This is a genomic window from Aureimonas sp. AU22 (genome assembly GCF_001463745.1).
Lineage (GTDB): Bacteria > Pseudomonadota > Alphaproteobacteria > Rhizobiales > Rhizobiaceae > Aureimonas.
The window spans coordinates 1-46,170 of the sequence record NZ_BBWJ01000015.1 but is presented as its reverse complement, the minus strand read 5'-3'; the positions used below and the strand labels follow the sequence as shown (position 1 = coordinate 46,170).

Genomic DNA, 46,170 nt, shown 5'->3' with positions numbered 1-46,170 from the left:
ACCCTCCAGCGGCGCGAGGCGGTCCAGCGTGTCGCAGATCGTCTCCACCACCGCGAGGTTTGAGCGCTCGTTGCGCCCGCCGATATTGTAGGAGCGGCCGGGTTCGCCCTTCGTCACGACGAGGGCCAGCGCGCGTGCATGGTCGTCGACGAACAGCCAGTCGCGCACGTTTTCGCCCTTGCCGTAGACCGGCAGGCGCTTGCCCTCCAGCCCGTTGAGAATGATCAGCGGGATCAGCTTCTCGGGAAAGTGGTAGGGACCGTAGTTGTTGGAGCAGTTCGAGAGCACCACCGGCATGTGGTAGGTGTGGAACCAGGCCATCGCGAGGTGGTCGGACGCGGCCTTCGATGCCGAATAGGGCGAGGACGGCGCATAGGGCGTTTCCTCGGTGAAGAGGCTGTCGTCGAGCGGCAGGTCGCCGTAGACCTCGTCGGTCGAGATGTGGTGGAACCGGAAACCGTCGCGCTTCGCACCGGTCAGCGTCGACCAGTAGGCGCGAGACGCCTCCAGCAGCTCGTAGGTTCCCACGATATTGGTCTGAATGAAGTCGCCCGGCCCGTCGATCGAGCGATCGACATGGCTCTCGGCGGCCATATGCATGATCGCGTCCACCTTCTCGCTCGCCAGGAGTTCGGCGACGAAGGCTCGGTCCAGAATGTCGCCCTCGACGAAGCGATAGCGCGGGTCGTTCTCGATCGCGGCCAGAGACGACAGGCTTGCGGCGTAGGTCAGCTTGTCGAGATTGACGACGCTGTGGTCGGTGTCGCGGATCAGGTGGCGGCAGACGGCCGAGCCGATGAAGCCGGCGCCGCCGGTGACGAGGATCTTCATTGGGCACTCTCCCCGTAGGCGAAGGGCGTCTGGATGTCGGCGAGTCGCGGGGCGGCCTCGTCTTTTGCGGAAAGCACCGGCCGTCGCCCATCGAGGGGCCAGCGGATGGCGATCTCCGGATCGTCGAAGCGGATCGAGCGGTCGTGCTCCCCGCTATAGGGCGCGGAAACCTTGTAGAAGACCTCGGTATTGGGCTCCAGCGTCAGGAAGCCGTGGGCGAACCCCGCCGGCACGAGGATCTGGTTGAAGGCGTCGGCCGAGAGTTCCAGTGCCACCCAATGGCGGAACGTCGGCGAGCCCGCGCGGATGTCCACCGCCACGTCCAGGACGCGTCCCCGCAGGACGCGAACGAGCTTGTCCTGCGCGAAGGGGGGTTCCTGGTAATGCAGCCCGCGCAACGTCAGGGGCTCGGCCGAATAGGATTGGTTGTCCTGCATCCAGTCGATGTCCACGCCCCCATCGGCCAGACGCGACCTGTTGAAGGTCTCGGAGAAGAAGCCCCGGTCGTCGCCGAACTTGCGCGGCGTGATCTCGAGAACCTCTGGAATATCCAGCTTGCGGATTTCGAGCATGTCGCACCCTCGACGCATCGGTTCGGTCGGCACGCTTGTGCGTCATCGCACCGCCGCCCGCAAGGGAGCGGAGCAGGCTGGAATGAGAACGAACTGGCAAGTTCGCCCAGCAGACGATAGAGAACGGCACAAGTTCTGGCTCTGCGCATCCGAGGAAGGCAAGCGTCGATGAAGGGAATCATCCTGGCAGGTGGCAGCGGCACGCGGCTGCATCCGATGACGCTGACGGCCTCGAAGCAGCTCCTGCCTGTCTACGACAAGCCGATGATCTATTATCCGCTGTCGACGCTGATGCTGGCCGGCATCCGCGACATCCTCATCATCTCCACGCCGCACGACCTGCCGCGTTTCCGCGCGCTCCTCGGCACGGGCGAGCGCTGGGGCGTGTCCTTCACCTATGCCGAGCAACCGAGCCCCGACGGGCTGGCCCAGGCCTACCTCATCGGCGAAGAATTCGTCGGCGGCGAGCCGTCGGCCCTCGTTCTCGGCGACAACCTCTTCTACGGCCACGGCCTGCCCGAACTCCTGCGTGCGGCGGCAGGAAAGAGCGCGGGCGCCAGCGTCTTCGCCTATCATGTCAACGATCCCGAGCGGTACGGCGTCGTCGCATTCGACAAGGCGGGCCGGGCCACCACGATCGAGGAGAAACCGGCCAAGCCCGCTTCGAACTGGGCCGTGACCGGCCTCTACTTCTACGACGGTCGCGCTTCGGAACTCGCCCGCAGTCTCAAGCCCTCCCCGCGCGGCGAACTCGAGATCACCGATCTCAACCGGCTCTACCTCGACGAGGGTTCGCTCAGCGTGCAATGCATGGGCCGCGGCTTCGCCTGGCTCGACACCGGCACGCCGGACTCGCTGCTCGAGGCCTCGGAGTTCGTGCGCACGCTGGAGCACCGCCAGGGGTTCAAGATCGCCTGTCCCGAGGAGATCGCGTTCAATCTCGGCTTTATCGACGCCGACCAGCTGGAACGCCTCGGCAAGGAACTCGGCAAGAGCACCTACGGGGTGTACCTCCAGCGGCTGGCGCAACAGTCGCGGGACTGAGCCCATCATCCCGGCTTGTGCACGCACCGGCTCGCGAGGTATCAGGACGCGCCATGGCAGGAGCGGGGTCGTCGCCGCGCGCAAGGGCGGCACGACGCACTGCGGCCGGGACGCGACGTGAAGGACATGACAGCGTGAAAGCAGCCACCAGCGCCCGGACCTGGGTCACCGACGGTCAACAGGACCGCGCGGCCATGCTCCGCTCGGCTCGCGAGGATTTCGCGGCCGGCCTGCGCCTGCACGAACTCTGGCTGTTCCTCGGCTGGCGCGACGTCAAGAAGCATTACAGCCGCTCGATCCTCGGCCCACTTTGGCTGACGCTGTCGATGGGCGTGATGGTGGCGGGCCTCGGCGTCCTGTATTCGCAGATCTTCCGCCAGGACATCAGCACCTACCTGCCGTTCCTCGCGATCGGCTTCATCATGTGGGGCCTGATCTCCGGGCTCATCAACGGTGCCTGCGAGATCTACTCGTCGGCGGCGGCCTCCGTACGCCAGGTGCGAATGCCGCTCAGCGTCTACATCTTCCAGTTCGTCTGGCGGCAGTTCCTGACCTTCGGGCACAACTTCGTCATCTACATCCTGGTCGCCATCATCTTCGGCATCTGGCCGGGCATGACGGGGCTCCTGTTCTTCCCCGCCCTCGCCATTCTCCTCCTGAACGGCGTGTTCGCGGCCATGATCCTCGGCCCTCTCTGCGCCCGCTTCCGCGACATCCCGCTGATTATCGCAAGCGTCGTTCAGGTCGTGTTCTTCATGACGCCGATCCTGTGGAGCGCGCATATGCTGCCCGACCGGGCAGTGCTGCTGTCGCTGAACCCGTTCTACCACCTGATCGAGATCCTGCGCGATCCGTTGCTCGGCAACCCGGCCCTGCCGGAGAACTGGTTGGCCTGCATCGGCATGACGATCGTCATGGGTGCGGTCGCGACCCTGTTCTTCGCGCGCTACCGCGCCCGCATCTCCTACTGGGCCTGATCCCGATGGCCTCCATCACCTTCCACGACGTCAGCGTCGACATCCCGGTCTTCAACGCCACCAACCGGTCGTTCAAGAACAACATCATCTCGGCGGCCACCGGCGGCCAGATCTCGCCCCGCGACACCAAGCGGATGAGCGTGCGTGCGATCGACGGGCTGACGCTGCAGCTCGACCACGGCACGCGCATCGGGCTCGTCGGCCACAATGGCGCCGGCAAGTCCACCATGCTGCGGGTCATGGCAGGTATCTACGCGCCGACGGGTGGCCGCGTCGTCGTCGATGGCGACGTCGCGCCGATGTTCGACCTGGCCTTCGGAATGGATCCGGACGCGACGGGCTGGGACAACATCATCCTGCGCGGGCGGCTGCTCGGCTTCACCAAGTCCGAGATCCGTCAGCGCATGGACGAGATCGGCGGCGTCAGCGACCTCGGCGCCTTCCTCGACATGCCGCTGCGCACCTATTCGAGCGGCATGGCGACGCGCCTCGCCTTCGCCGTATCGACCTCCATCCGGCCGGACATCCTTCTCATCGACGAGGGCATCGGCGCCGGCGACGCCGCTTTCCTGCAGCAGGCGAAGGAGCGCATGCGCACCTTCATCGGCGAGGCCGGCCTTCTGGTGCTCGCTTCGCACTCGGACGAACTCCTGCGCCAATGGTGCACGACCGCCCTGTGGATGGAGCATGGTCGCGTGCGCATGCAGGGGGACATCGAAGAGGTGCTTGCGGCCTACCACGCGTCCATTGCGCAGGAAGCCTGAGGCGTCAGCCGTCGCAACCCGCGCTTACGCGTCTGCGCGCGGCAGGCGAACGGGAACGGTGCGCAGGCGGAACGGCTTCTGCCGGGTGCGCATTACGTCCGCCCGCGTCGACGACCAGTTCATCATCAGCCCCCAATGCGGGTCTCCATCGCGGATGGATGCCGCATGGCGCGTGGTGAAGAGATGGGTGTCGTCAGGGTGCGTGTCGGTGTCGGACTTACCCCGGGAGATCGATTCGTAGTGGATGGCGGTGACGCTGCCGACATAGGTCGAGGCGAGGCCGATCTCGCCGAGACGAAGGCACAGGTCGGTGTCGTTGAAGCCGACCGCCAGCTTCTCGTCGAACCCGCCGACGCTCTGGAACGCCGCGACGGGCACAGCCATGAGCGCGGCGGTGACCGCCGCATAGTCGCGCGTGGCGACGAGCGAACCCATGTAGCCGGGATCGCGCCCCTTCCCCGCGACGTCGTCGTAGGGAAGGAACTTGTGCGAGTGCTCGGCCTTGTCGAACAGGCCGACGATGACGCCCGCATGCTGGATCTCGCCGGTGGGGTAGGTCAGGCAGCATCCGACGGCCCCGACGTCGCCGTACGCGAACTGCGTGAGCATCGCATCGAGCCAGTCGGGCGTGCGCAACTCGATGTCGTTGTTCATGAAGACGAGATGCGAGTGCCGATCCATCACCACGATGGGGCGCACGGCCGCGTTGTTGATCTCGGCGTAGTTCCATGGACCGGAATGGGGGAGGACGGTGATGCGCCCGGCGTCGGTTTCCTCGCGGAGCAGGGACGTCGTCGCAGGTTCATCGCTTTCGTGGTCGATCACGAAGACGTCGAACGGCACGGTGTTCGCGGCCCGCGTGGCCTCGATCGACCGCAGGCAGGTGGCAAGGATTTCGCCGCGGTTCCTCGTCGGGATCACGACGGCCGCCCGCGCCCCGTCCGGCAGCGGCGGTCGGACGACATAGGTATTGAAGGTCGCGCCATCGGTCACGTCGAAGCGGGGCCAGGCCGTGTTCGCGCCGAGGAATCGCTCGATCGCATTGCGGGTCGAGCGCGCGACGAGATCGCGCTTCTCGTGGCCGAGGCTGCCGGCATGGGTACGCCAGTAGTAGAGCACCAGCGGAATATGCGTCACCGAACGCGACTGTCCGACGCAGCGCAGGAAGTAGTCCACGTCGTGCGAGACGGCCATGGACTCGTCGAGAAGACCGGCCGCAATCGACACCGAACGGCGGATCGCGATCGGATGCACGATGTAGGGATGGCTGAGGTAGAAGCGGAGGTCGAAACGGCCGCGTGACAGCGGGCGCAGGATGCGCGCCATCTCCTCATCGGCGATCGCCTCGTCGGCATAGAGCATATCGGCCCCAGTGCTGGCGGCAGCGGCGCGAAACAGGGCGACGAGGCTGGGGTCGACGAGATCGTCGTGGTCGAGGACAAGCGTGTAGTCGCCGGTCGCCGCCCGGATACCGGCATTGGTGGCTGCCGAGACGCCTTCGTTTCGATCGAGCGTGATCGTCCGCCGCGCGAACGTGCCGCCGGGAGCGTCCCGGCAGGCGCGCTCCCAGTCCTCCTGCGGACCATCGAACACGAAGATCGCCTCGAAGTCCTGATCGGTCTGTTCCGCGAGGCTTGCCAGAAGGCCGCCGAACCATTCCGGTCGCGGTTTGTAGACCGGCACGATCAACGACAGGGTCGGACGGCCTGCCTCGGCAATGCCCGCCTGCAAATCCACGACAACCGCGGCGTTGTCGGCAGCGGTTCGCTGCGCGAACGCATCGAGCCGCCAGTTCGCCTCGTCCTGCACCCGGCGGCTCGCACGCTCTGTTCCCTCCCGCAGCGTCCTTCGCAGTCCGCCGAGGCCCCCACGTCGATACGCGCTCCAGAGCATGCCGGCGATCTCGCGGACCGCACCCTCGTGCCGCAAACGGGAGAGAGCACCCTCGCCTGCGCGGCGGACCCTATGGAGCGTCGTCGACACGCGTCGCACCTCGACCGTCCCGACGTCGCTGGGATCGGTCTGGAGCGGCACGTTGGCTTCGAGATCGCGCACGTGCGGCGGCAGGACGAAATAGATCGCGGTTTCGCCGCCGATACTGCGCTCGTGGGCGGACAGAGGCAGCGGCGTTCGGGTGCCATCCCGGTTCTCGACGATCGCCTGCAGCGATTCCGTGACATCGAGGCGTTTGCCGGAGCGGGGGCGCAACCGATAGAGGCCCGACGGAAGGTCGGCAGGCAGACCGTCGAAGACGACCCGCGCGCCGGTCTTCGCCGCAGCCCCTGCTGTCGCCGAGGCTCCGCCGCCGGACCGGTCAGGCTCAAGGGCCCGCAGGGTCGTCACATAACGCCGCATACACACGCTTCCGTTCGCCGCGGAGCCTTTGCGCGGCTCCCGTCCCCCTCCGTTTATGGCTTCCGGCTTTCAGTTGGAAGCGCCACCGGTGGGCGAACGGTCTTCGGCCAAGGCAGCCGCACGCGAGGACCGCGCTGTCTCGATCAGCGCACCGCGTTTCCTTCCGCGTCGAAGCGATGCATGCGCCCGTCTTCCGGCGTCAGCCAGACGGCATCGCCGTGGCGCACGCGGAAGTCGCCGGGCGAGCGCGCGGTGATCATCTCGCCCGTGTCCATCTTCACGTGGACGAACGTGTCGGAGCCGAGATGTTCGGACACGCCGGCGGTGCCGCGCAGCGCGCCCGACGTGGTGGAGAGCGCCAGGTGCTCGGGGCGCACGCCGACGGTGGCCGCGCCATGCTGGCTCGCGTAGGCGCCGCCGAGGAAGTTCATCTTCGGCGAGCCGATGAAACCGGCGACGAAGAGATTGCGCGGGTTGGTGTAGAGGTCGAGCGGAGAGCCGACCTGCTCGATGTTGCCGCGATTCAGCACGACGATCTTGTCGGCCATGGTCATCGCCTCGACTTGGTCGTGCGTGACGTAGATCATCGTGGTCTTGAGCTGTGCGTGCAGTTCGGAAATCTCGAGCCGCATGTTGACGCGCAGCGCCGCGTCGAGGTTCGACAGCGGCTCGTCGAACAGGAAGCCCTTCGGCTCGCGCACGATGGCACGGCCGATGGCGACGCGCTGGCGCTGGCCGCCCGACAGTTCGCGCGGACGGCGCTGAAGGTAGTCGGTGAGGTTGAGGGTCGCCGCCGCCCCTTGCACCTTCTTCTCGATCGCTGCCTTGTCCATCCCCGCCATCTTCAGCGGGAAGCCGATATTGGCGGCGACGCTCATGTGCGGGTAGAGCGCGTAGGACTGGAACACCATGGCAAGCCCGCGCTTGGCGGGCGGGGCTTCGGTGACGTCCTGTCTATCGATCACGATCGAGCCGCCGGACACATCCTCGAGGCCCGCGATCAGGCGGAGCAGCGTGGACTTGCCGCAGCCGGACGGGCCGACGAAGACCACGAACTCGCCGTCGCGGATCTCGAGATCGATGCCGGGGATGATCACCGCATCGCCGAAGCGCTTGCTGACGTTCTTGAGGGTAATGGCACTCATGTCGCTGCTCCCAAGGCTTCTTCTTACTTCACGGCGCCGAACGTCAGGCCGCGGACAAGCTGCTTCTGGGAGAACCAGCCGATGATGAGGATCGGCGCGATCGCGAGGGTCGAGGCGGCCGAAAGCTTGGCGTAGAAATTGCCCTGCGGGCTGGAGAACGAGGCGATGAAGGCGGTGAGCGGCGCCGCGTTCGTGGTCGTCAGCAACAGCGTCCAGAAGGCCTCGTTCCAGGCGAGGATGACGTTGAGGAGAACCGTCGAGGCGATGCCCGGTAGCGCCATCGGTGCCAGGACCCGGAACAGCTCCTGCCGGAGGTTCGCTCCGTCCATGCGCGCCGCCTCCAGGATCTCGCCGGGGATCTCCTTGAAGTAGGTGTAGAGCATCCAGACGATGATCGGCAGGTTGATCAGGAACAGGATCACGATCAGGCCGAAGCGGGTGTCCATCAGCCCGGTGTCGCGGAAAATGATCGTGACGGGCACCAGCGCGCCGACGGCCGGCATCATCTTCGTGGACAGCATCCACAGGAGCACGCCGCGCGTCTTGGCCGTCGGCGAGAAGGCCATGGCCCAAGCCGCGGGAATGGCGAACACGAGACCGAGCGCGGTGGAGCCGAGCGCCAGATAGACGGAGTTCATCAGGAAGGAGAAGTAGTTCCGCTGCTCCTGGATTGTCCGGTAGTTCTCCGTCGTCCAGTCGAAGAACAGGAACTTCGGCGGAATGGAAATGGCGTCGAGCTCGGTCTTGAACGAGGTGAGCACCGTCCAGAGGATGGGAAAGAAGATGAGGAGACCGACGGCCCAGGCGAGAACCGTCATTCCGATCTTGCGCTGGGTGGAAACGCGGCGCGCCATCTCAGGCCTCCAGATTCTTGCCGACGAGGCGCACGAGGAAGATCGACACGATGTTGGCGAGCACCACGGCAACGATGCCGCCGGCCGAGGCCGTGCCGACGTCCCCTTCCAGCGTAATCACGGACGCGATCAGGAACGGCAGGTTGGACGAGGACACACCGCCGCCGGTGGTCACGAAGATCTCGGCATAGACCGACAGAAGGAAGATCGTCTGGATCAGGATCACCACCGTGATCGCGCGCTTCATGTGCGGCAGCGTGATGTACCAGAAGATCGACAGCGCCTTCGCGCCGTCCATCTCGGCCGCCTCCTTCTGGTCCTCCGACAAGGACTGGAGCGACGTCAGGAGGATCAGCGTCGCGAACGGCAGCCACTGCCAGGCGACGATGATGATGATCGAAAGGAGCGGATAATTGGTCAGCCAGTCCACGGGCGGCAGGCCGACGGCCGACAGCGCCTGTGCGATGACGCCGTAGACCGGGTTCATCATCATGTTCTTCCAGACGAGGGCCGCCACCGTCGGCATGACGAAGAAGGGCGCGAGCACCAGAAGGCGCACCGGAGACTGGCCGAAGAACTGCTGGTCGAGGAGAAGCGCGATCAACGTACCGCCGATCACGGTGATGCAGAGAACCCCGCCGACGAGGATCAGCGTGTTCTGGAAGGCGCTGATGAAGCGCGGGTCGGTCAGGAAGTAGGTGTAGTTCTCGATCCCGATAAAGGGCGTCAGGGGGTCGTAGTAGGTGTAGCGGAGCGTCGAGAACCACAGCGTCAACGCCAGCGGCACGATCATCCAGATGAACAGCGCGATGACGGACGGGGCCACCATCAGTCGGGCCGCAGACCGCGTATGCGTCGTCGCCATAGGTTCGCTCCCGAAAAGGCCGATGCGGCGCCGGCGGGCTCGAAGCCGGCGGCGGCTGCGCAAAGGCGCTGGAGTTCGCTTGGGGTGAAACGGATGCGGCGCGGCCCGGTGGGCCACGCCTTGGCAGAGGAAGACGGCGCTCCCCGACCCGAAGCCGGGGAGCGGATCTCGACTACTTTATGTAGCCGGCGCGCGTCATCTCGCGGGTCGCCTGAGCCTGCGCGGCGGCCAGTGCCTGATCCACGGTCTGCTGACCCGACAGGGCGGCTGCCATCACCTGGCCGACCGCCGTGCCGAGACCCTGGAACTCGGGGATCGCAGCGAACTGAAGGCCGACATAGGGCTTGTCCGGGCCCATCGACGGATCGGCCTTGTTGATCGCGGCGAGCGTCTGAGCGGCGAAAGGCGCGGCCTTGGTGTAGTTCTCGTTGGCATAGAGCGACGAGCGCGTGCCCGGAGGAACGTTGGCCCAACCCTCCTTCGAGGCGACGAGTTCGGCATAGGCCTTCGAGGTCGCCCAGGAGATGAACGTCTCGGCGGCTTCCTTCTTCTGCGACGAAGCGGGAATGCCGAGCGACCAGGCCCAGAGCCAGTTCGCGCCCTCGTTCGGGCAGCTGTCGGTGCCGCAGGGAGCCGGGGCGAACCCGACCTTGTCGGCGACCTGGCTCTGCTTCGGATCGGTCACGAACGACGCCGCGACGGTGGCGTCCATCCACATGCCGCACTTGCCCTGGCCGAACAGCGAGAGGTTCTCGTTGAAGCCGTTGGAGGCCGAGCCCGGAGGTCCGTACTTCGTCATCAGGTCGACGTAGAGGGTGACGGCCTTCTTCCAGCCCTCGCTCTCGAACTGCGGCTTCCAGGAGGCGTCGAAGTAGTTGGCGCCGAACTCGCGAGCCATGTTGCCGAGGAAGGCCATGTTCTCGCCCCAGCCCGGCTTGCCGCGCAGGCAGATGCCGTAGACCCCGGCCGACGTGTCGGTCATCTTCTCAGCGGCTTCGGCGATGAAGTCCCAGGTCGGCTTCTCGGGCATGGTGAGCCCGGCCTTCTCCAGGAGATCCTTGCGGTAGAGCGTCATGACGCTCTCGGCATAGAACGGGGCGGCGTAGAGCTTGCCGTCGGTCGACAGGGCCGCGCGGATCGGCGGCAGGAGGTCGTCGGCGTCGTACTCGGCGCCGAGATTGTCGAGCGGGGCCAGCCACTGCTGCTTCGACCAGATCGGAACCTCGTAGGTGCCGATGGTCATGATGTCGAACTGTCCGCCCTTGGTCGCGATGTCGGTGGTCACGCGCTGGCGCAGGATGTTCTCTTCCAGCGTGACCCAGTTCACCTGGATGTCCGGGTGCGCCTTCGTGAACTCGCCCGTCAGACCCTGCATGCGGATCATGTCGCTGTTGTTGACCGTGCCAATCGTCAGCGTGGTCTGCGCCTGGGCCGGCAGAGCGACCGACGCGGCAAGCGCCATTGCGCCCGCGATCCAAAACCGTTGGTTCATAGTCGATAGCCTCCCAAGCTATGTGATGGGCAAATACCCACTCTGCGAGCAAATTCTCATCGGCTTACCAAGGTGTCAAATGATTCACACGCTGCATCGCAGCGGAAGAGCCCTTTTGCACAGAAGCCCCGCCCTCTCACGCCCCCTTCCCGGACGCCGGCGCCTCGAGAAGCGCCGCGGCCGTGCGCTCGTCCGTGATCAGGCCGCCGACGAGATGCCCCTTGAGCGCCGCCAGTATGCTGTCGCGCTTCGACGCTCCCATGGCCACGCCGATGACCTCCGTTCCGGACCCGAGGGGAAAGGGCGGGCTGACCACGCGCTTGTTGAAGGCGCAGTCGAGGATCCGGCCGTCCGCATCATAGACCCAGCCGACCACTTCGCCGATCCCGCCGGTGGCGACCAGTTCGTCGCGTTCCGTCTCGGAAATGAACCGGTCCATCAGAAGCTGCGCCTGCGGTCCGACCTCGCCGATGCCGATGAAGGCGATGTCGGCTTCCCGGGCGAGTTCCAGCGACGCCTGCACGACCTTCTGCTGATGCAGCAACGCGCGCTCCTCGGGCGAGGATGCGACCACCGGCAGGGGCATGGGATAGTGCGCGGCGTCGATCTTGTCGGCCAGTGAGAAGATGACGTTGTAGATCGCCGCCGATCCGTCCGGCGCGATGTTGCCGGTGAGCGAGACAAGGCGGTGCTGCGGGCAGCGCATGCGGGGCAGGTTCTCCACCGCCGCGCGCAGGGTGCGCCCCGTACCGACGCCGATCACGAGGGGTTCGGGACGCAGCAGCGTCCGTTCGATTCGCGCGGCGCATGCCTCGGCGATGCCGAGCGTCGTCGATGGCGATTCGGGGTCGGACGGCACGACCTCCGCGGAACGCAGGCCGAAACGCTCCACCAGCTGCCGGCCGAGTTCGAGGCAGGCGGCGATCGGATGGTCGATACGCACCTTCACGAGCCCGGCGGAGACCGAGAGCGAAACCAGCCGCTGCGCGCCTTGACGGGAGATGCCGAGCTTGACGGCGATCTCCTCCTGCGTGTTGCCGGCGATGTAGTAGAGCCAACCGGCGCGTGCCGCATCGTCCAGACGGGCCGAAGCCTCCTCCGTCGCCTTGCTCATACGACCCTACCCCCTCGCCTGCGCTCGCGCCGCAAGCCGCACCGCCTTCGCCCACTGGCCCAACCCTGCGCACATTCGTCGCCGGCCTCCGCTTTGGACAGAATATCGCATCGAACGCGCAAGGCATCTTGGAATCTGCCGCGTTTGGCGCATTCTGATGTTGCATAGCAGCGAGGAGACGAGGCTTGGCCGGATTCGACGAAATGCTGAACGGGGTCGACGGTGTGCGCGCTCCCTATCGTCGCTTCCAGTCATGGTACGAAGCCCAAGTCCCCGCAACGCTGGCTGCAAAGGCCGGCGAAGCCGAAGGCTTCTTCCGCCGCACCGGCATAACGTTCAACGTCTACGGCAAGGAAGAGGCGGCCGAGCGGCTGATCCCCTTCGATCTCGTGCCGCGCATCATTTCCGGCTCGGAATGGTCGGTGCTGGCGGAAGGCATCGAGCAGCGGGTGCGCGGGCTGAACGCGTTCCTCGACGACATCTACCACGATCAGGAGATCGTGAAGGCCGGCATCGTCCCGAAGCGCCTGATCGAGGGCAACGAGGCCTTCATTCCGCAGATGGTCGGCTTCCGCCCGCCGGGCGGCGTCTACACCCACATCATCGGCGTCGACATCGTGCGCACCGCGGAGAACCAGTTCTACGTTCTGGAGGACAACGCCCGGACCCCGTCCGGCGTGTCCTACATGATCGAGAACCGGGAAACGATGATGCAGATGTTTCCCGAGCTCTTCGCGCAGAACCGTGTGCGGCCGGTGGAAACCTATCCGCGCCACCTCCGGCGTTCGCTTCAGGCGACGGCACCGAAGGCGACCACCGGTATCCCGCGCGTCGCGATCCTCACCCCCGGCATCCACAACTCGGCCTACTACGAACATGCCTTCCTCGCCGACCAGATGGGCGTGGAACTGGTGGAGGGCTCGGACCTCAAGCTGATCGACGGGCGCATCGCCATGCGCACCACCCAAGGCTATCTGCCGATCGACGTGCTCTACCGCCGGGTCGACGACGCCTATCTCGATCCCCTCACCTTCAAGCCCGAATCGCTGCTCGGCGTGCCCGGCATCATGGACGTCTACCGAAACGGCGGCATCACCATCGCCAATGCGCCCGGCACCGGCATCTCCGACGACAAGGCGATCTACTCCTACATGCCGGCCATCGTGGAGTTCTATACGGGTCGCAAGGCGATCCTGGAGAACGTGCCGACCTGGCGCTGCGCGGAGGCGGACAGCCTCGCCTACGTGCTCGAGCACCTGCACGAGCTGGTGGTGAAGGAGGTGCACGGTTCGGGGGGCTACGGCATGCTGGTTGGGCCGGCCGCCTCGAAGGCGGAATGCGAGACCTTTGCGGCCAAGCTGCGCGAGCGCCCGGGCAACTACATCGCCCAGCCGACGCTGGCGCTCTCGACGGTGCCGATCCTGACCGAGAAAGGCCTGGCCCCGCGCCATGTGGACCTGCGGCCCTTCGTGCTCGTGTCCGACACGGTGAAGATCATCCCGGGCGGCCTGACGCGGGTCGCGCTGACGGAGGGATCGCTGGTGGTGAACTCCAGCCAGGGCGGCGGCACCAAGGACACCTGGGTGCTGGAGGACTGAGGAAGCCCCCGCCGCCCTTTCGCACGACGCGCCGTTCTCCAAGGATCGACCACAGCCCATGCCCCTACTCGGACGCACCGCCAACGGCCTCTTCTGGATGCAGCGCTACATCGAGCGCGCCGAGAACATGGCCCGGCTTCTGGACGCCGGCCTGCGCCTTTCGCTGACCAACCTGTCGTCGGCGCCCGACGAATGGCAGTCCGTCCTCGTCTCGGCGGGCGTCGAAAGCGGCTATCTCGCGAAATACCCGGAGTTCGATCGTGAACACATCATCGACTACATGCTGCGCGACCTCGACAATCCATCGAGCGTCCTGTCGTCGATCGGCGTCGCGCGCACCAATGGGCGCATGGTCCGCACCGCCCTCACCCGAGAAACCTGGGAAGCCATCAACGAGAGCTGGATGATCCTGCGCCAGCGCCTGTCGCGCCCGGTCCAGGACCTGCCGGCCGTGCTCGACCTCGTGAAGGCTCGCACGGCGCTGATCCGCGGCACCTTCTACGGGACGATGCTGCGCAACACGATATTCGACTTCTGCAACCTCGGCACCTTCGTCGAGCGGGCGGACAACACCGCCCGCATCCTCGACGTGAAGTACTGGGTGCTGCTGCCGGAGCATTCGTCGATCGGCTCCTCGCTCGACAATTACCAGTGGGGCTCCATCCTGCGCTCGGTGTCGGCCCTGCGCTCCTACGCCTGGGAGTACGACGCGGACTTCCGGGCGATGGACATCATCGACTTCCTGCTTCTCAACAAGCGCATGCCGCGCTCGCTCGCCTATTCCTACCGATGCATCAACGACAGCCTGGACTTCCTCGATCGCGCCTACGGGGTCGAGCACGAGTGCCACGCGACGGCGCGCGCGATCGCCGCCAGGCTGGAGGGTCGGTCGGTGAAGGACATCATCGACGGCGGACTGCACGAGTTCCTCGAGACGCTGATCGTCGAGAACAACCGTCTCTCCAACGAAATCGCGCGGGCCTACAGCTTCTATTCGTGACCGGCGCGCCTGCGTCCCGAAAGCCGCACTGGGCATAAGTTCGGGTACGCCCTCTTGCCGGAGCGGCTTGGGCAGGGATACCGCTTACCGGACCATCGAAAGCACGCCGGGCGCGGCGTCGATCCGGAGAGAGCAAGGTGACCTACTGTGTCGGGCTTCTTCTGAAGCGTGGCCTCGTCTTCATGTCGGACACACGCACCAACGCGGGCATCGACAACATTTCGGTCGTCACGAAGATGCGAACCTGGGACGTGCCGGGAGAGCGCTGCATAACGCTGCTCAGCGCGGGCAACCTCGCCACCACGCAATCGACCATTTCGCTTCTGGATGAACGCGCGGTCGCGCCCGCGCAGCGCAAGTCGGCGCTCCTTGCTCAGCCCTCGATGTTCCAGACCGCCAAGCTCGTCGGTGAAACGCTGCGCGAGGTCATCTCCTACACCGCGGAAACCGGCCAGGAGGCGAGCGGTCGCTTCATGGGAAGCTTCATCCTCGGCGGCCAGATCGCGGGCGGCCAGCCGCGCCTCTTCATGATCTATCCCGAGGGCAACTTCATCGAGGCGGGACCGGACAACCCGTTCTTCCAGATCGGCGAGCACAAGTACGGTCGCCCGATCCTCGTGCGCACCTACGATCCGGACATGCCGCTGGAGGACGCGGTGAAGCTGCTGCTCGTGTCCTTCGATTCCACCATCAAGTCGAACCTGTCGGTGGGCCTGCCGATCGACGTGCAGGTCTACGAGACGGACAGCCTGCAGGCGGGCTTCCGCCAGCGCTTCGACGACCGCGACCCCTATTATCGCAAGATATCGGACGGCTGGTCCGATGCCCTGAAGTCCGCGTTCGAAAGCCTGCCGCCGTTCGTTCCGGCGAACCCGACGGCCTGACTTCGCCTCAGCGGCTCAGCCCCTTCGCCTCGAGATCGGCCAGATGCGCGTTCCAGAGCGTGTCGCGCTCGGTGCCCAGCCGGTCGAGATAAGGCCACGTGTAGAGGCCGGAATCATGACCGTCGTCGAAGACGATGCGAACGGCGTAGTGGCCGATCGGGCGCACGTCCGAGATCGCGACCTCTCGCTTGCCGGCAACCGTCACCCGCTGCTCCGGCGAGTGCCCCTGGACCTCGGCGGAGGGCGAGAGGACCCGCAACATTTCCGCGGTCAACTCGTGGCTCGTCCCGTCGGCGTAGCGAAGGGTCAAGCGTCGCCGATCGCGCGAGACGGCGAGTTGTTCGGGCGCGGAACGTGCCTCTCCGGTCATACGAAACGGTCCTTCTCGGGGGGCCTCGGGTTGACCCCATGCACCCCCGAAGCCACATTCGCAAGGCAAGGCAACGAGAAGGGGGCGGAATTTCCGCCCGGCGACATGCTCGACATCCCCACCGTTCAACGTACCGCGCCTCCCAAGGCGGGGCTGGTCGACCCGTTCGGCCGCCACGTCACATACCTGCGCGTCTCGGTGACGGACCGCTGCGACTTTCGCTGCGTCTACTGCATGGCCGAGGACATGCAGTTCCTGCCCAAGCGCGATCTCCTGTCGCTGGAGGAGCTCGACCGCGTGTCCAGCGCCTTCATCGACCGTGGCGTGCGCCGCCTGCGGCTGACGGGCGGCGAGCCGCTGGTGCGGCGCAACCTGATGCAGCTCGTGCGGCGCCTGTCGCGTCATCTCGAAAGTGGGGCACTCCAGGAACTGACGCTGACCACGAACGGCTCGCAGCTCCAGCGCTTCGCTTCCGAACTTGCGGACTGCGGCGTGCGCCGGATCAACGTCTCGCTCGACACGATCGACCCGGATCGCTTCCGTCGCATCACGCGGCGCGGCGAGTTCGGCGCCGTCATGGACGGCATCCGCGCGGCGCAGGCGGCCGGCATCCGCATCAAGCTCAACGCCGTTGCGCTGAAAGGCGTCAACGAGGACGAACTGTCGGAGATGGTGCGCTGGGCCCATGGCCAGGACATGGACCTGACCTTGATCGAAACCATGCCGCTCGGCGAAGTCGACGAGGACAGGACCGACCGCTACCTGCCGCTCAGCGTGGTGCGCGAACGCCTGTCGCAGGAGTTTACGCTGACCGACCTGCCCGAGCGCACCGGCGGCCCCGCACGTTACGTGTCGGTCGGCGAAACCGGCGGCAAGCTCGGTTTCATCACGCCGATGACGCATAACTTCTGCGAGGGCTGCAATCGCGTCCGCCTCACCTGTACGGGCACCCTCTTCATGTGCCTCGGCCAGGAGGATGCCGCCGACCTGCGTTCCGTCATGCGCTCCAGCGAAAGCGACGAGGCGCTGCAGCGCGCCATCCACGCGGCCATCGCACGCAAGCCGAAGGGACACGATTTCGTCATCGATCGATCCACCAGCCGTCCCAGCGTTTCCCGGCATATGAGCGTGACCGGCGGTTGAGCGTTCAGCCGGGAACCGAATTGGGTCGTCCTGCATTCTGGCCGCAGTAACCCTTTGTAGAAGGCTGGAGGAAGACATGACGTCCACCTGGAAGACCGCACTGGTGCTTGGAGCCGCGGCCCTGACGACCGCGGGCTGCACGACGACGGAGCGCACGGTTGGTGGCGCGGTCGTGGGCGGCGCCGGTGGCGCTGTCATCGGCAATGCCATCGGTGGTTCGGGTGGCGCGGTGATCGGCGGCCTGGCGGGCGGCACGGCCGGCGCCCTCGTCGGTCGCGACATGGGTCGCCAGCGCGACCGCGATCGCTACTACCGCTACTGAACCTTCGGTTCGCTGCATTTCGGAAGGCCTCGGAGCACATCGCCCCGGGGCTTTCTTTCGTTCGCTGCATCAGCGCCGAACGGTCTCGCCAAGCTTCGGGCGATACGATACGTCCCACTGACGAATACCCCCGGTCGACGCATCGTGCCCCTTCCCCCCTTCCGCTTCGCGGCGCTCGGCGCCAACGTGCAGGCCAGCGTCCTCATGACGCTGTCGATGGCGACCTTCGCCACCAACGACATGCTGACCAAGTTCGCCACGCATTCGATCGAACCGGTCCAGATCATGGCCGTTCGCGGGGTAATGGCCTCCGCCCTCCTCTTCGCCTTCGCCAAGTGGCGGCGGTCGCCTCTGTCCTTCGCCGTCCTACGCGAACCCGCGGTGCTGGTGCGCGCCGTCGCGGACATCTGCACGACGCTCTGCTACCTCAACGCATTGCGGCAACTGCCGCTCGCCAACACCTCGGCGATCTTTCAGGCGCTGCCGCTGACCATCACGCTCGGTGCGTTCCTGTTCCTTGGCGAACGCGTCGGCTGGCGTCGTTGGACCGCGATCTCGGTCGGTTTCATAGGCGTGCTTGTGATCCTGGCTCCCGGGCCGGAGGGCTTCAACGCCTACGGCCTCTGGGTCCTCGCCTCCGTCGTCTTCGCAGCCATGCGCGACCTTGCCACCCGCAAGATGCCGCCGAGCCTGTCTTCGGCGCAGATCGCCCTCGTCACCTCCGTGGCCGTGATGCTGACCGGCTTCGCATGGCTACCGTTTGCCGGCTGGCGACCGATGTCGGGCTCGGTCTGGATCGTGCTCACCGTCGCGTCGGTGACGCTCGCCTCCGGATATGCCCTGATCGTTGCGGCGGTTCGCACCGGAGACATGAGCTTCGTGGCGCCCTTCCGCTACACGATCCTCCTGTTCTCCATCCTTCTCGGTATCGCCGCCTTCGACGAGCGTCCGTCGCTCCGCGAGACCCTCGGCTCGTTGATCGTGGTCGCGAGCGGCCTCTATACGCTCCACCGCGAGACGCGAGGCCGACCGGCGAGGAGCGCGGCTTGACGCCGGTACAACGGCAACCGCTCGGTTTGATCCTCGCGGGCGGGCGCTCGTCGCGCATGGGTCTCGACCGACCGAAGCCCCTGCTCGACGTCGGCGGTCGAAGCATGGTGCACCGGGTCGCGGATCGCCTTCGCCCCTTCGTCGACCGTCTTGTCGTCGCGACCGACCGGCCCGAACTCTACGCCGAGCTTGGCGCCGACCTCGTGTTTGACGAGGTGCCGGGATATGCCGGTCCGCTCGCCGGGCTGCAGGCGGGGGCGCTCCACGCTCTGGCATCCGACGATGGGTGCATCGGCGTCGTCAGTGCACCCGCCGATACCCCGTTCCTGCCTCACGACCTCGTGCCGCGCCTCCTGGCCGGAGCAGGAGCGGACGACGTGCGGGTCGTGTCCCTTGCGGGACGGCTTCACCCGGTCTGCGCCTTCTGGCCCACATCGGCGCTCACCCGGCTCGCGACGCTGCGCCTCGATGCCGACCGTGCCCCATCGCTACGTTCGGTCCTGCGCGAGCTTGGTTTCGCTGCCGTTCCCTTCCCGTCCACCGACCTCGCGCCCGGCGGCGATCCGTTCTTCAACGTGAACACGCCCATCGACCTCGAGACGGCGCGGAGCTTCGCGGTTTCTCGGGGACGGCGCGGGTATCGGTGAACCGATGGGTTGCCAAAATTGACGGAAACGGCAACATCGCCTTTCCGGCAAGCATGCCTATCTCGCAGGCAAATGCACCTCAGTCTTGGCAGGACAGCGCAATCGCATGATCTCGATCCAGAACCTCCTCGCGGCCGCGGCCCTGGCCGCCCTCGTCTCCAGCCCCGCCACCGCGCAGGAAAGCGACGCGAACAAGACCTGGACGGAAGTCCGCATCGGCACGGAAGGCGCCTATCCTCCGTTCAACTACACCGATGCCTCGGGCCAGCTTCTCGGCTTTGACATCGACATCGCCAAGGCGCTCTGCGCGCAGATGAAGGTGACCTGCACGTTCGTCACGTCCGACTGGGACGGCATCATTCCGGCGCTGCAGAACGACCGCTTCGACGCCATCGTGGCCTCCATGTCGATCACGCCGGAACGCGCTGAACAGGTGCTCTTCACCAACAAGTACTACAACACGCCCGGCGCCGTGGCCGTGCCCAAGGACTCGACCATCGCCGATACGAGCGCCGCGTCGCTGGCTGGCAAGTCGGTTGGCGCACAGGGCTCGACGACCCACGCCAAGGCCGCCGAGATCATGTTCCCGGAGTCCGACGTCAAGGTCTATCCGACGGCCGAGGAATACAAGCTCGACATCGAGAACGGTCGTCTCGATGCCGTCACCGACGACGTTCTCGTTCTGACGCAATGGCTGGAAAGCCCGGCCGGCGCCTGCTGCAAGCTGCTCGGCACGCTTCCCGTCGACGAGGCGGTTTACGGTCCCGGCCTCGGCATCGCGCTTCGCAAGGGCGACGAGAAGCTGAAGGCGATGTTCGACGACGCGATCGTGGCGATCCGCAAGGACGGCACCTACAAGGCGATCAACGACAAGTACTTCAAGTTCGACGTTTACGGCGAATAAGGCCGTAGCCTAGAAAGCGGCGGCAGGCGCGGACATGATCGTCCGTACCTGCCGCTTGGGTTTGCAGCGTCGGCGGGTCGCGATCGACAGATGGATTACATTGCGCTTCTCGCCTACGGCGATACCGGCTGGGGCGACGAGATCGCCCACGGCGCGCTCGTCACCGTATCGCTGGCGCTCGCGACATTGCCGTTCGGCCTCGTGCTCGGCCTGGCCTTGGCGCTCGCAAAGCGCGGCGAGGACCCGGCCCTCAGCCGGGCGGCCGACATCTACACGACGATCTTCCGCGGCCTGCCCGAACTCCTGACCCTCTTCCTCGTCTATTACGGCGGCCAGAACCTCCTCAACGCCGCGACGGTCGCCCTCGGCCTCGGACAGTGGACGCTGTCGAGCTTCGTCTCCGGCATGGTGGCGCTCGGCCTCGTCTTCGCCGCCTATTCCTCGGAAGTCTTCCTGTCGGCTTTCCGTGCCATTCCCCACGGTCAGTGGGAGGGCGCGCGCGCGCTCGGGCTTTCGCACAGACGGATCCTCGGGCTCGTCATCTTGCCCCAGCTCCTGCGCATCAGCCTGCCGGGCCTCTCCAACGTGTGGCTGAACCTCCTGAAGGATACGGCACTCGTCTCGGTGATCGGTCTCGCCGACATCATGCGCGAGACCGGGGTGGCGGCGCGCGTGACGCGCGAGCCGTTCCTGTTCTTCGGGCTCGCCTGCGCCCTCTATCTCGTGCTGACGCTGATCTCCTCGGTCGGCCTTCGGCGGATCGAACTCTGGACCAAGCGCGGCGAGGTGGTGCGGTGAGCATGGCGCCTCCTCCCGCCGTTCGACGTCGCCCAGGCCCCCTCGGCATCCTCATGCTTGGGCTTTGGGCGGCCGCGGGCGTCGCGCTCGCGGTGTATCTCGTCGAGGTATGGAACCCGCAGCTCGTCGCGACCTACGGTCCTGCCTACCTGCGAGGCCTGTGGACGACACTTTCGCTCGTCGTCATCTCCTACGCGATGGGTGCCCTTCTTTCGGTGCCGGTTGCCGCGGGGCGTATGTCCCGGCAGCCTCTCGCGCGCGGCGCCGCGTTCTCCTACGTGTCGTTCTTCCGCGGCACGCCGCTGATCGCGCAGATCTTCCTGATCTACTACGGTTTTGGAACGTTTCGAACCGGGTTCGAGGCGGTCGGCCTCTGGTGGTTCTTCCGCGATGCCTGGTACTGCGCGATCTTCGCGTTGTCCCTCAACACCGCCGCCTATCAGGCTGAGATCCTTCGCGGTGCGATCGAGAGCGTCGGCAAGGGACAATGGGAAGGCGCGCGCGCCCTCGCCCTCCCGCGATCCGTGACCATCCGGCGCGTGGTGGCGCCGCAAGCGATGATCGTGGCGCTTCGGCCGTACGCCAACGAATTCATCCTGATGGTGAAGGCGTCCGCGCTGGTCGCCATCATCAGCGTGTTCGACCTTTTCGGCGAAACGCGCCGGGCCTTCTCACGCAGCTTCGACTTCCAGACATATGTCTGGGCGGCGATCTTCTATCTCGTGCTGGTGGAAATCGTACGCCGCCTGACCAACCTCGCCGAGCGCCGGCTGACCCGGCATCTGACGCGGTAGCCAGATCGCCCCCCGTCGTCCCGAAGCCGATGTCATGGGCGTCAGTCGGGGGACAACCTTCCGGAAGAAGCCTAACGTCGCGCGAGCGAATCGCTCGGCCGGCGTCATTGCCAGCTGGCGAACGGTATCGACCCATCGGGCAGCGGAAGGACCAGGGAATGGTTGCAGCGAGTTTCATCGGCCTCGGCGTCATGGGGTTTCCGATGGCGGGTCATCTCGCCGCCAAGGGACATGAGGTCACGGTCTACAACCGTAATTCGGCCCAGGCGCAGGCCTGGACCGAAGCGCATCGCGGACGCGCGGCCCCGACGCCGCGCGAGGCGGCCGCCGGCGCCGACATCGTGTTTCTATGCGTGGGCAACGACGACGACGTTCGCTCGGTGGTCTACGGCGACGACGGCGCGATGGCCGGGATGAAGCAGCGCGCGATTCTGGTCGATCACACCACGGCCTCGGCCGAACTCGCACGCGAATTGGACGAGGCCCTGAAGGCCAGAGGCCTCAGGTTTCTGGACGCGCCGGTCTCCGGCGGACAGGCGGGCGCTGAGAACGGCGTCCTCACCGTGATGGTAGGAGGAGAAGCCGACACGTTCGAGACGGCACGCCCGACGATCGAGGCCTATTCGCGGATGATCGGACTGATGGGGCCGGCCGGCTCCGGCCAACTCGCCAAGATGATGAACCAGATCTGCATTGCCGGGCTCGTGGAGGGTCTGTCGGAGGCCATCCATTTCGGCCAGAAGGCCGGTCTCGATATCCGCAAGGTGGTGGACGTCATCTCGAAGGGTGCCGCCGGCTCCTGGCAGATGGAGAACCGCCACGAGACGATGGACGAGGGGCGCTACGACTTCGGCTTCGCCGTGGAGTGGATGCGCAAGGATCTCGGCATCTGCCTCAGCGAAGCCCGGCGCAACGGCGCGTCCCTGCCCGGCACGGCGCTCGTCGACCAGTTCTATGCCGAGATCGAGGCAATGGGCGGCAAGCGATGGGACACGTCCTCGCTCCTGGCGCGCCTCAACCGCTGAACCGATGAGGCGGTGGGAGAGCTCAGCTCTCCCGCTGGTCCTTGTCGAGCATGAGATAGTCGAGCGGCAGCTCGGTCGTGTACTTGATCTGCTCCATGGCGAACGCCGAAGAGACGTCGCGGATCTCGATCTTCGCGATCAGCCGTTTGTAGAACGAATCGTAGGCCGCAATGTCGGGCACGACCACCCGCAGGAGATAGTCGACGTCCCCGCTCATGCGGTAGAACTCGATCACCTCTGGGAATTCCTGCACGACCTCGGAGAAGCGGCGAAGCCATTCCACCGAATGCGATCCTGTGCGCACGGACACGAAGACCGTGACGCGGGCATTGACCTTGACCGGATCGAGCACGGCGACGCGCCGCACGATGACGCCTTCCTCCTCCAGCTTCTGGATGCGCCGCCAGCAAGGCGTGGTCGAGAGGCCGACGCGCTTGGCGACGTCGGCCACCGCCAGCGTCGAGTCCTCCTGAAGAAGCCGCAGGATCTTTTTGTCGAGTCTGTCCAAGTCGAACCCCTTCCCGGCGAACCCAGCGTGCCGGCGGCCCCTCGCCACCGTCCGTTCGCGCATCCGCGATCTTTCGCGTTTTCTTAAGCCAATTCTTTAAGTTTTCCGCAACAGGATGCTGCCGAACGACCGCATGCAACCCTTGTCCGAACCATATCCATGTCGCTTGCCGCCCCGCCATCCATGGAGAAGACGGCCCTGCCCCGTGGCGGGGCGTCCGGTCACCGCGTGGAACTGGCCCGCACGCTCCGGCGCACGCGCGACCGACTGACATCGGCGGATGGCATGCCGCCGCGAATCGAGCTCGAGCTCCTGCGGCAGCACGTGCCGCAGTTCTCCGCCGGCCTGCCTGTCCTAGCTGTGCTCGTCGGCGCGTCGGGCGCCTTGTTCGCCCTTGCCGACATCGCGATCCTCACGGCCTGGATCGGGCTGAACCTCGTCATGGCGCTGCCGCTGCTGCTGGTTCTTCGAGCCTTCGAGAAGGCGGCCCCGTCCATGGTGACGGCCTTCGCGTGGCGGCGTCGTTTCCAACTGGGCCACCTCGCCATGGGACTGCCCTGGGCGGTGCTGATGCTCTGGCCGGCCTGCGACGCCTGTGGTTTCGCCGCCCTGGATGCGGTTCGCCTCGCCGTGGTCGCATCTGCGATCGCGACCGTGGCGCTGATCGGCGCGAGCCTCAAGGCCGTCGTACCCTGGACCTTCGCTCCCCTGGTCCTGGCGACCGGCTATCTCGCGCTGAGCGTCGACGATCCTTCGAGCCTCGCCCTCCACGTCGTTCTTCTGTCGTCCGTGCCCTTCTTCGCCGTCGTGGCCGGCAGGCTTCGCGCCTCCAAGACGGATCGCGTCCGCCATCGCACCGAGCGCGACCAGTTCACTTTCGAGATCGAGGCCGCGCGCATCGCTTCGGACCAGGCCCGGCAGCGCGCGGAGGAGGCCAACCTCGCCAAGTCACAGTTCCTGGCGACGATGAGCCACGAGTTGCGCACGCCGCTCAATGCGATCCTCGGCTTTTCGGAAGTGATCAGCGAGCAGATCCTTGGGCCGGTCGGCAACGACACCTACCGCGAATATGCGCGCGACATCCACAATTCCGGACAGCACCTTCTGGATCTCATCAACGAGATTCTCGACCTGTCGCGGATCGAGGCGGGACGCTACACGCTCAACGAGGAGGCGGTTAGCCTCGTCGCCATCGCGAAGGCGGCCATCGGCTTCGTCCAGATGAAGGCCGATGCGAAGCAGATCGAGATCCGCTGGGAGTTCGAGCCGGATCTTCCGCAGCTCTGGGGCGACCCGCGTTCGCTGCGGCAGGTGATCCTGAACCTCCTGTCCAACGCGGTGAAGTTCACGCCGGCCAAGGGCACCATCCTGGTGCGCGTCGGCTGGACTGCGGGCGGCGGACAATATGTCTCGGTACGCGACAACGGGCCCGGCATCCCGAAGGAGGAGATGCCGCTCGTGCTGTCCTCCTTCGGCCAAGGCGCGAACGCCATCAAGAGCGCGGAACAGGGCACCGGCCTCGGTCTACCCATCGTGCAGGCGCTGGTGAGCCTTCACAACGGATCGTTCGAACTGAACTCGACCCCCGGCCGGGGAACGGAGGCGCTTGCGACCTTCCCACACGCCCGCGTGCTCGAGGTGATGCCGGCGCTCGCGGACTTCTCCTGAGGGACACCGGACACGAACACGACACGGCGAGGCGACGTTGCCGGTCGGGCAGCGAAACCATATCTCTCGATCCATGATCGCATCTCCCGTCGCCCTCGCCTCCCCTTGCGTGCGCATCTGCAGTCTCGATGCGGCCGGCAGCCTTTGCGTCGGCTGCGGACGGACGATCGAGGAGATCGCGAACTGGTCCGCCCTGTCCGACGACGCGCGCTCCACGATCATCGGCGAGCTTGCGGACCGGCTCCGCCTGCGGGCGCCGGAGGCGATTTGACATGCGCTCCGGCACGACGCTCGTCGTCCTTCTCGCCGTCATCGGCGTCGCGCTTCTCGCGCTGACATGGGGCGGCGGCGAGGTTCTGGGTCTCGACGACGACGCCTTCGCTTCGCTGGTCTACATGGGTCTGTGGACGACGCTGCTCGGCTCCGGCCTGCTTGTGGCCTTCCGCGGTCGTTGGGGCGAGGCGGCCAAGGGCGCGGCCATCTGGATCGCAGCCTTCGCCGTGCTCATCGCCGCTTATGCGTTCGGGCCCGAAATCCGATCGGTCGGCGACCGGATGATGGCGGTTCTTCTTCCCGGCCGGGCGGTCAGCGTCGGCGGCCCGGACGGACAGGTGATGGTAGCGCGCGGCGACGGCAGTCACTTCGCTCTGGATGCCGAGGTGAACGGTGAACGGGTACATTTCCTCGTCGACACGGGCGCGAGCCTCATCGCGCTCGATCGCGACACGGCGGCTGCGATCGGCATCGACCTCGCCGCCCTGCGTTACACCGCGCGCATCCGCACGGCCAACGGCGATACCGTCGCAGCGCCCGTCATGCTGGACAGGGTCCGCGTCGGCAGCATCGAGCGCCGCCGGGTGCCGGCCGTCGTCACGCAGGGCGACGGGATCGGGGTCAACCTCCTCGGCATGAGCTTCCTCGGAACCCTGTCGTCGCTGGACTTCCGGGGCGACCGCCTCGTCCTGTCGGACTGACGCGGTCTCAGAGTGCGCTTGCGATGAAGCGCACCGAGACGGTGAGAAGGAAAAGGCCGAAGCCGATCTCCAGCTGCCGCCTGGTGAGGCGATGCGCGAGCGTCGCGCCGAGCTTCACCGTGGGCATGGACAGGGGAATCAGGATCGCCAGCGCCGCGAGGCTCACGTTGCCGAGGCTGAACGGCGGCAGGTCGGGACGGCCCCAGCCGCCGACGACGAACGGGACGACGCCGGGAACGGCGATGAGGACGCCGACCCCGGCCGAGGTCGCGACCGCCTGATGCATCGTGCGCCCATAGAGCGTCATGAACGTGTTGTTGAGGACACCCCCGCCGATGCCCATGATGGCGGACAGCCCGCCGATCACGAGCCCGGCAACCGTGCGCCCTACCCGCCCCGGCAGATCGCGGCCCAGCAGGAACGGGAGCTTCCCGATCAGCATCCGCAAGCCGAGAACGAGCGCGATCGCCGCGAAGATCGCCTCCAGCACATCGGACGGCAGAAGGTTGGCGACGGCGCCGCCGAGCATCGCGCCGAGCGGCACGGTCACGATCCACTGCCTGAGGAGAACCGTGTCGACGGCACCTTTCGCCAGATGCGCGCGCAACGAGCGGATGGAGGTCGGAATGATCAGGGCGAGCGATGTTCCGATCGCGATCTGCATCCGCGTCTCGGCGGCGACGTCCAGCGTCGTGAGGACCTGAAACAGCACGGGCACCGTGACGGCGCCGCCGCCGATGCCGAGCAACCCCGCCAGGAACCCAGACAACAATGCGCCCGCCGCCAGCAGCGCGACGAGGGTCCCGACCTCGGCCCAGTCCATGCTCCGGCTTTTCCTTTGGCTCAGGCCGCGGCTTCGGCAGGCGAATCGAAGCGGACCTCTGCGAAGGCCTCGCGGATGAGCTCCGGCCCCGCGTCGGGGCGCACCGCGCGTTCCGACAGGAGCTGACGCCAGCGCCGCGCGCCCGGCAAGCCCGTGAACAAGCCGATCATGTGGCGTGTGACGTTGGAAAGGCGCCCGCCCCCCGCCATGTGACGCTCGGCATAGGCCGTCATGTCGTCGATCAGCGCGGCAAGGTCGACCTCCTCGCGCGCGTCGCCGTGAATGCGAGCGCCGACATGCGCGAGCTGCGACGGATTCTGATAGGCGCCGCGGCCCATCATTACGCCGTCGAAATGGACGAGTTGCTCCGCCGCTGCCTCGACGGTCGCAAGCCCGCCGTTCAACCCGACGAACATGTCCGGCAAGCGCGCCTTCAGGCGGTGAACCCGATCGTAGTCGAGCGGCGGGATCTCCCGGTTCTCCTTGGGACTCAGCCCCTGCAGCCAGGCCTTGCGCGCGTGGACCCAGATGGCCGAGACGCCGGCATCGACGGCGGCATTCGCCAGCGCGTCGAGCGCCGGTTCGGGATCCTGCTCGTCCACGCCGATCCGGCACTTCACCGTGACCGGCACCGAGACCGCCTCGCGCATCGCGGCAAGGCAGCGGCCGACGAGCGCCGGGTCGCGCATCAGGCAAGCGCCGAACGCGCCCGACTGCACCCGGTCCGAAGGGCAGCCGACGTTGAGGTTGATCTCGTCGTAGCCGAACCCCTCGCCGACCCGCGCGGCCTCGGCGAGCTTGTGCGGCTCCGATCCGCCGATCTGCAGCGCCAGCGGATACTCGGCCGGATCGAACCCGAGAAGCCGCTCGCGATCGCCGTGCAGGATCGCGTCCGCCACCACCATCTCGGTGTAGAGGAGCGCGCGCGGGGCGAGCCGGCGGTGCAGGAACCGGCAATGCCGGTCGGTCCAGTCGATCATGGGCGCGACCGCGAAGCGGATCGGAAGGTAAGGGCGCATCGGGTCCGGGTCGTTGTTCGGCAAGCGATGGGGAAACGGGCAGCGGGCGGCGTCGCTTTGCAAACGCTGGAGGATTGCCTATAGGTTCGCCGCACGAACGATCCGACAGATTTACGAGGAAGATCCCTTGTCTTCAACCTTCGACCGGGTCGCCGACATCATCGCCGAGACGAGCGAGATCGACCGCGACCAGATCACCCCCGAGAGCCACACGATCGATGATCTCGGCATCGATTCGCTCGACTTCCTCGACATCGTCTTCGCGATCGACAAGGAATTCGGGATCAAGATCCCGCTGGAGAAGTGGACGCAGCGGGTCAACGAGGGCGAGGCCTCGACGGAGGAGTACTTCGTCATGAAGAACCTCTGCGCCAGGATCGACGAGCTGCGCGCCGCCAAGGCCGTCTGACGGCCGGGCTGCTTCGACCGACCATTCCCGACGCGGGTGCCCGGCGCGCCCGCGCTTCCCTTTCGACGGAAACGACGATGGATCAACCCGCGCGCGACGTGCTGATCACCGGTGTCGGTCTCGTGTCCTCGCTCGGCGAAGGCGTCGAAACCCATCTCGCGCGCCTCGGCGCGGCGGACGGTTTCCAGCCGGCGATCGAGGGCGTCGAGCCCACCGGCCATTCCATCCATCCGCTTCCCCAGATCGACTGGTCGCTGCAGATCCCCAAGAAGGGCGACCAGCGGCAGATGGAGACCTGGCAGAAGCTCGGCGTCTATGCCGCGGGCCTTGCTCTCGCCGATGCCGAGGTCGCGCCCGACGAGGCGACGCGCGCGAAGGTGGACATGATCGTGGCAGCGGGCGGCGGCGAGCGTGATCCGGAGGTGGACGGGCTTGTGATGGCCCGCGCGCGCGGCCTGAACGATCCGCTGCCTCTGATGAACGAGCTCCTGTCGAGCGAGCTTCGCCCGACGCTCTTTCTCGCGCAGCTTTCCAACCTGATGGCGGGCAACATCTCCATCGTCCACAAGGTGACGGGCTCGTCGCGCACCTTCATGGGCGAGGAAAGCGCCGGCATCTCGGCCGTTCAGGTCGCGTCGGCGCGCATCCGTGCCGGTCAGAGCCGCATCTGCCTCGTCGGTGGCGCCTTCTCGGCCGACCGGAAGGACCTTCTCGTCAACTACGAACTCGGCGGCTTCCTGCTCGGCGGCGAATGGCGTCCCGTTCCGGCGCGCGGCGGAGACGAGGCCGGCTTCGTGCCCGGCAGCGTCGGTGCGTTTCTCGTGCTGGAAGACGCCGAACATGCGGCCGAACGCGGCGCGACGGCCTATGGCCGTCTGCGGTTCGTCGCCGGCGACCGGGGCCCGCGATCCGAGGGCCGTCTTGCCGATCGTCTCGCCCGTCTCCTCGACGAGAGCGGAGCCGGGGACGAGAACCTCCTCGTCCTGTCCGGGGCCAGCGGCCTGCAGCCCGAGACCACGGCGGAAACCGAACTCCTCGGCGCCCGCTTCCCCCACGCCGCGCTGCGCACCTATGGCAGTGCGGTCGGCCATGCGATGGAAGCGCAGTTCCCGATCGGCGTGGCGCTGGCGGCGATCCATCTGTCGGCCGGGCGCTTGCCCGCTCCGGCTGCGGGCGGCGAAGAGCGGCCCGCCGATTTCGCCCCCGCCCAGGCGTTGGTGACGAGTGTCGGCCATGTGCGGGGCGAAGGCGTCGCCCTGGTGGAAGCCATCGAGCCGCGCTGAGGCATGAGGATCGGGCCGAACGCTTCGGCCGAGGACGGATGGAACTGATGGCTTCTCGCGATCTGGATTTTCAGGGTCGGCCCGTGGTTGCGGTCACGGGCGTAGGCGTCGTGTCGTCGCTCGGGCGGGGCGTTGCCGACAACTGGGCGGCGCTGACCGCCGGGCGGTCGGGCATCCACCCGATCACCCGCTTCCCGACCGACAACCTGCGCACCACCATCGCCGGTACGATCGACTTCATGAACGTCGAGCCATGGAGCGGCATCGCGCTCTCCTACGCGCTGGCCGAAGCCGCGGGCACGGAGGCGATCGCGATGGCGGGCCTCGATCCCACCGGGTTCGGCGCGCCGCTCTTCCTGGCAGCGCCGCCGATCGAGCTCGAATGGTCGCAGCGCCTGGCGCTGGACAAGATGAGCGGCGAGGCTCGCGAGGAGGCCGGCTACGACCGCCTGCTCGAACTCGCCCGAACCAACCGCTCCGCCGCGATCTACGACCTCACGCTCTTCGGCGGGATTTCCGAGCGCCTGGCCGACCGGCTCGGCACGCGCGGCCTGCCCATCACCTTGTCGACCGCCTGCGCGTCCGGCGCCAGCGCCATCCAGCTCGGGCTGGAAGCGATCCGCCGCGGCGACGCGGAACGTTGCATCGCGATCGGCACGGACGGTTCGGTCGGGGCGGAAGCCCTGATCCGCTTCTCCCTCCTCTCCGCGCTCTCGACCCAGAACGAAGCGCCGGAGCGGGCCTCCAAGCCCTTCTCGAAGGACCGCGACGGCTTCGTCATGGCGGAGGGCGCCGGCGCGCTGGTGCTGGAATCGCTGGCGTCGGCCCGGGCGCGTGGCGCCACGATCCTCGGCGTCGTTCACGGCATCGGCGAACAGGCCGACGACTTCCACCGCACCCGCTCCAAGCCCGACGGCTCGCCGATCATCTCCACGATCCGCGCGGGACTGGAGGATGCCGGCCTGACGCCCGCCGACATCGGCTACATCAACGCCCACGGCACCTCGACGCCCGAGAACGACCGGATGGAATACACCGGTCTCGCGGCCGTGTTCGGCGAGGCGATCGGATCGGTGCCGATCTCGTCCAACAAGTCGATGATCGGTCACACGCTGACGGCGGCGGGCGCGATCGAGGCGGTCGTCTCGATCCTGTCGATGCGCGAAGGCGTGCTGCCGCCCACGATCAACTACAGCCAACCCGACCCCGTGATCCCGCTCGACGTCGTGCCCAACGTGGCGCGCTCGGCGGACGTTTCGGCGGTCCTTTCCAATTCCTTCGGCTTCGGCGGCCAGAACGTTTCGCTCGTTCTCGGCCGCGAGCCGCGCTGAACCTTCCCTTTTCAGGAGCCCCCATGCGCGCCTTGCAACTCGTCGCCGACCGAGACCTGCGGAGCGTCGAGATCGACGCACCCGGTGCGCCCGGTCCCGGCGAGGTGACGGTTCGCATCCAGGTCGTTGCGCTCAATCATATCGACGTCTGGGGTTGGCGCGGCATGGCGTTCGCCAAGCGCAAGCTGCCGCTGACCATCGGGGCGGAAGCGTCCGGCGTCGTCGAGACGCTGGGGGCTGGCACGTCGGGTCTGGTGCCGGGTCAGCTCGTGTCGATCTACGGCGCGCGCACCTGCGGCCTGTGCCATGCCTGCCGCGAGGGGCGCGACAATCTCTGCGAGCATGTCGGCGGCGTTCATGGGTTCCACCTCGACGGGTTCGCGCAGGAGCGCATCAACCTGCCGGCGCGCCTGCTCGTGCCCGCCCCTCCCGGCTGCGACGCCGTCGGGGCGGCGCTTGCGCCCGTGACATTCGGCACGGTCGAGCACATGCTGTTCGACAATGCCAAGCTCCAGCCCGGTGAAACGGTGCTCGTGCACGCCGGCGGATCGGGCATCGGCACCGCCGCGATCCAGCTTGCCAAGCGGCACGGTGCGACCGTGATCACCACCGTCGGCTCCGACGAGAAGGTCGAGCCGGCGAAGGCGCTCGGCGCCGACCACGTCATCAACTACCGCTCGGACCGCTTCGAAGGCGTCGTGCGCAAGCTGACGAAGAAGAAGGGCGTCGACGTCGTCTTCGAGCATGTGGGCAAGGACACGTTCGCGGGCTCCATGCTGTGCCTGAAGCGCGGCGGTCGGCTCGTTACCTGCGGCTCGACGTCGGGCGTCTCCACCGAGGTCAACCTGATGATGCTGTTCCAGCAGCAACTCAAACTCCTCGGCTCCTTCGGATGCCGCATGGAGAACATGGCCGACGCCATGCAGAAGATGGCACGCGGCTGGGTGCGCCCGGTGGTGGACACCGAGGTCGGCTTCGCTGACATCGACGTGGCGCTCAAGCGCATGGAAGGGCGGCAGGTGTTCGGCAAGATCATCCTGCGGGTGGACGCCGATCTCGCCGCATGAGCGGACGGTTTCTGGAGAAGGCCTGGAAGCGGCAGCGGCAGACGCGCGACTGGCTGGTGGCCCGGGTCCTGTTCGCGCTGCTCGCGGTCCTGCGCCTGTTCCCCGCACGCAAGGGGCTGGAGGTGGCGGACCGTCTCGCGCGTTGGATCGGTCCGAAGACGCCGCGCCACCGCGTGGCGCTCGAGAACCTCAGGCTCGCCTTTCCCGAGAAGGACGAGGCCGCCATCGAGGACCTCGCCCGGCGCAACTGGGGCCAGATGGGGCGGATCGCGGCCGAATACGTCTTTCTGGACGATATCTTCGATTTCGATCCGTCGCGGGACTCGTCGAAAGGCATGGTCGAGGTCGACGGCATCGACCTGTTCCTGCAGCTGCGCGACAACCCCAAGCCGGTGATCTTCTTCACCGCGCATCTCGGTTCGTTCGAGCTGCTGCCGATCTGCGCGGCGACGTTCGGTCTGGACCTGACCGCCCTCTTCCGCCAGCCGAACAACCGCTATATCGCGCGTGAAGTTCTGTCGGCGCGGCGCACGCGCGGAGGACACCTGGTGCCCTCGAAGGCCGGGGCCGCATGGGCGCTGGCCGGCACGCTCGAGGGCGGCGGCAATGTCGGCATGCTGGTGGACCAGAAGTTCAAGCGCGGCGAACTGACGACGTTCTTCGGGCGCCCCTGCCGCACCAACCCGCTGCTGCCCAAGCTCGCGCGCAAGTTCGACTGCGACATCCACCCTGCGCGCTGCGTGCGCCTGCCGGGCGGGCGCTATCGTCTGTCGTTGGAGCCGCGGCTGGAACTTGCCCGCGACGCGGCCGGCGAGATCGACGTCACGGCGAGCTGCCAGCAGTTGAACGACGTGGTGGAGCGTTGGGTCCGCGAATATCCGGAACAGTGGATGTGGTTCCACCGTCGCTGGATGGTATGAGCCCTCCCGGCGCAAGGCCGGCACCGCAAGGGTTCGATCCGCTTCCTTAACTTTCGTCGCCTAGGTTTGCCGGGCGAAGGAATACGGATGCCATGATCAAGTTCCTCAAACGATATTCGGCAACGGCCGTCGGTGCGGGCGCAGTGCTCGCCGCCGTTTCGGTTGCGGGCGTCTGGATCGGCAAGGAGACCATCTCCAACCTTCTGGCCACGACGGCCCAGCAGCGCGTGCAAGGCTTCGTCGATTATCTCGAGGAGACGAACGGGGCCGTCGAGGCACTTCTCACGGGCATCTCGCGCGACCCCGATCTCGAATCGGAAATCCGCGCGGTCGCCCTCGCCTCCGGTCTGTCGAACTTCACCGTGTTCGATCTCAAGGGCCAGCCGGAGTTCTCGCTCAAATCGGAAGCGCATGCCTGGCTGCTGCGAGAGCGCCCGGGCGGCATCACAGGGCTCGAGCAGCTGTCGCAGACGGCCGTGGAGCGCGAAGGGCAGTGGATCCAGTCGGTGCGGTCCGCCGGCGGCGAAAGCCAGGTCATCTCTCCTATCGAGCGTGACGGCACGCGCCGGGGCTTCATCTCGGTCGTGCCCCGCATGGACGGCGTGGAAGAGCAGCTGATCCAGGTCGTGGGATATGCGGTCGCGGGTCTGATCGGTGTCCTCGTCACCGCGGCGGGTGTTCCCGGTCTCATCTATATCCGTCGCAAGTGGCGCATCGAGCAGGCCGACGAGCACATCCAGTTTCTGGCCAATCACGACACGCTCACGAAGCTCCTGAACCGCAAGCGGATCGAGGAGGATGCCGGGCGCATCTTCGCGACCTGCCGCGCCACGCGCGAGCGGCTCGCGGTCTGGGCCATCGACATCCAGGGGCTCGGCGACATCAACAAGAGCATCAGCCAGGCCGGCGGCGACGAACTGTTGCGCACCGTGGCGGATCGGCTGATGCGCATCATCGACCGCAACGACCTCGTGGCCCGCATGGGTGCGGACGACTTCATGATCGTCCAGCGCAACCTGAGGGGTCGCAACGACGTCGAAGCGCTCGCTCGGCGCATCCGCCAGGAAGTCGAGATTCCCGTGACGATCGAGGGCAACACCCTCACCCCGCAGCTGTGCATGGGCGTTTCCATGGTGCCGGAGCATGGCCGCACCATCGTCCAGCTGTTCCAGCATGCCGAGCTCGCGGTCCTCGTCCACAAGAGCTCCAAGCAAGGCGACTTCGTGCTCTTCGAGCCGTCCATGGACGAGGAGGCGAATCGCCGCCGGATGATCGAGCGCCGCATGCGCGAGGCACTAGAGCACGGGCAGTTCGAACTTTTCTATCAACCCATCGTCGGTGCCGCGGATCAACGGATCCTGGGTTTCGAGAGCCTGATCCGTCTGCCCGATGGCGAAGGCGGCTACATTCCGCCGTCGATCTTCATTCCGATCGCGGAAGCCCGGGGCTACATCAAGGCGATCGGCGACTGGGTTCTGCGCGAGGCGACACGCCAGATCGCCCTGTGGCCCGAAGACCTGTTCATCTCCGTCAACTTGTCGGCTGTCCAGTTCCGCGACGGCGACCTCGTCTCCATCGTACGCGACGCCCTGGAGGCCTCCGGCATCGCGGGCCATCGGCTGGAAATCGAAGTGGTCGAGAGCCTCCTCCTCGACCGGTCGAATGCCATTCTGGAGCAGCTGCAGGAACTGAAGACGCTCGGCGTCTCCATCGCCATGGACGATTTCGGGACGGGTTATTCGTCGCTCGGCTATCTCTGGCGTTTCCCCTTCGACAAGCTGAAGATCGACCAGTCGTTCATGATCGCCTTCGAGCAGGGCGAGGCCAATATCCGACAGATCATCGGCACGATCGTGAACCTCGGCCACCACATGAACCTGACGGTGGTGACGGAAGGCATCGAAACGCCGGAGCAGGCGGCCATGCTGGTGGAGATCGGGTGCGATCAGCTCCAGGGCTATCTGTTCGGCAAGCCCGTGGCCGCCGAGCGCGTCGCGGCCGAACTCCTCACGTCGCTCTCGCAGCGGGTCGCCAAGACGGGCGAAGTGCCGGAGACGGCCGACGCTCCCTCGCCTCATTACTCGATCGCGTGATGGACTAGTTCCGAGCTACGGCCGAAGGCATCACCCGACCGTAGTATGGTAAATGAAAAGTCAATATTTCGGTCGAACTTTATTTCTTATTGCGGCGAACCAAGTCCCGGCAGTTCCGTTTTAAAGGGAAACGAGGGCTTCTTCGATGCGCGTTCTGATCCTGGAAGATGAACCCCTGATCGCCATGGATCTCGAAGAGATCGTGTCGGAGACCCTGCAGGCCGATTGTGTATGGGCCAGCAGCCTGAAGGACGGGCTGAAGCGGATACAGGAAGGCGTGGATTTCGCCCTTCTCGATTTCGACCTGGGGGCGGACAACTCCATTCCCATCGCTCGTCGGCTCGAAGCGCTGAACGTCCCGTTCTGCTTCGTCTCGGGCAGCCTGTCGCAGGTCCCGAGCCATTTCAACAAGGTGCCGAAGATCGCTAAGCCGTACCGCTCGGCGGATATCGCCAGGGTCCTGGCGACCGCCTGACTTCGGCTTTCGATGAGGGGGGTCCGACCTCCCCGCTGGCTCCGGTACGCAACACCTGATCCGGAGCGCGCCAGCGAGGCGGCACGACGAATCATCGCCAATTATGCTTACCAATCCGCTAACGACGGGTCGGCTCCTATCCCACCATGGAAAAAGGCCGGCAAGCCGGCCTTCGTCTTCTGAACTTTCGCCGAAGCGTTGGGATCAGCGGGCGACGTCGTTCGCCGCGGCTGCGGTCGCATCGACCGTGTTGCCCACATCGCGACCCACGCCGCGCACGGTGTTGGCGCAACCCGAAACGGCCATGACAGCGGCAAGCGTTGCGGCGACGACAGAAATGCGACGGATCATGACCAAACTCCTCAGGGTCCCGATTGCGGCGAAGAAACGGCACATGCGGCAATCGGTTCCACCGCACCGCCACATTTTCCGCAATCTCGGCGCGGACCGCACGGTGCCGGTTCCATGTGTGGCGCACGACTTGTCCCAGAGTTGAAGGCGTATCGCTTTCCTCTGGCCTGTCGAGCGCTTATGTCTGGCGAGGTACGGGGCCGGGCATCGTTCCTCGTGCAGCTGCCTTGGCGACGGAAGGAACAGGCATGAAGTGGAAGGACGCCATCTGGCCCTGCGTTGGACTTGCGGCCGTGGTCCTCTCCTGCTGGATCCTCTACAAGGAAGTGCGTGGGCTATCGCTGGACGACATCTGGGTCAGCTTCCAGAACGTCGGATGGAGCCAGTGGACGCTGTCGATCCTCTGCGCCCTGCTGGCCTATGCGGTTCTCGCCTACTACGATCGACTCGCGCTCCGCCATCTCGGCCGAACTGTGTCCCTCCCCTTCGTGGCCGCCACGTCCTTCACGACCTATGCCCTGTCGCACAATATCGGCGCCTCGGTCTTTTCGGGCGCCGTGGTGCGGTATCGCGCCTACAGCTCACGGGGGCTGACGCCCTCCGAGATCGCGCTATTGATCGCCTTCTGTTCCTTCACGTTCGGGCTCGGCATCCTGGTGCTGACCGCACTCACCCAGCTCGCCGACCCGACCATGATCCGTCGGTATGTCGACGTCGATCCCTGGGTGCCCGTCAGCCTGGCGCTCGTCATCGTCGCGGGGATCGCGCTCTACGTGTTCGGGAGCTTCAGGGGTTTTCGGCCGCGCAAGATCGGCGGATTCCTTCTCCAGTATCCAAGGAGAGACGTGGTTCTGCGGCAGCTGATCGCCGCCCCGATCGAGATCGTCGCCGCGGCCGGCATCATCTATTTCGCGCTGCCACCCGAACACAATCCCGGCTTCGTCATCGTGCTCGCGATCTTCGTGGTGTCGTTCTCGCTGGCGCTCGTGTCGCACGCTCCGGGCGGGCTGGGCGTTCTCGAAGTCACGTTCCTGACCGGCCTTTCCGACGTTCCGGAAACCGATGTTCTCGCCGCGCTTCTCGTTTTTCGGATCCTCTACCTCCTGATCCCCTTCGCCGTGGCGATCGTGATGGTGCTCACCTTCGAGCAGAACGCCATGCGTGAGAGGCGGCGGGCCGCCGCAGGAACCGTGACGCCGCGCGTCTGAAGCGTACGGTTTCCGATATCGTCAGCGCTGCCAGCGCTCCTGCCATTGGGTTTCACCGATGAGGCAGTTGGCCGTCTCGCTGTCCACCGCCGCGGAAACCACGGCGCTCTCACGTCGTTTCAAGGGCCACAGGCCCGCCAGCTCCAGAACGAGCTTGCGGCGCACCGCTTCGGGAAACTGCGTCCAGCCGTTGACGGGGATCATGAAGGCGCCGGGTCCACCGATCACGCAGTCGGCGTAATAGCGGTCGAGGTCGCGGATCGATCCCCAGCCGCCGCCGGCATCTTCCCCTTGCGTCATCAAGGGCAGACCGTTGACGGTGATGCCGCGTGCGACCGCCGCATCGCGCGCTTGCGTGACGGGTCGCCCCTGGTTGTTCGGGCCGTCCCCGGACACGTCGATCACCCGGCGCATCCCCTCGAACCCGTTGCCGTCGAAGAGGTTGGCGGCGAAATCGATGGCGGACGAGATCGAGGTGCGGCGCATCCGGTCCGGTCGGGCCTCGGACAGCCGGTAGGCAAAGGCTTCGGCCGCGTCCTTGCCATCGATCAGCGTCCACGGCAGCACCACCGACTGCGACGTGTCGCCCGCCCACTCGACGTAGGTGACGGCGACGCGGCCGTGCATCCCGTCGGCGATGGCCTGCTGCAGTTCCGGCGAGCGGAAGGCGGCGACATAACCGTTCCGCTGGATGTCGAGCTCGCCGAAGTCCATCGACCACGAGACGTCCACCGCGATGACCAGCTCGACGTCGACCGGCTCCTCGGCCGCCGTCGCGGGCGAGGCCCATGTCACGAGCGATCCCAGGATCGCGAGAGCGACGCGGTTCAGCATCACCGGAGCGTCCCCCCATTCCCGCGCGGATGCAAGCCCTGATCGAAGGACCGCCACCACAGGTGGCAAGGCGAACGGCGTAAGGCGAACTTAAGCATGGTTTGAAACGATGTCGGCGCCGCGCAACCGTCCGGAAACCGTCGATGTCCCTGCCTCTCGATACCGGCGCCGGCGCGCCTCCCCTCGCCCGCCTTTCGCCCTTCTCTCTTCTCCTGTCCCCCGCGGTGATCGGCGTGGCAGTGGCGGCGGTCTGCGTGCTCGTCCTCAGCCTTCACGTATCGTTGCCGGTCGGGCCCATGTACTGGGACGTCGTCGTCTTCATCGACGGCGGCTGGCGCGTCCTCAATGGCCAGACGCCCTCGGTGGACTTCTTCGCCCCCGTCGGTCCGCTCGGCTACTGGCTCTTCGCGGCCGGCATGAAGCTCTTCCCAGAGGCGCAGCCCGTGCTTCTGGCGCAGTGGATGGTGCTGCCCGTAACGCTCGTCGGCCTTCTTCCCGTGCTCGCACGGATCGACGGGCGTTCACGCCGACTGTCGCTGGCGCTTCTTCTGCCGTTCCTCGTCTTCCAGCTGTTGCCGACGAACGTCGAGCAGTACTCCGCCTATCCCGGCATCGACGGTTTCGGCATCTACAATCGTCACGGCACGCAGCTTCTCTACGTGCTGACCGTCGCGCTGGTGTTCGAGCGTCGGCAGCGCGTGCTGCTCTTCGTGATCGCATGGATCTGTGCGGCGCTGTTCCTGTCCAAGATCACCGCCTTCATCGCGGCCGGCATGCTCTGCGCCTTCGCCTTCGCGGCCGGCCGGGTGCGGCTCGCCACCGCGATCGGTGCGCTTGCCGCCTTCGCGGCGGTGCTGGCCGGACTCGAAGCCACCACGGGCGTCGTCAGCGCCTACGTCGCCGACATCGTGCGCCTCGTCGGCATGAACGAAGGCGTCCTCGTCTCGCGCTTCGTTCAGGCGGCATCGATCCATTTCGGCATCTTCGCCTTCGGGTGCCTGCTGCTCGCGACCCTTCTCCTGGTCGATCGTAAGCCCATTCTCGCCGATGCCGGCGGTCTCGCCCGGCGTCCGTTGGTGGCACGGCAGTGGTGGGCGCTTCTCGATCGCGACGTCGTCTGGCTCGCGGTCGCCCTCTTCGTCGGCCTGTTCTACGAGACGCAGAACACCGGCGGGCAAGCCTTCATCTTCATCTGGCCGATCCTCGTGCGGATCCTGTGCGACGCCTCGCGTCACTCCACCCGTGCGACGGCAACGATCCTTGTCCTCGTCGCGGCGACGGCGATGCCGCCGATGGTCAACGTGCTCCACCGCACGGCGCGCGCCCTCGTCGGACAGATGAAATACGCCAACGTTCCGGCGGACGGCCTGCGCATGCTCGACACGGCGACGCAGCGGCCGGAGGTCATCGAGCGCGCCGCCGGCATGATCGACAATTACGTGCGGTTCCCGCAGACCTACGAGGCGCTGGCGGAGGCCAAGCTGCTGCCGATTTTCAGCCTCTATTCCGAGCTGGATTTCCAGACCGCCTGGCTGATGACGGCGAACGAGGCGGTGGAGGCGATCCGCGCCTACGAGGCGGCCAACCGCGTGCGCTTCGAGACGATCATGAGCCTCAACTTCGTGAACCCGTTCCCCTATGTGCTGGAGCGGCAAGCCACGCCCTACATCGCCATCGGCGCCGATCCGTTCCGGGCCGTCCCCGCCCCCGACGCACGCACGATCGATGCCGTACGTCGAACCGACCTCGCCCTCCTGCCCCTCTGCCCGATCACCGTCGCGAACGGGGAGCTGCAAGCCATCTACGCCGAAGGGCTGCGCGACCACGTGGCGGTGCCGCTGTCCCGGTGCTGGACGGCGTACATCCGCCCCGGCCTCGTGCGGGGCAACTGAAACGCGAAGGGCCGGATCGCAGGACCCGGCCCTTCCTTCGTTCGGCGGAGCGCTCGGCTCAGCCCATCTGCGTTTTCACGAAATCCTTGACGATCGACACGATGCCGCGCCCGAGAAGCTCGTCGAGCGCGTCGCAGAACTGGTCGACGTTCTCGTGGGAGCAGATGAGCGGCGGCTCCAGGCGGATGACGTTGCGGTTGTACTCGGTGAAGGCGACGAGGCAGTCGTAGTCCTTCAGGAGCAGCGCGCCGATGAAGCCCGACAGCGAGCCCTTCAGCTTGTCGTCGAGGAGGGCCACCATCGGCCGAAGCGCGAAGGGCAGCGTCTTCGAGAAGTCGTGGAACTCGAGGCCGACCATCAGGCCCCTGCCCCGCACCTCCTTGATGATCGACGGGTACTTCTGCGCGATCGCCTGCAGGCGTTCCTTGAGGTAGGCGCCGACCACCTCGGCATTGCCGATCAGATCTTCGTCGTAGAGCGTGTTCAGCGCCTCGATCGAGGTCGCGCAGCCCTCGCCGATGCCGCCGAACGTGGCATGGGCGTGGATCATCGCGGTCTTCGGCGTGCCGTAGGCCTTCATGTAGACGTCGCGACGCGCGATCATCGCGGCCATCGCCGCCTTGCCGCCGCCGAAGCTCTTGGCGAGTGCGGTGACGTCGGGCACCACGCCGTGGTGCTCGAAGGCGTAGAACCGCCCGGTTCGGCCATAGCCGCACTGCACCTCGTCGGCGACCCAGATCACCTTGTGCTGGTCGCACAGCGCGCGCACGCCCTGCCAGTATTCGGTGGTGGCCTCGACGATGCCGCCGCCGCCCTGCACCGTCTCCAGCACCACGACGCCGACATCCGGATCGGAGCGCACGACGGCGGTCAGCGCCGCGAGATCGCCGAACGGCACGCGATAGGTGTTCTCGACCAGCTTGAACTCGCCCTTGTAGAGCGGCGAGTCGGTGATCGAGAGGACGCCCTTGGTCTTGCCGTGGAACGAGTTCTCGGCGTGGACGATCTTGCAGTTCTTCCGGCCCGAGGCGCGCTCGGCCACCTTGATGGCGGCTTCCATGGCTTCCGATCCCGACGAGCCGAGGAACACCATGTCGAGATCGCCCGGCGAACAGGCGGCGACGTTCTTCGCCAGCGCCGCCGCGTACTGCGACAGGAAGGCGATCGCGATCTCGTGTCGCTTCTCGTCCTGGAACGTCTTGCGGGCGTCGAGAATTCGCGGGTGGTTGTGGCCGAAGGCCAGCGAGCCGAAGCCGCCGAAGAAGTCGAGGATCTTCCGGCCGTTCTGGTCGATGTAGAACATCCCTTCGGCGCGCTCGACCTTCACCTTGTGGAAGCCGAGCAGCTTCATGAAGTGGAACTGGCCGGGGTTGATGTGCTCCTTGAACACGTCGGCCATGGTGCCGACGTCCATGGCCTTGGCCTGGTCGAGCGTCAGCATGTCGGGCTTCGGCGGCCCGAGGCGCGGGGCGGCGTCGAGCGAAGGAGCGGCGGTCGTCGGGCGATCAAGCATGATCCAGGGTCCTCACTCGGCCGGATGGGGATAAGCGGAGCGGGGAGCCGAACGGCCCTCCTTCTTCGCGCGGTATTCGGAGTAGGCGGCGATCAGCATGTCCTCGTCGCGGAACTGCGGCACCCAGCCGAGGTCGCGCCTGCCCTTCGAGACATCGAGCACGCATTCCTCGTCGGCGATGAGATACTGCTCGGGGTCCATCAGCGGCCGGTTCAACCAGTCGAGGAAGTCGAGCGTGCGCTTCACGGCGAAGCCCGGCGTCGGCACCAGGATCGACCGCGAGCCGGCATGGCGCACGAGGTCGCCCAGCAACTTGCGCACCGGCGGCGGGTTGAGCGAGCCGAGATTGTAGGCCTCGTTCGGAACGCCCGCCTTCCAGGCGAGGCGTGCGGCTTCCGCGCAGTCGAAGACCGAGATGAACTGGTAGGGGTTCCGCCCCGAGCCGATCATCGGAACCGGCAGGTTGGCGTCGATCAGCTTGAACAGCTTCTCCAGGATGCCGAGGCGCCCCGGGCCGATGATCAGCCGCGGGCGGAAGAGCGAGATGCGCATCCCGCGCTCCCGCCAGTCGGCCGCGAGGTGCTCGGTGTCGAGCTTCGACTGCCCGTACTCGCCGAGCGGCGCCACCGGATGGTCCTCGGTCATCGGCGTCTTCACCGTGTGGCCGTAGATCATGTCGGTGGTGAAGTGGACGAGCTGGCCGGCACCTGCGCGGTCCATCGCCTCGATGATGTGCTTCGTGCCGTCGTAGTTGACGGGGTAGAAGAACTCGTGGCGCTTGGCGCGCACCTGCAGCGGCGAGAGCATCTTGGCCGACAGGTTGTAGACCATGTCGTCGGCCGCGATCGGCACGGCGCTCACGGCGGCCGGATCGGTCACATCGACATTGAGGTGCGTCGCGCGGGCATAGTGCGGAAGGTCGCTCTTGGCGATATCCGCGACCACGACCTCTTCGCCGTCGTTGACGAGACGCTGGGCGAGATGGCGGCCGACGAAACCGTCGCCGCCAAAGATCACGTGCTTCATCGAATGGCTCCTTCGGTGGAATGGGTCTGGGCGACGACCGGCAGGGGCGCGTCGTCAGCCACCTGGCCGCCGCCGCGCGCGATGAGGATCGTGCCGAAGCAGATCAGGGCGATGCCGCCGATGCGGGCGGCGTTCAGTTCCTCGCCGAAGAGGAACCAAGCCGCGAAGGCCACGACGACATAGGCGAGGCTGAGGAACGGATAGGCGTAGGTCAGCTCGACCTTCGACAGCACGAAGAGGTGCGAGGCCATCGAGATGACGAAGGTCAGGAGCCCGAGGAAGACGAACGGGCTGAAGACGATCGACAGGATCTTGAGGATCGGGTTGACGCCTGCAAAACTTAAGGGGCCGAGCTGCATCATGCCGTATTTCAGCATCATCTGGGCGGCCGCGTTGGTGAACACGGTGAAGAGAATGAAGGGGATGTAGCGGCTCACGCCTCGCCTCCCGGCTGTTGGATCTCGGGCCGGATCCTCTGGGGAACCGGTATGTCATGCGGTTAAGACGGGGCACGCGGGAGCGGTTGTGAACCGTGATTTCCCCCGCCAGCGTCAATCAATCCTTGCGGTCGGCGGCTCAGGCCGCCGCACCGAAGCGCCGCACCCCGACATCGAGGCGGAGGGCTGTCCGGCTCCAGAAGTCGGACCGGATCGCGGGGTCGCGCATCGCCTCCAGCGCTCGCCAGCGCGGAAACGATGCGGCGAAGACGTCCGGCGCCATGCGGGCGTCCTTGTAGGGGTTGACGGCACCGCCCGCCTCGATTGTGATCCGGTCGAGCTCGGTCATCAGCGCGAGGGTCGATGCACCCCGGTTCGGAAAGTCCAGCGTCAGCGTGTAGCCGCGGCGCGGGAAGCTCAGGACCCCCGGGCTCGGCAGGTCGCCGAACCGCTTGAGCACCGTCAGGAACGAGCCCTGGCCGTGGGCGGACGCGCACTCCATCAGCGCGCGGACGGCCTGCCGCCCCATCTGTTCGGGCACGACGCTCTGGTGCTGCTGGAGCCCGTGCGGACCGTAGAGCCGGTTCCAGGCGCCGACCCGATCGAGCGGGTAGAAGAACCCGTCGAAGGGCACGAGGCGCGTCGCCTCCTCCGAACGCAGCTTGCGGAAGTTCGCCTCGTTGAAAGCCTTCAGCGCCAACCCGCGCAAAGGGCTCACCGGGGGCGTGAAGGGCACCGTGAAGAGCGGCCGGCGGGTGCGTCCCGTGTGGTCACCCTTGCCGGCATGGTCTCCGCAGATCAGGTGCCCACGCCCGAAGCGCGGCCCTCTCGCCAGCTGATCGATCCAGGCGACGGCATATTCGTGGCCCTCGTCGGCCTCGGCCGCGCGGGCGAAGTAGTCGTCGAGGCACGACAGGCGGTGCGTCGTCTCGCGGATGGTCAGCGACGGCACCTCGAGAAGCCGCAGCCGAACGCGCGTTATGATGCCGGTGAGCCCCATCCCGCCGATCGTGGCGGCAAAGAAATCCGCGTTCTCGGTGCGCGAGCATGTCAACGCGCCGAGATCGGATCGCACGAGCGTGAAGCTCTCGACCCAGCGCCCGAACGTGCCGCGCCGGTGATGGTTCTTGCCGTGAACGTCGTTGGCGACGGCACCGCCGAGCGTCACGAACTGCGTGCCGGGCGTGACGGGCAGGAACCAGCCGTGCGGCGCGATGCGCTCGGTGATCTCGTTCAGCAGAACGCCGGCTTCCGCTTCGATCACGCCGTCCTGCAGGTCGAGCGAGAGGATGCGGTTGCGCCCGCGCATGTCGACGAGGATGCCCGCTTCATTGAGGCAGGTGTCGCCGTAGGACCGACCGTTGCCGCGTGGAAGAAGACCGTTCGCCGTCCGCAGCGTCGGGAAGGCATCCGCCTGCGGGCCATCGACGGCGCGCCGTCCGCCGGGCGGAGGCGGCGTGCGCCCCCAGTTGTCGTAGGCCTCAGACATAGGCCGCCACCAGGAACATGCAGGCGCCGAGCACCATCATGATCTGCGAACGCCAGTCGTGCATGATGAAGACCACCGGGTCCTCGTTCATGTGTCCGCGCCGGGCCAGCACCCAGATGCGCACGATGATGTAGAGAACGAGCGGGCAAAGCGGCCAGAGCAGATAGGGATGCTGGTAGAGCTCGCGGACCTCGCCGCTGTCGATGTAGAGCGCCAGGACCATCACCGACGCGAAGCCGGAGGCCATGCCCGCCTGCCCCACCGTGTCGAGGTCGACGTCCACATAGCCGCGCCCCGTGGACGACCGGTTCGCCCCACCGCCGAAATCCATGATCTCGACGAAGCGCTTCACGAGGGCGAGCGACAGGAAGAAGAAGATCGAAAAGGCGAGGAGCCAGAAGGATTCCGTCGACTGGATCGCCAGACCGCCGGCGATGATGCGCGTCGTGTAGAGGCCGGCGAGCGTCAGGACGTCGATCAGCAGCATCCGTTTCAGGGCGAACGAATAGGCCGTCGTCGCCACCATGTAGAAGGCAAGCGCCCCCATGAACTCCCAAGGGAGCAGCGTGGCGATCGCAAAGGACGATATGAACAGACCCGCCGCGAGTCCAAGCCCCGCGGGGATCGGCACCAGTCCGCTGGCGAAGGGGCGGTTGCGCTTGGTCTTGTGGCGACGGTCGGCCGCGAGGTCCAGGAGATCGTTGAGGATGTAGACCGAGGACGCCGCGAGCGAGAAGCACACGAAGGCGAGCAGCGCCGTCACGATCATCCGGAGGTCGAGAAACTCGTGGTTCAGCGCCATCGGCACGAATACGAGGACGTTCTTGCTCCACTGATGCGGGCGCATCGCCTTGATCATGCCGCGCAGGACGGAGCCCTGATCGGCGATCAGGCGGGCCGGACGCGTCGCACCGCCGTGCCAGCGCCGAGCCGAACGGTCGGGCTGTACCACCGTCGCGGTTTCGGCCGCCTCGAACAGGCAGACGTCGTCGTGCGAGTTGCCGAAGTAGTCGAACCCCTCCTTGCCGCATCGGGCTCGGATGCGATCGAGCTTGGCGCCCGCCGACAGGTTCACTTGGCGATCGCTCGCCATGACCTCGTCGAACAGGCCGAGATGGTCGGACACGGCATGCGCGAGACGTTCGTTGGATGCGGTCGCGAGCACGATGGGCCGGCCCGCCTCGCGCTCGGCCTCGAGGGCGGCGACGACCTCCGCCCGGTAGGGCAGCGTCGCCGCGTCGATCGTCGTGCGTGCCGCGAGTTCGTCCTTCAGCACGGCCTTTCCCTGAAAGGCCCAGCCGAACAGTCTCCAGAAGCCCAAGGGCTCCTGGCGAGCGAAGTGGAACAAGCTTTCCCAAAGAAGATCGCCACGGATCAACGTTCCGTCGAGGTCGACGAACAAAGGTCGCCCCGTTCGCGTGACGTATGTATCCATGACGATATCCTTACCGAGGCTCTGTCAGCTGCTGGGAAGTATCTTCGTCGGCAGGTTTCCGTACCGTAAAACGAGCGGCTCAGGCCTCGATTCCTGCGATCACGCTTAAGGGAGTCATGTCGTGTCGTGCATGATTTGAACGGTGGAGTTCACGGTGCGGTAAGTCGGAGGGCCGAAACGGCGTGGCGCAAATGTACCCGTGCGCCGTTTGACCATCCGTTCACCGAGTGGTGATACCGGGCCGCCGACCCGCTGCGACTACGCGTAGAACCCCTGCGCAGCATGATTTCCAGATCACGTATGTCGTATTGCCAGCCGCTTAGACTACGTGACGCATCGGCAACACACGCCGGAGAGGCCGCCTCCGGGCCCTTGCTGTCGATCGCACGCTAATATCTTTGGTTCTCAAGAAGCGGGAATTGCCCCGGCTTTCTCAACGACACAAAGACGGCCGCATCGTTTCGACGATCCGCGGCACGCTGGAGATCCGGAACCATGAAGCGCATTGCCCTTCTTCTCGCGTCCGCCGCCATCGCTTCCTCGCCGGCTCTTGCGGCCGATGTCGTGTACGAAGAGCCTGCGGCGCCGATGGCCGTGATGGCACCGGTGTCCAACTGGACCGGTCTCTATCTCGGCGTCCAGGCTGGCGGCGCGTTCAACCCGGACAACGGCGACGACCTGTCGATCGTCCCGAACTTCGGCGGCGCCGGCGCGACCTTCCTCAGCAACGCCTTCGGCAACAGCTTCTCGTCGGAGTTCGAGTCGAGCTTCATCGGCGGCGCGCACATCGGCTACGACTACCAGATGGACCGCTTCGTGGTCGGCGCGCTGGTCGACATCAACGCCCTCGACATCGCGCAGCGCTCG

45 protein-coding genes and 1 pseudogene are annotated in these 46,170 nt (G+C 66.3%); 27 read left to right on the top strand and 19 right to left on the bottom strand.

Annotated elements, in window-relative coordinates; translation table 11 throughout:
- Both rfbB and rfbC read right to left on the bottom strand, forming a co-directional pair.
- Window positions 1-831 (bottom strand): dTDP-glucose 4,6-dehydratase (gene rfbB / locus AUL34_RS06350; RefSeq protein WP_061932362.1); only part of this gene is annotated, 831 nt, incomplete at its 3' end.
- A complete protein-coding gene (rfbC, locus tag AUL34_RS06345; RefSeq protein WP_061932360.1) occupies window positions 828-1,403 on the bottom strand; it encodes a dTDP-4-dehydrorhamnose 3,5-epimerase in 576 nt (191 codons plus the stop codon). The genes rfbB and rfbC, both read right to left, overlap by 4 nt.
- A 168-nt stretch (window positions 1,404-1,571) precedes the next feature.
- On the opposite strand from rfbC, the gene rfbA reads away from it, so the two are divergent.
- The 3 genes from rfbA (at window position 1,572) to AUL34_RS06330 (ending at window position 4,188) form a co-directional block, all read left to right on the top strand.
- On the top strand, window positions 1,572-2,447 hold the full coding sequence (gene rfbA, locus AUL34_RS06340; RefSeq protein ID WP_061932358.1) for a glucose-1-phosphate thymidylyltransferase RfbA: 876 nt from the start codon (window positions 1,572-1,574) through the stop codon (window positions 2,445-2,447).
- A 134-nt stretch (window positions 2,448-2,581) separates the two neighbouring features.
- On the top strand, window positions 2,582-3,424 hold the full coding sequence (locus AUL34_RS06335; RefSeq protein ID WP_244492464.1) for an ABC transporter permease: 843 nt from the start codon (window positions 2,582-2,584) through the stop codon (window positions 3,422-3,424).
- 5 nt (window positions 3,425-3,429) lie between these two features.
- A complete protein-coding gene (locus AUL34_RS06330) occupies window positions 3,430-4,188 on the top strand; it encodes an ABC transporter ATP-binding protein (protein ID WP_061932354.1) in 759 nt (252 codons plus the stop codon).
- A gap of 24 nt (window positions 4,189-4,212) precedes the next feature.
- On the opposite strand, the gene AUL34_RS06325 is transcribed toward AUL34_RS06330, so the two are convergent.
- From AUL34_RS06325 to AUL34_RS06300, 6 genes are all read right to left on the bottom strand, one after another.
- The gene (locus tag AUL34_RS06325) at window positions 4,213-6,543 is read right to left on the bottom strand and encodes a glycosyltransferase (protein ID WP_061932352.1); all 2,331 of its coding nucleotides are present in this window, start codon (window positions 6,541-6,543) and stop codon (window positions 4,213-4,215) included.
- A 143-nt stretch (window positions 6,544-6,686) separates the two neighbouring features.
- Complete coding sequence (locus AUL34_RS06320) at window positions 6,687-7,688, bottom strand: ABC transporter ATP-binding protein (RefSeq protein ID WP_061932350.1); 1,002 nt, start codon at window positions 7,686-7,688, stop codon at window positions 6,687-6,689.
- A gap of 23 nt (window positions 7,689-7,711) precedes the next feature.
- The gene (locus AUL34_RS06315) at window positions 7,712-8,542 is read right to left on the bottom strand and encodes a carbohydrate ABC transporter permease (RefSeq protein WP_061932348.1); all 831 of its coding nucleotides are present in this window, start codon (window positions 8,540-8,542) and stop codon (window positions 7,712-7,714) included.
- 1 nt (window position 8,543) lies between these two features.
- Window positions 8,544-9,407: a carbohydrate ABC transporter permease gene (locus AUL34_RS06310; RefSeq protein ID WP_061932346.1), complete on the bottom strand. Its 864-nt coding sequence runs from the start codon at window positions 9,405-9,407 to the stop codon at window positions 8,544-8,546.
- 172 nt (window positions 9,408-9,579) lie between these two features.
- Window positions 9,580-10,899, bottom strand: coding sequence for a sugar ABC transporter substrate-binding protein (locus AUL34_RS06305; protein ID WP_061932344.1), 1,320 nt, complete (start codon window positions 10,897-10,899; stop codon window positions 9,580-9,582).
- 136 nt (window positions 10,900-11,035) lie between these two features.
- Window positions 11,036-12,013 (bottom strand): sugar-binding transcriptional regulator, encoded by a 978-nt coding sequence (locus AUL34_RS06300; RefSeq protein WP_061932342.1) that lies wholly within the window; start codon window positions 12,011-12,013, stop codon window positions 11,036-11,038.
- 203 nt (window positions 12,014-12,216) lie between these two features.
- Between AUL34_RS06300 and AUL34_RS06295 the strand changes: the two genes are divergently transcribed.
- The 3 genes from AUL34_RS06295 (at window position 12,217) to AUL34_RS06285 (ending at window position 15,495) form a co-directional block, all read left to right on the top strand.
- A complete protein-coding gene (locus AUL34_RS06295) occupies window positions 12,217-13,611 on the top strand; it encodes a circularly permuted type 2 ATP-grasp protein (RefSeq protein ID WP_061932374.1) in 1,395 nt (464 codons plus the stop codon).
- A gap of 58 nt (window positions 13,612-13,669) precedes the next feature.
- Complete coding sequence (locus AUL34_RS06290; protein ID WP_061932340.1) at window positions 13,670-14,611, top strand: alpha-E domain-containing protein; 942 nt, start codon at window positions 13,670-13,672, stop codon at window positions 14,609-14,611.
- Between the two features lie 137 nt (window positions 14,612-14,748).
- Window positions 14,749-15,495 carry a proteasome-type protease gene (locus AUL34_RS06285; protein ID WP_061932338.1) on the top strand — a complete coding sequence of 249 codons (747 nt, stop codon included), beginning with the start codon at window positions 14,749-14,751 and terminating at the stop codon, window positions 15,493-15,495.
- 7 nt (window positions 15,496-15,502) lie between these two features.
- On the opposite strand, the gene AUL34_RS06280 is transcribed toward AUL34_RS06285, so the two are convergent.
- On the bottom strand, window positions 15,503-15,865 hold the full coding sequence (locus AUL34_RS06280; RefSeq protein WP_061932336.1) for a gamma-butyrobetaine hydroxylase-like domain-containing protein: 363 nt from the start codon (window positions 15,863-15,865) through the stop codon (window positions 15,503-15,505).
- Between the two features lie 105 nt (window positions 15,866-15,970).
- On the opposite strand from AUL34_RS06280, the gene moaA reads away from it, so the two are divergent.
- From moaA to AUL34_RS06240, 8 genes are all read left to right on the top strand, one after another.
- Window positions 15,971-17,008 carry a GTP 3',8-cyclase MoaA gene (moaA, locus tag AUL34_RS06275; RefSeq protein WP_061932335.1) on the top strand — a complete coding sequence of 346 codons (1,038 nt, stop codon included), beginning with the start codon at window positions 15,971-15,973 and terminating at the stop codon, window positions 17,006-17,008.
- 76 nt (window positions 17,009-17,084) lie between these two features.
- Entirely contained in the window at window positions 17,085-17,330 is a 246-nt protein-coding gene (locus AUL34_RS06270; protein WP_061932333.1) for a YMGG-like glycine zipper-containing protein, read from the top strand.
- A gap of 144 nt (window positions 17,331-17,474) precedes the next feature.
- Window positions 17,475-18,380, top strand: a complete 906-nt coding sequence (locus AUL34_RS06265) for a DMT family transporter (protein WP_244492463.1) — start codon at window positions 17,475-17,477, stop codon at window positions 18,378-18,380.
- Window positions 18,377-19,027 carry a molybdenum cofactor guanylyltransferase gene (locus tag AUL34_RS06260; protein WP_156420815.1) on the top strand — a complete coding sequence of 217 codons (651 nt, stop codon included), beginning with the start codon at window positions 18,377-18,379 and terminating at the stop codon, window positions 19,025-19,027. The genes AUL34_RS06265 and AUL34_RS06260 overlap by 4 nt, the downstream gene beginning before the upstream one ends.
- A gap of 106 nt (window positions 19,028-19,133) precedes the next feature.
- Window positions 19,134-19,931, top strand: coding sequence for an ABC transporter substrate-binding protein (locus AUL34_RS06255; protein ID WP_061932329.1), 798 nt, complete (start codon window positions 19,134-19,136; stop codon window positions 19,929-19,931).
- Window positions 19,932-20,021: 90 nt separating this feature from the next.
- Window positions 20,022-20,729, top strand: coding sequence for an ABC transporter permease (locus AUL34_RS06250; RefSeq protein ID WP_061932327.1), 708 nt, complete (start codon window positions 20,022-20,024; stop codon window positions 20,727-20,729).
- Between the two features lie 2 nt (window positions 20,730-20,731).
- Complete coding sequence (locus AUL34_RS06245; protein WP_061932325.1) at window positions 20,732-21,523, top strand: ABC transporter permease; 792 nt, start codon at window positions 20,732-20,734, stop codon at window positions 21,521-21,523.
- Window positions 21,524-21,681: 158 nt separating this feature from the next.
- Window positions 21,682-22,548 (top strand): NAD(P)-dependent oxidoreductase, encoded by an 867-nt coding sequence (locus tag AUL34_RS06240; RefSeq protein WP_061932323.1) that lies wholly within the window; start codon window positions 21,682-21,684, stop codon window positions 22,546-22,548.
- Between the two features lie 22 nt (window positions 22,549-22,570).
- On the opposite strand, the gene AUL34_RS06235 is transcribed toward AUL34_RS06240, so the two are convergent.
- Window positions 22,571-23,056, bottom strand: a complete 486-nt coding sequence (locus AUL34_RS06235; protein ID WP_061932370.1) for an Lrp/AsnC family transcriptional regulator — start codon at window positions 23,054-23,056, stop codon at window positions 22,571-22,573.
- Between the two features lie 159 nt (window positions 23,057-23,215).
- Here AUL34_RS06235 and AUL34_RS06230 point away from each other — a divergent pair, with 159 nt between their 5' ends.
- The 3 genes from AUL34_RS06230 to AUL34_RS06220 all read left to right on the top strand — a co-directional run bounded on the left by AUL34_RS06230 (window position 23,216) and on the right by AUL34_RS06220 (window position 25,698).
- Window positions 23,216-24,724, top strand: coding sequence for a HAMP domain-containing sensor histidine kinase (locus AUL34_RS06230; protein WP_082653189.1), 1,509 nt, complete (start codon window positions 23,216-23,218; stop codon window positions 24,722-24,724).
- A gap of 73 nt (window positions 24,725-24,797) precedes the next feature.
- Window positions 24,798-24,995, top strand: coding sequence for a DUF1289 domain-containing protein (locus AUL34_RS06225; protein ID WP_061932321.1), 198 nt, complete (start codon window positions 24,798-24,800; stop codon window positions 24,993-24,995).
- A 1-nt stretch (window position 24,996) separates the two neighbouring features.
- Window positions 24,997-25,698, top strand: a complete 702-nt coding sequence (locus AUL34_RS06220) for a TIGR02281 family clan AA aspartic protease (protein WP_061932319.1) — start codon at window positions 24,997-24,999, stop codon at window positions 25,696-25,698.
- A gap of 7 nt (window positions 25,699-25,705) precedes the next feature.
- Here AUL34_RS06220 and AUL34_RS06215 read toward each other — a convergent pair whose 3' ends face one another.
- Complete coding sequence (locus AUL34_RS06215) at window positions 25,706-26,521, bottom strand: sulfite exporter TauE/SafE family protein (RefSeq protein WP_061932316.1); 816 nt, start codon at window positions 26,519-26,521, stop codon at window positions 25,706-25,708.
- Window positions 26,522-26,541: 20 nt separating this feature from the next.
- Window positions 26,542-27,540: a tRNA dihydrouridine(20/20a) synthase DusA gene (dusA, locus tag AUL34_RS06210; protein WP_061932314.1), complete on the bottom strand. Its 999-nt coding sequence runs from the start codon at window positions 27,538-27,540 to the stop codon at window positions 26,542-26,544.
- A gap of 127 nt (window positions 27,541-27,667) precedes the next feature.
- Here dusA and AUL34_RS06205 point away from each other — a divergent pair, with 127 nt between their 5' ends.
- The 7 genes from AUL34_RS06205 to AUL34_RS06175 all read left to right on the top strand — a co-directional run bounded on the left by AUL34_RS06205 (window position 27,668) and on the right by AUL34_RS06175 (window position 35,118).
- Window positions 27,668-27,949, top strand: coding sequence for an acyl carrier protein (locus AUL34_RS06205; protein ID WP_061932312.1), 282 nt, complete (start codon window positions 27,668-27,670; stop codon window positions 27,947-27,949).
- A 77-nt stretch (window positions 27,950-28,026) separates the two neighbouring features.
- Window positions 28,027-29,232, top strand: a complete 1,206-nt coding sequence (locus AUL34_RS06200; protein ID WP_061932310.1) for a beta-ketoacyl-ACP synthase — start codon at window positions 28,027-28,029, stop codon at window positions 29,230-29,232.
- 47 nt (window positions 29,233-29,279) lie between these two features.
- Window positions 29,280-30,563: a beta-ketoacyl-ACP synthase gene (locus AUL34_RS06195; protein WP_061932366.1), complete on the top strand. Its 1,284-nt coding sequence runs from the start codon at window positions 29,280-29,282 to the stop codon at window positions 30,561-30,563.
- 23 nt (window positions 30,564-30,586) lie between these two features.
- On the top strand, window positions 30,587-31,630 hold the full coding sequence (locus AUL34_RS06190) for a zinc-binding dehydrogenase (protein ID WP_061932308.1): 1,044 nt from the start codon (window positions 30,587-30,589) through the stop codon (window positions 31,628-31,630).
- A complete protein-coding gene (locus AUL34_RS06185) occupies window positions 31,627-32,550 on the top strand; it encodes a lipid A biosynthesis lauroyl acyltransferase (protein ID WP_061932306.1) in 924 nt (307 codons plus the stop codon). The genes AUL34_RS06190 and AUL34_RS06185 overlap by 4 nt, the downstream gene beginning before the upstream one ends.
- A 92-nt stretch (window positions 32,551-32,642) precedes the next feature.
- A complete protein-coding gene (locus AUL34_RS06180; protein ID WP_082653188.1) occupies window positions 32,643-34,643 on the top strand; it encodes a bifunctional diguanylate cyclase/phosphodiesterase in 2,001 nt (666 codons plus the stop codon).
- A 145-nt stretch (window positions 34,644-34,788) separates the two neighbouring features.
- Complete coding sequence (locus AUL34_RS06175) at window positions 34,789-35,118, top strand: response regulator (RefSeq protein ID WP_061932304.1); 330 nt, start codon at window positions 34,789-34,791, stop codon at window positions 35,116-35,118.
- A gap of 204 nt (window positions 35,119-35,322) precedes the next feature.
- Here the strand turns inward: AUL34_RS06175 and AUL34_RS22535 are convergent, their stop codons facing one another.
- Window positions 35,323-35,469, bottom strand: coding sequence for a hypothetical protein (locus AUL34_RS22535; RefSeq protein WP_192845701.1), 147 nt, complete (start codon window positions 35,467-35,469; stop codon window positions 35,323-35,325).
- Between the two features lie 248 nt (window positions 35,470-35,717).
- Between AUL34_RS22535 and AUL34_RS06165 the strand changes: the two genes are divergently transcribed.
- The gene (locus AUL34_RS06165) at window positions 35,718-36,677 is read left to right on the top strand and encodes a YbhN family protein (RefSeq protein ID WP_061932300.1); all 960 of its coding nucleotides are present in this window, start codon (window positions 35,718-35,720) and stop codon (window positions 36,675-36,677) included.
- Between the two features lie 21 nt (window positions 36,678-36,698).
- Here the strand turns inward: AUL34_RS06165 and AUL34_RS06160 are convergent, their stop codons facing one another.
- Entirely contained in the window at window positions 36,699-37,511 is an 813-nt protein-coding gene (locus AUL34_RS06160; protein ID WP_061932297.1) for a DUF1194 domain-containing protein, read from the bottom strand.
- 143 nt (window positions 37,512-37,654) lie between these two features.
- Here AUL34_RS06160 and AUL34_RS06155 point away from each other — a divergent pair, with 143 nt between their 5' ends.
- The gene (locus tag AUL34_RS06155; RefSeq protein WP_061932295.1) at window positions 37,655-39,403 is read left to right on the top strand and encodes a hypothetical protein; all 1,749 of its coding nucleotides are present in this window, start codon (window positions 37,655-37,657) and stop codon (window positions 39,401-39,403) included.
- A gap of 58 nt (window positions 39,404-39,461) precedes the next feature.
- On the opposite strand, the gene AUL34_RS06150 is transcribed toward AUL34_RS06155, so the two are convergent.
- The 5 genes from AUL34_RS06150 to AUL34_RS06130 form a co-directional block, all read right to left on the bottom strand.
- The gene (locus AUL34_RS06150; RefSeq protein WP_061932294.1) at window positions 39,462-40,916 is read right to left on the bottom strand and encodes an aspartate aminotransferase family protein; all 1,455 of its coding nucleotides are present in this window, start codon (window positions 40,914-40,916) and stop codon (window positions 39,462-39,464) included.
- 12 nt (window positions 40,917-40,928) lie between these two features.
- Window positions 40,929-41,942: an NAD(P)-dependent oxidoreductase gene (locus AUL34_RS06145; protein WP_061932292.1), complete on the bottom strand. Its 1,014-nt coding sequence runs from the start codon at window positions 41,940-41,942 to the stop codon at window positions 40,929-40,931.
- Window positions 41,939-42,322: an EamA family transporter gene (locus AUL34_RS06140; protein WP_061932364.1), complete on the bottom strand. Its 384-nt coding sequence runs from the start codon at window positions 42,320-42,322 to the stop codon at window positions 41,939-41,941. The genes AUL34_RS06145 and AUL34_RS06140 overlap by 4 nt, the downstream gene beginning before the upstream one ends.
- A gap of 196 nt (window positions 42,323-42,518) precedes the next feature.
- Window positions 42,519-43,868 (bottom strand): FAD-binding oxidoreductase, encoded by a 1,350-nt coding sequence (locus tag AUL34_RS06135; RefSeq protein ID WP_061932290.1) that lies wholly within the window; start codon window positions 43,866-43,868, stop codon window positions 42,519-42,521.
- The gene (locus AUL34_RS06130; RefSeq protein ID WP_061932287.1) at window positions 43,861-45,303 is read right to left on the bottom strand and encodes a UbiA family prenyltransferase; all 1,443 of its coding nucleotides are present in this window, start codon (window positions 45,301-45,303) and stop codon (window positions 43,861-43,863) included. Before AUL34_RS06130 ends, AUL34_RS06135 begins: the two co-directional genes overlap by 8 nt.
- Window positions 45,304-45,798: 495 nt before the next feature.
- Between AUL34_RS06130 and AUL34_RS06125 the strand changes: the two are divergent.
- Window positions 45,799-46,170 (top strand): annotated as a pseudogene (locus AUL34_RS06125) (porin family protein); the annotation flags it as partial.

Excerpts from the sequence above, each read along its gene's own strand:
- rfbC (WP_061932360.1), bottom strand. The coding sequence starts at position 1,403 with ATGCTCGAAATCCGCAAGCTGGATATTCCAGAGGTTCTCGAGATCACG.
- rfbA (WP_061932358.1), top strand. The coding sequence starts at position 1,572 with ATGAAGGGAATCATCCTGGCAGGTGGCAGCGGCACGCGGCTGCATCCG.
- AUL34_RS06330 (WP_061932354.1), top strand. The coding sequence starts at position 3,430 with ATGGCCTCCATCACCTTCCACGACGTCAGCGTCGACATCCCGGTCTTC.
- AUL34_RS06325 (WP_061932352.1), bottom strand. The coding sequence starts at position 6,543 with ATGCGGCGTTATGTGACGACCCTGCGGGCCCTTGAGCCTGACCGGTCC.
- AUL34_RS06320 (WP_061932350.1), bottom strand. The coding sequence starts at position 7,688 with ATGAGTGCCATTACCCTCAAGAACGTCAGCAAGCGCTTCGGCGATGCG.
- AUL34_RS06315 (WP_061932348.1), bottom strand. The coding sequence starts at position 8,542 with ATGGCGCGCCGCGTTTCCACCCAGCGCAAGATCGGAATGACGGTTCTC.
- AUL34_RS06310 (WP_061932346.1), bottom strand. The coding sequence starts at position 9,407 with ATGGCGACGACGCATACGCGGTCTGCGGCCCGACTGATGGTGGCCCCG.
- AUL34_RS06305 (WP_061932344.1), bottom strand. The coding sequence starts at position 10,899 with ATGAACCAACGGTTTTGGATCGCGGGCGCAATGGCGCTTGCCGCGTCG.
- AUL34_RS06300 (WP_061932342.1), bottom strand. The coding sequence starts at position 12,013 with ATGAGCAAGGCGACGGAGGAGGCTTCGGCCCGTCTGGACGATGCGGCA.
- AUL34_RS06295 (WP_061932374.1), top strand. The coding sequence starts at position 12,217 with ATGCTGAACGGGGTCGACGGTGTGCGCGCTCCCTATCGTCGCTTCCAG.
- AUL34_RS06290 (WP_061932340.1), top strand. The coding sequence starts at position 13,670 with ATGCCCCTACTCGGACGCACCGCCAACGGCCTCTTCTGGATGCAGCGC.
- AUL34_RS06280 (WP_061932336.1), bottom strand. The coding sequence starts at position 15,865 with ATGACCGGAGAGGCACGTTCCGCGCCCGAACAACTCGCCGTCTCGCGC.
- moaA (WP_061932335.1), top strand. The coding sequence starts at position 15,971 with ATGCTCGACATCCCCACCGTTCAACGTACCGCGCCTCCCAAGGCGGGG.
- AUL34_RS06270 (WP_061932333.1), top strand. The coding sequence starts at position 17,085 with ATGACGTCCACCTGGAAGACCGCACTGGTGCTTGGAGCCGCGGCCCTG.
- AUL34_RS06255 (WP_061932329.1), top strand. The coding sequence starts at position 19,134 with ATGATCTCGATCCAGAACCTCCTCGCGGCCGCGGCCCTGGCCGCCCTC.
- AUL34_RS06250 (WP_061932327.1), top strand. The coding sequence starts at position 20,022 with ATGGATTACATTGCGCTTCTCGCCTACGGCGATACCGGCTGGGGCGAC.
- AUL34_RS06245 (WP_061932325.1), top strand. The coding sequence starts at position 20,732 with ATGGCGCCTCCTCCCGCCGTTCGACGTCGCCCAGGCCCCCTCGGCATC.
- AUL34_RS06240 (WP_061932323.1), top strand. The coding sequence starts at position 21,682 with ATGGTTGCAGCGAGTTTCATCGGCCTCGGCGTCATGGGGTTTCCGATG.
- AUL34_RS06230 (WP_082653189.1), top strand. The coding sequence starts at position 23,216 with ATGTCGCTTGCCGCCCCGCCATCCATGGAGAAGACGGCCCTGCCCCGT.
- AUL34_RS06225 (WP_061932321.1), top strand. The coding sequence starts at position 24,798 with ATGATCGCATCTCCCGTCGCCCTCGCCTCCCCTTGCGTGCGCATCTGC.
- AUL34_RS06220 (WP_061932319.1), top strand. The coding sequence starts at position 24,997 with ATGCGCTCCGGCACGACGCTCGTCGTCCTTCTCGCCGTCATCGGCGTC.
- AUL34_RS06215 (WP_061932316.1), bottom strand. The coding sequence starts at position 26,521 with ATGGACTGGGCCGAGGTCGGGACCCTCGTCGCGCTGCTGGCGGCGGGC.
- dusA (WP_061932314.1), bottom strand. The coding sequence starts at position 27,540 with ATGCGCCCTTACCTTCCGATCCGCTTCGCGGTCGCGCCCATGATCGAC.
- AUL34_RS06200 (WP_061932310.1), top strand. The coding sequence starts at position 28,027 with ATGGATCAACCCGCGCGCGACGTGCTGATCACCGGTGTCGGTCTCGTG.
- AUL34_RS06195 (WP_061932366.1), top strand. The coding sequence starts at position 29,280 with ATGGCTTCTCGCGATCTGGATTTTCAGGGTCGGCCCGTGGTTGCGGTC.
- AUL34_RS06190 (WP_061932308.1), top strand. The coding sequence starts at position 30,587 with ATGCGCGCCTTGCAACTCGTCGCCGACCGAGACCTGCGGAGCGTCGAG.
- AUL34_RS06185 (WP_061932306.1), top strand. The coding sequence starts at position 31,627 with ATGAGCGGACGGTTTCTGGAGAAGGCCTGGAAGCGGCAGCGGCAGACG.
- AUL34_RS06180 (WP_082653188.1), top strand. The coding sequence starts at position 32,643 with ATGATCAAGTTCCTCAAACGATATTCGGCAACGGCCGTCGGTGCGGGC.
- AUL34_RS06175 (WP_061932304.1), top strand. The coding sequence starts at position 34,789 with ATGCGCGTTCTGATCCTGGAAGATGAACCCCTGATCGCCATGGATCTC.
- AUL34_RS22535 (WP_192845701.1), bottom strand. The coding sequence starts at position 35,469 with ATGATCCGTCGCATTTCTGTCGTCGCCGCAACGCTTGCCGCTGTCATG.
- AUL34_RS06165 (WP_061932300.1), top strand. The coding sequence starts at position 35,718 with ATGAAGTGGAAGGACGCCATCTGGCCCTGCGTTGGACTTGCGGCCGTG.
- AUL34_RS06160 (WP_061932297.1), bottom strand. The coding sequence starts at position 37,511 with ATGCTGAACCGCGTCGCTCTCGCGATCCTGGGATCGCTCGTGACATGG.
- AUL34_RS06155 (WP_061932295.1), top strand. The coding sequence starts at position 37,655 with ATGTCCCTGCCTCTCGATACCGGCGCCGGCGCGCCTCCCCTCGCCCGC.
- AUL34_RS06150 (WP_061932294.1), bottom strand. The coding sequence starts at position 40,916 with ATGCTTGATCGCCCGACGACCGCCGCTCCTTCGCTCGACGCCGCCCCG.
- AUL34_RS06145 (WP_061932292.1), bottom strand. The coding sequence starts at position 41,942 with ATGAAGCACGTGATCTTTGGCGGCGACGGTTTCGTCGGCCGCCATCTC.
- AUL34_RS06140 (WP_061932364.1), bottom strand. The coding sequence starts at position 42,322 with ATGATGCTGAAATACGGCATGATGCAGCTCGGCCCCTTAAGTTTTGCA.
- AUL34_RS06135 (WP_061932290.1), bottom strand. The coding sequence starts at position 43,868 with ATGTCTGAGGCCTACGACAACTGGGGGCGCACGCCGCCTCCGCCCGGC.
- AUL34_RS06130 (WP_061932287.1), bottom strand. The coding sequence starts at position 45,303 with ATGGATACATACGTCACGCGAACGGGGCGACCTTTGTTCGTCGACCTC.